Source organism: Roseibium sp. FZY0029 (genome assembly GCF_036350355.1).
Classification (GTDB): domain Bacteria; phylum Pseudomonadota; class Alphaproteobacteria; order Rhizobiales; family Stappiaceae; genus Roseibium.
Window position 1 is genome coordinate 229,305 of the sequence record NZ_JAZDVZ010000003.1, and the last position, 57,671, is coordinate 286,975.

Below are 57,671 nucleotides of genomic sequence, written 5' to 3' on the forward strand. Positions count from 1 at the left end.
TACCGGTCGATGTTTTCCGGTTTCACGACCTTGTCGTCCCACGACAGGTGCCCGCCACTTGGTTCATAAAGCCCGGTCAGGATCTTCGCGAGGGTCGACTTGCCACTGCCGTTGCCGCCGACTATGAAGACCATTTCTCCGGATGCGATGTCCAGATCGCAAGGCCCGACCGAAAAGGGACGGTCGCCGTTTTCACTGTGATAAGTGTAGGCGATCTTCTTCAATGAGATGCCTTTTGAGAGCTTCGCCTGACGGACTTCGGTGCGTTCCACGGCCGCCTCGCCGTGCTTTTCCAGAAGTTCTCGCAATTCCTCGATATTGGACACGGCCAGATTGGCTCGGGAGACCACCGGCAACATGCGGATGATCGACGTGATTGCGCCGCTGGCAAAGACAATCACGGTGACAATCTTGCCCGGGATCGACAGATCCGAGACATAGAACGGAATGGCAAAGACCAGCGTTCCCATGAGCGTATAGAAGAAGACATCGCTGACCGACTGGCCGTAATTGAAGGACCTGCCGGATTCCACCCGAAGATCCTCGACCTGCTCCGATCGCGGAATGATATAGTTGTGGAAGAGGTCGTCACTGCGCTGTGCGTTCAGCTTCACTTCCTTGAAGCCACTCAGAATGTTCTCGAAGCTGTTGTGAAAGGCCTGCTCGCTCAGGCTTGCCTGGCGCATCAGTTCTTCCGCATCGCGGTAGCTCTTGCGATAAAAGAAGACGGCGCCCGCCAGAAAGGCCAGTGTGACGGCAAAGGCAAGCGGCGACAGGTAGCAGATATAGAGTGCCGACATGACCAATTGCATGACAAAGTAGATCAGGCCCACAAGCGCCGGCGCTGTTTCCTCGATTGTCTGATGGTCACGACCCACTGCCGCCCGAATGCGGTTGAGACCGATTTCTTCTACGGTCGCAAGGTTGAGACTGCGGACCTGCGCGGTCACCCGGATCCGCAGGCGGCACAGATAATCGGCGATGATTGCGGTCGCCATGTTGAGCGCCCGGTTCATCGTGAACAGAACGGTCGCGCAGCCCAGCACGAAAAGGCCGAGATATTGCCACTGAAGACCGGTGTTCTGCTGGTAGTTTGTCACCGCGTTGATGACGGCGATGATGAGCCCCATGACCAGCCCGGGCACCAGGGACAACAGCAGGAAGGTGCGTTTGCTGTCGCCCGCTTCACGATACAAAAGACGAAAGAAATTCATCGAAAAACAGGCGCTCCGGGTGGGTCTTCACCGTTTGAGAAATATGTCAGCTTACGGCAGCGTCTCGAAGGCTTTTCGGGCGGATGTCCGTCCAGTTCTCGTTGACATAGTCCACGCAGTCCTGCCGCTTTCCGGGACCGAAAACCGACCGCCAGCCTTCGGGAATGGGCACGAAATCGGGCCAGAGGGAATGCTGTTCCTCATCATTCACCAACACATGGAAAATGCCGTCCGGATCGTCGAATGGATTTGTCATCGCCGTCTCTCCCAAACTCGCGCGTCAGTCTTTCCAAGCCGCGTTGAGCCAGCCAAATTCATCATAGTCGTCAAGGCACTGGTCAACAAGCGACAGCATCTGGTCCATTGATCCGTCCCGCTTGGCGATTGCCGGAAGCTGCAGCTTCACCTCTTCATGATTGCCTGCGTAGTTGCGCTCGTAAAGCTCGTGACGTCCTGCAAATTCAGACCCCGTTGCGTCCCAAAGCAGCTTCATCAGCTTGATGCGATCCTTGTAGCCGACGCCGTTGGACCCGCGCACATATCGCTCCAGATAGCCGTCGATTTCCGGGTTCTGGAAATCCTTTGCGGAAGACGGCAGATAGATCAGGGCAGATGCGACGATCTTCTGGACGATCTCCTTCACGCGGCCATAGGCATCGGGCGCAAGCGCGCGATAGGCCTGGGCAGCCGATAGCCCTGGAAGGAATGCGCCATCGGCAAAAGCCTCCGGGGTCCGCGCCATTGCATCCGACAACGACCAGAACAGGTGACGCAGCGCGATCACCTCCCCTTGCAGAACCTGATTGCCGCGAAACTCGTCACCGCTGGTGATGTGCAGCGCCCTCGTCAGAAGGCCAGCGAGAAAGTCCAGCTTGACCGCAAAGCGGGTGCAGCCGTGAAAACAGGTGCCTTGCAGGTAGCCGGTATCCATCAGGAAATCGATCGGCTTGTGCGCGGGCCCATAGACCAGCACGTTCTCCCAGGGCACAAAAACATTGTCGAGCACGAGAATGGCGTCGTTTTCATCGAAGCGCGAAGACAGCGGGCTGTCAAACGGTGTCGAGGACTGGCTTGCGGCATACTCATAGGAATTGCGGCAGATCAGCTTGATGCCCGGCGTCGACATGTCGAGAAAGAACATGAACGCCGTAGGCGGTTCGTTGGTCTCCGAAACCGCGTGGTGGCTGAGAAAATTATAGTGAGTCAGTGCCGCGGAGGTTGCAACGACCTTTGCACCGGACAGATATAGCCCCGCGTCGGTTTCCTTGACCACACGAACCAGGATGTCTCTTGCGTCGCTGATGGGTTTTGCCCGGTCAATCGGCGGATTGGCAACCGCATGGTTCATGAAATAGGTTCGCTGCTGTGCCAGATGATACCAGCGCCTGGCATTCTCCGCGAAGGGCCCGTAATAGGCCGCATTGGCGTCCAGGGTGTTGACGATGGCCGCCTTGTAGTCCGGCGAGCGCCCCATCCAGCCGTAGCTCAGCTTTGCCCATTCCGCGATTGCCTTCTGTTGACCGAGGAGTTCGTCTGCCGATCTGGCCACCTTGAAATAGCGGTGAGTGTAGCCCGATGGATCAGCATCAGCGGGTGCGGTCAGAATATTGGTGCCGCTGTCGTGATCCTGATGGAGGGCATCGTAGAGCCGGGCAAGGGAACGCACCGAGTTGCGAAAGGCAGGATGTCCTGTCAGGTCGGTTACCTGCTCACCATTGAAATAGACGCAACGCTCGTCCTGGAGGCTATCGATGAACTCCACTCCGGTCATGGGCGTTGCGCTTTGCACCGCGTGTTCCGGCTCCACCGGATTGAGCATATCAACCGACATTCTTCAGTCTCCCTTCCGAAACGGTCTGCCCGAAAGGCTGATCGCCAAGGTTCATCCATGCAGCAAGTCCCTTGCCGATTTCGCAAAGGGCCTGCTGCGATGTCATTTCGTGGTGTGTGCAGTCGAGCGCATGTGTCTCGAAGTGTCCGATCGTCCTGTTTTCCCAGGGATCGGCGTCAAGACCCAGCATACGCCTGGTATCCATCGAGGCATAATGCACCAGGGGGCAAGTCAACCTTTCGGGCCGGTAGCAATGCGCAAGCAATGCGTTGTTCCGCGCTATCCGCAGCATGTTGTCGAAATCCACACGGCTGAGGTCAGCCAGTGGATGGGCGTTGTCTTCCAGAAACCGCCGGACATCCTCGAAGGTGATGCTGTCAGGTGCTCGTCCCTGCGGATCGAAGCCGATCATTTCGAGGAAGGCACCGCGCGCACCGCGGTCCGAAAGATCGGGCAACGGATCACCCTCGTGCATCGGGTAGCTGTCCAGCAACATCAGGAACTCCACCTTCCTGCCGCTTTTTTCGAAGAGACGCGCCATCTCGAACGCGGCCAGCCCGCCAAAGGACCAGCCCAGCAAACGCACTGGACCGGTGCCGGTCAGCTTGTTGACGCTCTCCACATAGTCAGTGGCCATCTCGTTCAGCGACGAAGGAAGATCAGCCTCCCCGACGTACCCTCGCGCCTGGAGGGCGATGATCGGGACATCGGCTGGCAGAACGGAAGCAAGCCCAGCATAGGTCCAGCCCAGACCGAAGCCCGGATGAACACAGAACAGCGGAGCCTGTGATCCTGCCCTGCGGATCTGAAGCACCGGCTCCAGCAAACCGGTTTTCCGGCCTTGCCGGAGGGACAACAGACCGCGAACCGTCGGCGTCTCGAATATATCCCGAAGGCTGACGTCGAGCCCCAGTCTCTCTTTCATGAGCGCCTTCAGGCGCGCCGCAAGCAGCGAATGTCCCCCCATACCGAAGAAGCTGTCTTCCGGTCCCGGCACAGTGCCCGGCAAAAGCTCGGCAAAGAGATTGCACAGCAACGTTTCATGAAGTGTCGCCGGACTTGCCTCTCCGGGTCTCCAGACAGGATCCGGCAGTGCTAGGCGGTTGAGCTTGCCATTCGGGGTCAGTGGCAATTCGGGCAGGACGACGAAGGCGCCCGGCATCATGTAGTCTGGAAGGCTGTGAAGGAGCGCGGACCGAAGCGCATCGACCTTAAGTTCTGCGCCCTCTGCCGGCACGACATAGGCAACGAGCGAAGAGCCTCTCACTCCATCAGGCCTGTCAACCACGACAGCCTGCGCGATGTTTGTCATCGAGGTGATGGCTGCTTCAATCTCGCCAGGTTCGATGCGATGGCCTCGGATCTTGACCTGACTGTCCCCACGGCCAAGGAAAACAAGCTCGCCGGTGTTCTGGCGATAGACCATATCTCCGGTCCGGTACATCCGCGCTCCACCGCCGGCAAACGGATCGGCAACAAAGCGTTCGCTCGTCAGGTCCGAACGTCTGTGGTAGCCACGTGCGAGCCCCAGTCCGCCAATATAGAGTTCGCCGGAAACACCGTCGGCCACAGGCTGAAGGGCCTGATCGAGAACGTAGACGTGCGAATTCCAAAAAGGTTGGCCGATCGGTTGACTGCTTGAGCCTTCGTCGGAGACAGACGCGCTGAGTGACCAGATGGTTGTCTCGGTCGGACCGTAGACATTCGTCACCGGCCCAGCAGTTTGAAGCTGTGCGGCAAGTCCGCCATCCAGTGCCTCGCCACCAACAAGCACCTGCAAGCGCGGGAGCGGGCCAACCACCAGAAGCGACCGCCAGAGGGATGGCGTTGCCTGCATTACTGTTGGCCGCTCCTGGCCGATCCAGTCGTAAAGGCGATCCGCTTCGCGCTGACTGCCCTCAAACAGCAGTACACTTGCCCCAACCAGCAGCGGGCCATAGAACTCAAGCCCTGCAATGTCGAACCCGATCGTGGTCGCGCTAAGCACCCTGTCCTGCGGGCGCAAGCGAAGCTCAATGGTCAGGCAGCACACCAGATTCTTAAGAGCCTCGCGAGTAACGACGACGCCCTTCGGCTTTCCGGTGGAGCCGGACGTGTAGATGACATAGGCGGGATGAGCGGGATGGATTGCCTGCCGACGGTCGGTATCAGTCGGGGCCGAAACGGGCATCGCAGCCAGCTCCGTTCTGGTTGCCTCCGCATCCAGAAGCAGAAGCTCAGATGTCGGCTCTCCATCCGTCAAAGTGGCAGCCGTTGCCACCTCGGAGATCACAAGACGGGGCGAAGCATCGTCCAGCATCATCGCGATGCGGGCTGACGGGTAATCCGGATCAAGCGGCAGATAGGCAGCTCCCGACTTCAGCACAGCCAGAAGCGCCACGATCATGTCCGGGCTTCTGGGCAAGGCAATCGCGACCAGGTCCTCCGCGCCAATACCCCGGCGGATCAGGAGATGCGCCAGCCGGTTTGCCCGCGCCTCAAGCTCGACATAAGTCAGCCGCTCCGTACCGCCAACGACTGCCTCCCGGGTAGCAAACCGGAAAGCCGTTGCCGAGATCAGCTCCGTCAGATCGCCCTCCGGCAAGGCGTGCTGCGTTGTATTCCAGCGGTCCTGCACTGCCTCTCTGGCAGAGGGTGGCAGCATCTCGAGCGACCCGAGCGATGCTTCCGGGCAGGAGGCCATCTGCTCCAGCACATGACACAACTGCCCCAGAAGACTACGGCCGAGGTCTTCGCCGATCCGCTCGGCCCGGCAATCCAGCCGCAGCAGCAGCCGTTTGCCCGGAACAACCATCAGGCTTGCCGGATAGTGGGTCTGGTCATGCACCTCGACACCGCTGATCCTTAAGCCCTCCTGCGAAGCCTCATGGGTCTCGTCGCTGAAGGGATAGTTCTCGAACACCACCAGTGTGTCGAACAGGTCTCCCAGGCCCGCCTCTGCCTGGATCTCCGGCAGTCCCAGATGCTGGTGCGGCAGCAGCGCAGCCTGCCGGGACTGCAGCTCTTTCAGGAAGGCGCCGACCGGGGTTGCCGGAACGGGTCTGGCCCGCACAGGTACGGTGTTGATGAAGAGACCGGCCATGGTCTCGACGCCGGAGATCTCCGCTGGTCTGCCGGAGACCGTTGTTCCGAAGACCAGATCATCCCGTCCGCAGATGCGGCCGAGCACGATGGACCAGGCCCCCTGAAGGACCGTGTTCAAGGTGATGTCCAGCTTGCGGGCGAGCGCTTCCAAGGACCGCGTTGCTTCCTCGCTCAGAAGATCATCGAAGCGCAGCACCTCGCTGCCTTCACCCGATGACGAACCGGAGGATTGACCATAGACCGAGGCAGCCAGGCGGGTCGGTTCTTCCAGACCGGACAGCGCCTCCTGCCAGGCGGCTTTCGCAGCCGTCTTGTCCTGCTGCTGCAGCCAGCCGAGATAGCGGTCAAACGGCGTCACGGGAGGCAGATCCCCTGCCCCACCGGCCTCATAGATCTCCTTCAGCTCGCGCATCAGCACCGGCAGTGACCAGCCATCGAGCAGGATGTGATGATTGGTCAGCACCAGCCAGGCACCACCATCCGGACGTTTTACAAGGCGCGCACGCAGCAAAGGTCCCTTAGCAAGGTCGAAACGGATCTTCCTGTCTTCGCAAAGGAACCGTTCGAACTCTGCCTCCGGGTCCGAAGTCTTTGACAGGTCGACCTGCTCAAACGGCAGCTCGACCTTCGACAGGATCACCTGGACGGGATCGCTCAGGCCTTCGTGGCAGAAGACAGCCCGGAGCGGAGCGTGACGGGCCACGAGGGCCTGAAGGCTTGCCTCAAGACGGTCCGCATCCACCGGGCCGTCCAGGCTGACCACCGTCTGGACCTTGTAGGCATCCTCCCCCGTCTCAGCATCCATCAGCGCATGAAACAGCAAGCCGGACTGAAGACCCGTCAAAGGCCAGACCGTGGATACCAAACAGCCGTAGCGCGCAACAAGCAGGTCCACATTTGCCTGAGAAACAGAGGCCAATGGGAAATCCGAAGGCGATTGACCGCCTGCCTCGGACCAGTTTCCGTGTTTGGCTAGCCGGATCAGAGCCGCTTCCCAGTATTCCCTGAATTCGATGATGTCTTTTTCAGAGAGATGACGGCTGGCAAATCCGAATTCGGTCTGCAGGCAATAGCCTTTATCCCCTTCGACCGCCTGACAATCGACGGAGAGCACATGGGCGAGCGGTGTTGCCGGATCGAAGCCACCGCGCAAACCCCCGAAGGCCGGTGCCGCGCTCCAAGCGCTGCCTGCGCCCGCCTGAAACCGGCCAAGATAATTGAAGGCAATCTGCGCCTTGTTCGCGCTTGCCAGCACGTTGGAAGTCTTGTCGTTGAGGTAGCGCAGCATTCCATAGCCCAGCCCATGGTCAGGGCGCCTGGCAGTCTGCTCCTTGGTGGCCATGATGAGTTGTTTGAGGTCCTTTTCGCAAATCTTCTCAATTGCGCTGCCACCCCTTTCATCAACCAGCAGAACCGGAAAGACGCTTGTGAACCAGCCAATGGTGCGGCTGAGGTCCGCGTCTCCGATTGCTTCCCGGCCATGGCCTTCAACATCACACAGAACAGGCCCACAGGGGCGCCCGGTTTTGAAAGCGCCAAAGGCCCCGACTGCCAGGCTCAGCGCCGCCAGAAGCACATCCTGCGGTCCGCAGTTGTAAAGCGCTGGCAGACGAGTCAGAAGCTGCTCGGTTTCCTCTGAGCTCAGCGCGGAGTTGCAGGACTGCAAGGTGTGGACTGTGTCGTTCTCTGGGTCCAGATCACCAGCCGGAAAGCGCTCGGATGCCGCCATAAGCAGGTCTTTCCAGTAATCTGCTTCAGCCACGCGCGCTTGGGAATGTGCTTCGGCTTGAAGCACTCTGCTCCAGGCGGGAAAGGAGGTGATCACAGGTTCAGTTGACACAGGTCTGCCTGCAGACCAGTCCTCCCACGCCTTGCACAGATCGTCTGCCAGAATACGCCAAGACACACCGTCGATCACCAGATGATGCGCGACAAGCAGGAGCAGATCCGGTTCCACCTGCCCGCGGTCAAACCAGATGGCGCAGAACACCCTGCCACCCGCCAGGGTCAGAGCTTCGACCGCTGACTGGTGCTCTTCTTCCAGCAGCGCCTTCAGGTCTGCTTCTTTCCCTGTCCCTTCAAGAACGACACGCTTGATTGGGAAGTCATTGGCTTTCTTGGCAGCTGGAGCTATTTTCAGATCAAGGGTGCCATTGTCTGCCCGTGCCCGCAGCATTGCGTGCCGGTGAACAATCGCGCCGAGCGCTGCCTGCAGGAAATCGGCATTCGCAGCAGCCGGCAGCGTCAGACAGGTCGACTGGAAGAATCCGTCGACCGGTCCGCCCAACTGCGAAAACCAGCGCAGGATCGGCGTTGGCAGAATGGTGTCAGGTTCGATTTCGGAAAGGCTGGAGCTCTCTTGCGCTTCAAGCTTCTCTGCCACACTCGCGAGCTTTGCGACGGTCTTGAGATCGAAGACGTCTTTCGGCGAGGCCCTGAGCCCCTTCCGGCGCAGAATGCCAACAAACCGAATTGCCGAAATACTGTCGCCGCCGAGAGCGAAAAAACTGTCGTCGGGCGCCGGTAGTGAAATGCCGAGAGTCTCGGCGAAAGCAGCTGCGACGGCCTGTTCGGCCGGAGACTGTTGCCTTGCTTCTTCCACTCTTTTTGGGCGGCTGGGAGCCGGCAAGGCCTTTCTGTCGATCTTGCCGTTCGGTAGCCGCGGCAAATAAGGCAAGAGATCGATCTGTGTCGGAACCATATAGTCCGGCAACCGGTCCGCGCAGTAACGCAGGAGATCTTGCACATCAGGCTCAGAGCCTTCCTGGCCGATGACATAGGCAACCAGCCGCGACGTCGCCTTCCGGTCGCTGTAGACACTCACAAGGCACTGGGCGACGTCGCCGCGTTCCAGCAACACGCGCTCGATCTCGCCCGGCTCGATACGCCGCCCCCTGACCTTGACCTGTGCATCGCTGCGGCCCAGGAAAAAGAGGTTGCCGTCCTCTGTCCTGAAGACGAGATCTCCGGTTCGGTACATTCGCCGCCCGTCACCGGCGAACGGGTCGGCGACAAATCTGGAAGAGGTCAGATCGGCAAGGCTCTGATAGCCCCGCGCAAGGCCGATACCGCCGATGTAGAGTTCCCCCGCCACGCCATTCGGCACAGGCTGAAGTGCCTGATCAAGAACGTAAAGGCCGGAATTCCAGATCGGCAAACCGATGGGAGCGATATCGCCGTCCTGAGCGGGTGTCAGCGGCAAGCTCATGGAACCGCACACGGTCACTTCTGTCGGGCCATAGGCATTGATGAGGCAACAACGGTCAGACCATCTGCGAACTTCCGGCACGCTGATGGCTTCGCCGGCCGTCACGAGAACGCAGCCTTCAGGGAGGTCCGTCGTCGACATCACGCTCAAGAGGCTCGGCGACAAGGTGATATGCGTTATCCGCTCCGCGTTCATGAATGTCTTCAGGGCTGCAGGATCGGTGAAAGCCTGTCTCGGCCAGATCACCAGGGCCGCACCGGAAACCAGGGCCGTTGCAATTTCCGAAAAGGCCGCATCGAAACTGAAAGATGCGAACTGCACGACACGCGACTGTTCCGAAATCGCAAACCGGTCGATCTGGGCATAGGCAAGATTTGAAAGCCCTTCACGAGTAACGACGACGCCCTTCGGCTTTCCGGTGGAGCCGGACGTGTAGATGACATAGGCGGGATGAGCGGGATGGATTGCCTGCCGACGGTCGGTATCAGTCGGGGCCGAAACGGGCATCGCAGCCAGCTCCGTTCTGGTTGCCTCCGCATCCAGAAGCAGAAGCTCAGATGTCGGCTCTCCATCCGTCAAAGTGGCAGCCGTTGCCACCTCGGAGATCACAAGACGGGGCGAAGCATCGTCCAGCATCATCGCGATGCGGGCTGACGGGTAATCCGGATCAAGCGGCAGATAGGCAGCTCCCGACTTCAGCACAGCCAGAAGCGCCACGATCATGTCCGGGCTTCTGGGCAAGGCAATCGCGACCAGGTCCTCCGCGCCAATACCCCGGCGGATCAGGAGATGCGCCAGCCGGTTTGCCCGCGCCTCAAGCTCGACATAAGTCAGCCGCTCCGTACCGCCAACGACTGCCTCCCGGGTAGCAAACCGGAAAGCCGTTGCCGAGATCAGCTCCGTCAGATCGCCCTCCGGCAAGGCGTGCTGCGTTGTATTCCAGCGGTCCTGCACTGCCTCTCTGGCAGAGGGTGGCAGCATCTCGAGCGACCCGAGCGATGCTTCCGGGCAGGAGGCCATCTGCTCCAGCACATGACACAACTGCCCCAGAAGACTACGGCCGAGGTCTTCGCCGATCCGCTCGGCCCGGCAATCCAGCCGCAGCAGCAGCCGTTTGCCCGGAACAACCATCAGGCTTGCCGGATAGTGGGTCTGGTCATGCACCTCGACACCGCTGATCCTTAAGCCCTCCTGCGAAGCCTCATGGGTCTCGTCGCTGAAGGGATAGTTCTCGAACACCACCAGTGTGTCGAACAGGTCTCCCAGGCCCGCCTCTGCCTGGATCTCCGGCAGTCCCAGATGCTGGTGCGGCAGCAGCGCAGCCTGCCGGGACTGCAGCTCTTTCAGGAAGGCGCCGACCGGGGTTGCCGGAACGGGTCTGGCCCGCACAGGTACGGTGTTGATGAAGAGACCGGCCATGGTCTCGACGCCGGAGATCTCCGCTGGTCTGCCGGAGACCGTTGTTCCGAAGACCAGATCATCCCGTCCGCAGATGCGGCCGAGCACGATGGACCAGGCCCCCTGAAGGACCGTGTTCAAGGTGATGTCCAGCTTGCGGGCGAGCGCTTCCAAGGACCGCGTTGCTTCCTCGCTCAGAAGATCATCGAAGCGCAGCACCTCGCTGCCTTCACCCGATGACGAACCGGAGGATTGACCATAGACCGAGGCAGCCAGGCGGGTCGGTTCTTCCAGACCGGACAGCGCCTCCTGCCAGGCGGCTTTCGCAGCCGTCTTGTCCTGCTGCTGCAGCCAGCCGAGATAGCGGTCAAACGGCGTCACGGGAGGCAGATCCCCTGCCCCACCGGCCTCATAGATCTCCTTCAGCTCGCGCATCAGCACCGGCAGTGACCAGCCATCGAGCAGGATGTGATGATTGGTCAGCACCAGCCAGGCACCACCATCCGGACGTTTTACAAGGCGCGCACGCAGCAAAGGTCCCTTAGCAAGGTCGAAACGGATCTTCCTGTCTTCGCAAAGGAACCGTTCGAACTCTGCCTCCGGGTCCGAAGTCTTTGACAGGTCGACCTGCTCAAACGGCAGCTCGACCTTCGACAGGATCACCTGGACGGGATCGCTCAGGCCTTCGTGGCAGAAGACAGCCCGGAGCGGAGCGTGACGGGCCACGAGGGCCTGAAGGCTTGCCTCAAGACGGTCCGCATCCACCGGGCCGTCCAGGCTGACCACCGTCTGGACCTTGTAGGCATCCTCCCCCGTCTCAGCATCCATCAGCGCATGAAACAGCAAGCCGGACTGAAGACCCGTCAAAGGCCAGACCGTGGATACCAAACAGCCGTAGCGGCGTTTGACGATGCCCAGATCTTCGTTGCTGATCCACCCTTCCTTCAGGTCGGTGCCAGCTTCCGGCAACTGTTGTCTCCGGGCCACCGTTGCCAGCTGTGCAGGGGTCTTTTTGCTGAAGATATCCTTTGCCGAAAAGACCAGCCCCGCCCGCCGGGCGCGGCTGACCAACTGGATGGAGAGAATGCTGTCGCCGCCAAGCGAAAAGAAGTTGTCGGCAGGACCAACCGTTTCCAGTCCCAGGACATCAGCAAACAGAGCGCAGATATCTGATTGGGTTTGACCGACCGCCGCTATTGCTCGGTCGCTGTGGATCTCCGGAGCAGGCAGGCGCTTGACGTCCAGTTTGCAATTGGTCGTGAACGGAAGATGTTCCAGAAGAACAAAATGGGCTGGCACCATGAAGGCAGGCAGTGTCTCGGCAAGTCGCTCCCGCAGCCCTCCTATCTCCGGTTCACCAGTGCCCGTACCGACCAAATAGGCAACGAGTTTCTTTTCCCCTGGCCTGTCTTCGCGCACGATCACCGTGCATTGGCCGATGTCCTGTTGCCGTCCGATGGCGTTTTCGATTTCCTGCGGTTCGATGCGGAAGCCATTTATCTTGACCTGATGGTCGGCGCGCCCGACGAATGTCAGCAAGCCATCGCTGCGCCAGCGCACCAGATCTCCGGTGCGATACATCCTGCTGCCGGCAGGCCCTGCGGGATCGGCAACGAAGCGCTCGGCCGTCAGGCCGGTGCGGCCCAGATATCCGAGCGTCAAGCAGTCACCGGCCAAATAGAGCTCGCCCACCATGCCGATGCCGACGGGTTTCAGGCGATTATCCAGAATGCGGACGCTACAATTGTCACGCGGCAACCCGATGGGAACCTTGTGTGCGGTTTCTTCCAGTGTCCGCATGGCGTGCCAGGTTACGAACGTCGTTCCCTCCGCAGGGCCATAGCCATTGACGAACCGCGTGTCCGCCGAAGCCGCTGTCGCCCGGCGCAAGGCTTCGGCGGAAGCGGCCTCACCGCCGATCAGCACCGACTTCAAAGGTTTGAACGCTTCCGGTTTTTCACCGGCAATGATGTTGAAGAGACGTGTCGTTATGCAGGCCGCCGTCACCTGGCGCTCTTCGACCAATCGGGCAATCGTTTCAGCATCCAGGATACCCGGCGGCGCAACGAACAGTTCCTGCCCCCGCATGAGCGGTGTCCAGATTTCATAGGTCGACGCGTCGAATGCATAGGGTGAATGCAAGAGCACCCGCTCATGGGAACCTTCCGGCCAGCACCCGTCGAGCGCAAGAGCCTGGATATTGCGGTGGCTGATCGCAATCCCCTTCGGCTGGCCCGTGGAGCCGGAGGTGAAGAGAACACAGGCGATCTGACCGGCCGCGACATTCGGCAGGCTCTCGTTTGCAGACGCTGCTCGAAGTTCGCTGAACGGAACAGAAGGCACGTCGTCAAACCCGGCCGAAGCCGCGTCCTTGTCATCAATCAGCACAAGGTGCGCCTTGGTATCCGCCAAGAGTTGTCGCAGGCGGTACGGCGGATCGTTCCTGTTGAGAGGAACATAAGCCCCGCCTGCCTTCACGATCGCCAGCGTTGCAACGACCAGCTCGATAGATCTGTCCATAAAGACCGCAACCCGCGCCCCCGGCCGAACGCCGCGGCGGATCAGGTTTCGTGCAACACGGTCCGACAGTCCTTCGAGTTCCGCATAGGAAAGCGCGCGGGTCTGGCTCGCAAGCGCGACCTTGTCTGCATTTTGTTTGGCGAGCAGACGAAACCGGTCGGGCAAGGACATTTCGACCGCAGCTTTTTCGACCTGCTCTCCCTCGCAAAGACCTGCAAGGTGTGAGGCTTCGTCGGAACCGACAATCTTGAGGTCATCGATCCGTATGTCCGGGTTTTCCACGGCCGCGAGCAGAAGCCTGATGAAACGCCGCGAAATATTACCCGCAACCTGCCCATCGAGCAGATCCGTCCGGAATTCAATCCGCCCGCAGATGCCGCCTGGATCGCCTTCCGGGCCTCGATGAGCAGTCAGGTCAAGGGAGAGATCGAATTTTGAGGCGGTGACGGGCACGTCTTCAACTGCACACGTCAGACCCGGCAAGGACAAGACAGTCTCTCCGGCCATATCAAGCGCCAGAACGACCTGAAACAGGGGATGGAAGGACAGGTCTCTGCGCGGTGCGACTTCATCGACCACGAGCTCGAAGGGCAGGTTCCGGCGGGCATAGGCGGCAAGGTTCCGGCTGCGCGTTTCGGCCAGCAATGCGCGGAAGGTCGGTTTGCCGGAAAGGTCGCTCCGGAGCGCCAGCATGTTGACGAAAAGGCCAATGGTGTCTTCGAAAGTATTGTCCGGACGGCCGTCCACCGGTGTTCCGATAACGACATCATCTCCTGCCCCGAGCCGGGAAAGGGTTGTCGCCATCGCGGCCTGCAGCACCATGAAGAGGCTTGTTTGCGTCTCCGCCGCCAATTCCTCTAGTTTGCGATGAAGCTCCACAGGGATTTCGAGGGCTACGCCGTCACCTTGCCAATAGGCATTCCTGCGTTGCCCCTCGGCAAAAGGCAGATCGATACAGTCAGGCGCGCCTGCCAGTTCATCCCGAACCTCGGCAAGGTGCCTGGCAAGGTCCTGGTCAGCGGCCTCGGCAAGCCAGGTTTTCTGCCAACTTGCAAAGTCGGCATATTGGATAGCCGGCTCTTTCCAGACTGGTGATTTGCCTTGGTTCCTTTCGGAAAAGGCGGCCTCGAAGTCGGCAAGCAAGGGCCGCAGGGCGCCGCCGTCGATTGCGATGTGATGAACGACGATCTGCATGATGGCATGCAGTTCAGGCCTGCCATCTTCCTCTGTCGTTATGGCAACCCTCACGGGCAGATCGCTGGCGAGATCGAAAGGTCTGGCAGCTTGTGCGGAAAGCTCGGACTGGGCTTCGTCAGACGGCAGGGAAACAATCTGAACAAGTTCTTCCAAAACAAAATCCGGACGAATGTCCTGATAAGGGGCTCCGGTGCCGTCTTGCGGATAGACGGTCCGCAACACTTCGTGACGTTCAATGACGTCCAGCCAGGCCTGCCTGAGAACGGATGGGTTGATATCTCCCGAGAGGCGGAAACGATAGACAAGATTGTACGATGTGTCTTCCGGGTGAATCCTTTGAAGAAACCACAGACGCTTTTGCGCGGAAGACAGCGGTATTTTGCCGGGCCACGCTAGAGACACCAGCCTTCTGGGTCGGGGTTTCGCCTGCGCGATCAGACGGGCCAATTCCGCTGGCGTCGGTGCGTCAAATATCTGACTGGGTTCAACCTCAACGTCAAACCGGTCTCTCAGCCGATAGGCAAGGCGCGCAGCGGAGAGCGAGTGCCCACCCAGAAGAAAAAAATTATCCTGCGCCGAAACGGAACACGTGCCGAGCAGTTCGGAAAAGGCCTCGCAGATTGAGCTTTCAAGGTCGCTCTGTGGTTCGCTTGCGCCGCTGCCGACAGACCATTCGGGGTCCGGCAGTGCAGCCCTGTCCAGCTTGCCGTTGGGAGTAAGTGGAAGCGCATCGAGAGAAACAATTGCAGACGGCAGAAAAGCGGAAGGCAGCGCTTCAGCCAGGGCTTTCATCAGATTCGGTTCATCCCTATCAGCCCCAGCGCCCCAGACGACGTAAGCGGCAAGATAAACCTCGCCATTATCGCGGCGTTTCGAAACAACCGCCGAACGGGAAACATCCGGCAACCTGTCCAAAGCCGCCGCCACCTCTCCCGGTTCAACGCGAACACCACGGATTTTCACCTGATGATCGGAGCGGCCCAGATACTCGTAGCTCCCGTCAGGCATTCGCCGCGCAACATCGCCAGTTCTGTAGAGCAAAGTCCCTGAGGGGCCGCAGGGAGAGGCAATGAAGCGTTCCGCCGTCTTGTCCGCCTGGCGATGATAACCAAGCGCAAGACCAGCACCTGCAATATAGAGCTCCCCCTTTTCTCCATCGGCAACAGGCTGAAGCAGGTCATCGAGCAAATAGATGCGCGTTTGGCGAATGGGTTTGCCGATACCCGCATTCCGGGTGGTGTCGCAGCGTGCCCAAAGGCTGTCGCCCGCAGCTTCCGAAGCGCCGTAGAAGTTGAACAGTCGCGCGGCGGGAAGCTTGTCGCAGAACTTTTGCAGGAGACTTGAAGGAAGTGGTTCGCCGCTCGTCACCCAGGTCCGGCAGCCCTGCAGGCTCGGTAGGCAGTCGTCTTCAAGAAGGCTTGTGAGCAGGCTCGGAACGACCGTCAAGCGCGTGACGGCAAACGCCTCCACTGTCTTTGCCAGTCGTCTCGGGTCTGTGGACACGTTCCCTCCTGCAAGGACGACCGCGCAGCCATTGCACAAGGCACCCAAGAGTTCCGTCGAACCATCTATGAAGTTCAGGGAGGTCTTGAACAAAGTCCTCTCGCCCTCCGAGAAAGGCAAAGCCTCCGAAATCCAGAGCAGCCTGTTGGCAAGGGCGGCTTGCCGTCCGAGCACCCCCTTGGGCCGTCCGGTGGAGCCGGATGTATAGACGAGGTAGGCAGGGTCATTGCCGGATTGCCCGCGCAGGAGATCCTTCTCCAAAGGTGTAGTCTCAGGCTGAGCGGCAATCTCACGGCTCAGAGCACCGCCTCCGAGAAAGACGGCTTGATGCGTCTGATCAGCCGCTTCCACGATTTCGGCAATCGACTGCTCAGCAAGGATCAGATCCGGCTGCGCGTCTTGAAGCATGTCTATCAGGCGCTGCCTGGGGTATGCCGGATCCAGCGGCATGTAACATGCGCTTGTCTTGATCACGCCCAATAGACAGACAACAAGATCCGGCCCGGCAGCACAGCCGAGGGCTACAATGTCGCCGGGCCCGATGCCACGCCGGATGAGATACCACGCGACGCGATTGGACTTGCGATCGAGTTCTTCAAAAGTCAGCACCGAGCCGGGCATCATCAGCGCTGTCGCACCGGGCTTCGAATGCACTTGCCGGGCAAATAGCGCGCGAACAGAAACGATCTCCTTGTCCAGCGCTGCTTCCGACGGCAACCGGCAGACATCGGGACGCACAACAACGGTCGAGGCAGTCTTTGCTGTTGCAGTCTGGAAACCACTTTCGCGGGATGCCATTGAGATCAACTCCGTCGAAGACTTGCCGTTTCTGTTTTGCTCATCCGGCTTTCGCCAGACGTATTTTTCAGCCTTGCAGCCCCAGTCGTTGTCTGAGTGTCAAAGGGTCGTGCCCGGCTGGCCGCACGTGTCCACGCTGACGCAGGATCGGCACGACAGCCCGGGAAAACTCATCGAAACTTCCGGGAAAATGGGTCGGGGTAATCACGAAACCGTCGCACGCCCCCTTCAGGAAATACGACTCAAGCTGATCGGCGACCTGCTCCGGCGTGCCCACCAGGCGCGGCGTGGACGTGCTGCGTGCCATTCGGATTGCGATCTCGCGAAGTGTCCAGCACCGGGTCCGATCTTCTTCCCGGATCCGTTCCAGCCATGGAAAGGCCGCTCCACCATCCACGGCCGCCTTCCCGGCGCATTTTGCGGATGTTTCCAACACCTCATCGATGGGCGTGTCGGGATCATATCCGGTTGCGTCAACGCCGATCATGCCTGAGAGAAAAGCAATGGCGACATCCGGATGGATCAGCTCATCGAGATATTCCGCCCGCGCCTTCGCAATCGCTTCGGTTTCGCCGATCACCGGCTGAACCGCCGTTAGAAGGAATATCTTTTCCGGGTCACGCCCCTTTTCCGCGGCCCGTCGGCGCACATCGGCACGCAGTTCCGACATACCCTCGGCATCCGCCTGGATCGCGAAGATAACATCGACCCATTTGGCGGAAAAATCACGCCCACGCGGCGAAACGCCGACGCTCATCAGGATTGGCTCTCCGCCCGGTCCGGCCGGAAGCGACAAGGGGCCACGCAGTTTGAAACGCTCTCCCTCGTGGTCGATGGGCCGGATCTTGCCGGTGTCCGCATAAAGACCGGACGCCTTGTCGGCCACCAGTGCATCCGGCTCCCAGGACTGCCAGAGCTTGCGGCAGATCTCCAGACACTCCTCGGCCCGGTCATAGGCTTCCGGCGAAATGAGCTTCGGGAAATGACCGAAATTGTGTCCGTTGCTCGGACCGGCAGAGGTCACGACATTCCACGAAATCCGCCCCTTGCTGAAATGATCCAGCGTGCTGAGCGTTCGAGCCAGGTGATAAGGCTCCATGTAGGTGGTCGAGAGCGTGACCGTGAACCCCAAAGACTTGGTCACCGAAGCCATGAGCGAAACCAGCAAGTTGGGGTCATGGCGGACAGCGCCAACCGCGCCGTGTTTCAAAAAGGTTTCGTAGTCGTCGTTCAGTCCGGTGGTGACGCTGAGACTTTCCGGAATGAACGCGAGATCGAACCCGCCCCGCTCCAGGGTCACCGCCGTATCCTTGAACAAATCGGGATCGCAGAAATCCGTTTCGCTGTAGGGATGGCGCCACATGCCGGCAAAATGGCTTCCGGGCACGAGCATGTACCCGGCGAGAAACATATGACGATTTGCAACACCTAAATTCAAATCACCCCCCGGAGTGTTTTTTCACAAGTAATCTATCGGCTAAATTTGCAACCCCTCCCTTTCTCACACCACTTACCTAACGGCACTAAAAAATAATTCACGACTTTTTCTCAGATTATAAGTTAATTTTTCTCCACTAATTTCCGTTCAACATCCTTCAATTCGAAGTTTACTAAAGTCTTCGAAAAACCCGCAGCGTGTTTCCATAAAAAATTCGTGGAATTTCCAGGCTTTCAAAAAGTTCGAACCCTGCAGCCTTCACCTGTGCCTCAACCTTGGCGGTCTTGACCTGCCTTACCCACTCCCCGGAAAAAATCAGATCGTCGACATTGTGGGCTAACCGCCGCCAGAACGGCGCTTCAACCATATCCTTGAACAGGAATATCCCTCCTGCCGCGACACGTTTGATCGCCTCCTCAACAGCCTTCACCCTATCGCCTTCGGGGACATGATGCAGGACATCGACCATGGTCACGACGTCAAAGCTATCGGCGGGCAATTCCTCGAAACCTCTGATCTTCAAAAACGATACGTGCCCGGCATTGCCCGTTCGTTCTGCGGCCATTCGGGCCGAGGCAAGAGCGCCTTCATGGACATCGCACCCGACAGCTACCTTCACCCTTCCCGATGCCAGCAGAATGGCCAGCAACGCTCCGTTGCCACAGCCGACATCCAGAACCTTTGCGTCTTCGGGAATATGCCGCTCGATGTCCTCAAACGGGCAGACATAGGGTCGAGCGGAAATCAGTTTGCGCAGGAGCTTGGGTTCATAGTCGTAAAGGTCGAAGAGGAACCGGCTCAGGTCCTTCCGATCGAAACTGAATGACCCTGCTCTGGCTGACACTCACCGCTCCTTTAGGTGGTTGCGATCACGGTTTCACAACGTTCGAAATTAACCATAAGTTGCATTGACGTAAGGCAACACAACACGACTTAAGCAAATTCTTTCGCTCTTGCCTAGCTCAAGAAACACGCTTGCCACAACGTTGTTTTCTTGCAACTCTGCTGCGACTGGCGCAGACAGGATCACTCGGAAAGCATTGAGAGTTCTTGTTTTTATGCTTTTGCCGGCCGTAAGGTCACCCTAACGAGCTGCGGACCGTTTCAATTCCTGGGGGCGCTGAATGAGCGTTGCGGAAGACGACGTCGAGGTTGACAAGCCGAAAAAGAAGCCGCGCAAGATCCACAGGATGAGCCGGACCGACAAGGCCATCGCCTATCTGCTGCTGCTGGGCTTCGTCTCGATTGTTCTGTGGCCACTGACCTTCTTCGTCATCGGACCGGGTGAAGTCGGCGTTCTGTTCAGAACGCTTACCGTCGGTACCGAAACCAGATTCGTTTATCCCGAAGGCATCAACATCAAATGGCCCTGGAACCGGATCTATCCCTACGAGGTCCGCATTCAAAAGCAGGATGAAACGGTCCACGGGCTGGCGGCGGACGGCCTGCGTATCACTTCGGACATTTCGGTCCTGTATTATCCGAAGGCGGATAATGCCGGCAAGCTGCACCGGGCCATCGGACCGGAATATGCCGACCGTTTTGTCCGCCCCACCGCTGTGGAAGCGGTCCGTTCCGTCATCGGCAAATACGACCCTCACGAGCTTTACCAGGTCGACATGTCACGCCTTGAAAGGGAAGTCATGGAGACCATTCAATCGAACGAGCAGGACCTGATCATCTTCGATCAGGTCATAATCCGCCGGATCGAGCTGCCGAAGGAAATCAACCAGGCAATTTCGCGCAAGCTGACCGAGGAACAAAACGCCCTCGCCTATGAATACGTGCTGCAGCAGGCCCGCAAGGAGGCGGAGCGCAAACGTATCGACGCCATCGGCTACCAGACCTTCTATTCGATTGTCGCCGACGCCCTGACACCGCAGCTTCTGACGTGGCGCGGTATCGAAGCCACTGTCGAATTGTCGAAATCCAACAACAGCAAGATTGTGATCGTTGGCGGCGGCAAAGACCAGCTTCCACTTATCCTCGGCAGCGACATTGCCAATCAACCGAGTTTGCCGGCCCCTGCTCCAGTCAACCCGCAACGCTACCGATTGCCCGATTTCGATACTCTGCCGCAACTGTTCTCGAACGCACCAACGTCCGAGACGGATATGTCGCAGGATGAGGAGACGCAGCAGAGACCGAACGAAGATACATCGGGCGAGAATTCTTCCGAAGAAAGCTCGACTACCGCTGAAACAGCCCCCGCTTCGGGCAGCCAAAACACGGAAAAGACGCAAACTGGAAATTGATATCTCGCTGATTGCAAGATTGAAATCGGATCGCAGTCGAGCTACGCTCACGTAGAGTAAGCAGCCGGGTGCTGAGACGCTGAAGGAAGGAAACTGTGAAATGACAACGAAGTCCACACGCACAAGTTCCGCAAAATCACAGCCTGAAGACACCGTCGATGCGGCTGAAAAGCTGGCTGACGGTACGGCTGAGACCGAAAGCTCTCCGCTGACCCCTGAAGAACGCACACTGGCAGCCGAGAAAATCATACGTGACCATGTCATCGTGGGCACAGGCACCGGCCTCATTCCGATTCCAATCTTCGATCTCGTTGCCGCAATCGGCACGCAGCTCAATCTCATTCGCAAGCTGGCGGCAGTCTATGACGTGCCGTTTTCGGAAAATCGCGCGAGAACAGCCGTGACGACGCTTCTGGCAAGTCTCGGCGGTGTCGGTGCGGGTACCTTCATTGCCTCCAGCTTCATGAAGACTATTCCGGTGCTCGGCACCGCGTTGGGTATCGTGGGATCCGGTGCAACGCTCGGTGCCTTCACCTTTGCTGTCGGCAAGGTGTTCCAGCAGCATTTCGAAACAGGTGGTGACTTCCTGAATTTCGACGCCGCTGCCTACAAGGAACATTTCAAGAAGATGGTGAAGAGGGGCGAGGATATCGCGGAAGACAAGCCGGAAGCCGCCTGATGTTTGTCGCACCCCTGGTCATATATCTGCTTCTGTGCGTCCTGGTCGGTTACCGGGGGCGGGAAACCCGCCTCGGGTCCTTCGGATGTTTCCTGGCAAGCGTGGTACTGACCCCCGTTCTGGTGTTCGTGGTCCTGCTGCTGACGGAACCTTCCGGATATCAGGCGCAGAAGTAACAAGAGCAAAGCTCCGGACCGGGGACCAGGGTCCCCGGTTCCCTTTTTGGTGCCTGGTAATTGCTGCGGATGGATGATCATTCATCTGCGCGGCATATGCGCCTGTAATCGCTCAGAAATCGAAGTTGAACCTTGCTGGTTTCTCAAGGCTGCCACTGCTGTCGACCTGCATCAGGACGGCAGGCGGATGACGAACAGCTTGCGGGTGGTTTCCAGGACTTCCCAGGTTCCGGAAAAGCCAGGCTGGAGCACAAAGCTGTCACCTGCCCCAATCTCCCGGGTGGTACCGTCCTTGTCCGTCAGCACTGATCTGCCGGAAAGAATCGAGCAGAACTCCCATTCGTCGTAAGAGATCTTCCAGGCCCCCGGCGTTGCTTCCCAAACGCCCGAAAACAGGGTTTCGTTATCCGTCGTCTCGACCAGCCAGGTGGTAAACTTCGGATCTCCCGAAATGACCTTTTCCGGCGCGGGCGCATCATGTTCGGGAACGATCTCGTCGAGATTGAAGGGAAGGAAGGCGTGCATGCGCGTCTCGCTGTCGTTGGAAGATCGGATCAGATGACGGATGCTAGCTTCCGAAGGTCGTGCTGACCAGATGTCCTTGGGCTGAAGGCTCTCCCATTCAGGCCCGCAACAACCGAATGTTCCGCCGCATCTGCTCAACTTGCTCGAAGCTCAGCACAAAAGGCGTGGTCCGAGGCAGTGTCGCCAGAATGTTCTGTTTGTGCGCCACATGCTCGCTCACGCCTCGCGGGCTGTCGATGAGGTTATGGGCGACTTCATGAGCCAGCGTGCTTACATCGGCGTTTTTCTTGATCCGCGTGACGGCTCCCGTGTGATTGGCCTTGGAAAGGGCCAGGTCGGTGTCCGGATTGAAGCGGCGGATATAGAACACCATGATTTCATTCGGCAGCACCCTTACGGAAGTATGCGACTCCGCCAGTTGCTTCATCCTGGCAAAGGCGAGACCGTGCTGGGAAAACTCCGTTTCTTCGGCTGCCGTCAAGGCCAGTGACTGGATGGACGTGACCTCGAAGTTGATGCCGTAGTGGCTGTAGAGTTCCTTTGCGGTGCTTTCTGCGGTGGAGATCGGGGCGTCCGGCGTCACCACAACGAATATGTGCACACGAACCTTGTGCGTGAGGAACGGAAGCGCCCTGTCGAGCTTGGCCATGGTGTTTCGCCCGACGGCACCGTCATCGTTGATAGGGGGCCCGCCGTGTGAGGAACGCTGGAACTCCTTGACCTTTTGCACGGTTTCATTGCCGTAAATGCCATCCGGACTGAGCCCCGTTCCACCAACGGATTTTGGCATGGGAAACCCCAGTTCTATCAACCCGAACTGAACCAGATGCACACCGTGTCCACTCGACCCGCTGCCGAGCCAGGGGCTGTTGATTGCGGCGGCCTCGAGCTGCGGCACATTGCGGAAATAGGGAGACGTCAATGCCATGGGATGGGGCCTCCGGGGCGATGGAACGGATAAGCGGCGAGCAATCGAAAATTGTAATTTACCGCAAAACACCCTTACTCTAAAAACAAATTACGCAACGGCAATCATTATTCTCCACGGACGTGTCCTGCCGCATCCCGACAGGCCGGATTTCGGCAAATCTCGCCTTGTTGCCCTGTCCGGCGCGGTGTTTCACTGCACCCAGAAAAGGGAGGTAGTGGAATGGGAACGGCCATGGCCGAAAGCCGCAATCGGGTAACGGCAGGAATAGGAATGATGTGCGCGGGCGTTGTGTGCCTTTGCCTCAACGACGCCATTGCCAAGACACTTACGGCTGACTACAGCCCGCTCCAGATCCTGTTTCTGCGCAACGTCATCGCCCTGCCAATTGCAACTATGATTGCGTTGCAAATGGGCGGCAGATCCGCCCTCATTTCTCACCGTCCGGCGGCCCACCTTTTGCGCGGAGCGCTATGGATTTGCGCCGCCACGCTGTTTTTCACCGGCCTGAGCCTACTGGGTCTTGCGGAAGCTACGGCGCTTGTTTTCATCATGCCTGTATTCGTGACCGCGATTTCCGCGCTGTTTTTACGCGAACAGGTCGGGTGGCGCCGATGGACGGCAGTGCTTATCGGGTTTGTCGGGGTTCTGGTGGTCGTCCGTCCGGGCACAGGCGCCTTTCAGGCAGCTTCGCTTCTGCCCATCGCGACAGCCTTGTTCTACGCGGCGCTGATGCTCAGTGCACGTCTGGTGGACCCGCGCGAGAGCGTCTGGACCCTGATGCTTTATCTGTCCGGAGCCGGCGCTCTCATCACCGCGCTTGCAATGCCTTTCGTCTGGGTGCAACCAAGCGCCGAAGACATCTGGCTGTTCCTGGGCATCGCGCTGTTCGGTACGGTCGGCATCACGTTAATGACACAGGCCTTCCGTCTGGCACCGGCCGCCGTTGTCGCGCCGTTCGACTATACCGCGCTCTTGTGGGCAACCCTGCTCGGCTGGCTGTTGTGGGACGAAATACCCGACCTGGCGACCTACGTCGGCGCGGCGATCATCATTGCAAGCGGTATCGCCATCGTGCTGCGCGAACGGCAGCTGGAAACCTGAAACCCCGCCGGTCGCCTTTGCCGGCCGGCGGGGCAAGGCGTGCCTACATGCGCTGGGTGAAGGTGGTTGCCTTCACCAGCGCCGCGTAATCCTTGGCAAGCTCCAGGAACGCGTCGTAGCTTTTCTGCACTTCGGCAAACTTCGGATTGGCGGCAGCGTTTTCCGCCATCACTTCGGCGACTGCCGTCTTCAAGGCAGCCAGGACATCATCCGGGAAGTTCGCAAATGTGACGCCGTCTTCCTTCAGCTTCTTCATGGCCACCGCGTTGTAATAGTCAAACTGGGCAGTGGTTTCGACAGAAGCAGCTTCCGCCGCATAGGCAATGATGGCCTGAAGGTTTGCCGGCAGGCTGTCATAGGCTTCCTTGTTGACGACGATTTCCAGTGCCGCTGACGGCTCGTGGAAGGCCGGAACGTAGCAGTAGCTGGCAACTTTCTGCAGGCCGAACGCCTGATCCAGCATGGGACCGACCCACTCGGCCGCATCGATGGCGCCGGACTGGAAGGCCGGGAAGATTTCCGGAGGCGGCAGCAACACCGCGTTGACACCGAGCTTGCGCATGGCTTCGCCGCCAAGGCCGGCAATGCGCATGTTGAGACCGGCAAGATCATTCAGGCTTTCAACCGGGTTCTTGAACCAGCCGGCGGCCTGAACACCGGAACTGCCCGAATAGAAAGGCTTGAGGCCACGTTCTTCGTAAAGACTGTCCCACAGGTCCTGACCGCCACCGTACCGGAGCCAGGCGGTCGTTTCCACCGCGGTCATGCCGAAGGGAACGGCAGAAAAGAAGTGCAAGGCCGTGTTCTTCGAAGCGGCGTAGTAAGGCGTCGAATGACCGATCTCGGCCGTGCCCTGCTCCACGGCGTCTTCAACACCGAAGGGCGGCACAAGTTCGCCACTGGAGTAGACCTTGAAGGTCAACTGACCATCGGACATGGCAGCGACACGGTCGGCGAAGGCGGTCACATTGGTGCCGACGCCGGGGGCCTTGGCCGGGAACGACGTCGGCAGCTTCCACTCGATCTTGCCCTGCGCAATTGCAGGTGCCGCCAGCAGGCTGGCAGGAGCGGCAACGGCGCCGGCCTTCAGAAAATCACGTCTTTTCATACTTGTCTCTCCCATGGTGTTCAAAACAGGACGTCCGGCAACAGTGTTGCCAGTGCCGGAAAGGCGGCGACCAGACCGAGCGCCAGAAGCTGAATGGCGACAAACGGGATCACCGAAACATAAATGTCAGAGGTGCGGATATCCGCCGGTGCAACCGACCGGAAATAGAAAAGGGCAAACCCGAATGGTGGCGTCAAGAACGAAGTTTGCAGATTGAGCGCAATCAGAACCGCAAACCAGACCGGGCTGATGTCGGACTGCAGGATGATCGGCCCGACGATCGGAACGACGATGAAGATGATCTCCACGAATTCCAGAATGAATCCGAGCAGGAAGATCACCAGCATGGTCAGCAGCAACATGCCGTAGGCGCCGCCTGGCAAGGCGTGCAGCAATTCGGCGACATGCTCGTCACCATTGAAGCCGCGGAAGACCAGCGACAGAATGCTGGCGGCAATCACGATGCCGAAGATCATTCCTGTAATGGTCACGGTTTCCCGCAACGCAGGCACCAGCACGCCTCCCCGTATCAGAGACGCTGCTGCAATTGCCAGCATGACGAAAGCTGCTGCCGTCATCGCGACGGAGACAATCGTCAGTGCCGTCCAGCTTATCCGTCCGCCTTCGAACTCCAGACCAAAGAGGCCGAGCCGGCGCAGCACCAACAGCACAATGGCAAAGCCTGCGCAGGCCATTGCGATGCGGGCAGCCTTGCCGTCGCTTGCGGCGGCGGCAATCAGGATGGCACCGGCGACACCGACGCTGGCGGCTTCCGTTGGTGTTGCGATGCCGATCAGGATGCTGCCGAGCACGGCCACGATCAACCCGAGCGTCGGGGCGATATTCCGGAATAGTTCACGGCCTGACACACGCGGCTGCGGTGCCGGAGTTTGCCCCTCCGGCCCTTTTGGTACCGTCCGGCGCAGGCGCAGCAGCACGTAAGCTGCATAGAGAGCAACCAGAAGCAGACCCGGGATCAACGCACCGGCAAACAGGTCCCCCACGGTGACGGGGTCCGGCGCAAAATTGCCGGCTTCCTGCTGCGCTTCGAAGTAGGCATTGGACACCTGATCACCCAGAAGGATCAGAACGATGGACGGAGGAATGATCTGACCGAGCGTTCCGCTGGCGCAGATGAGCCCGCTGCTCATGTGCTTGTTGACGCCGGCCGCCAGCAGCGCAGGTAGCGTGATGGTGCCGAGCATGACGATGGTTGCCCCGATGATGCCGGTTGAGGCGGCGATGAGCGCGCTCACCAGAACAACGGAGAGCGCCAGGGCCGACTGCTGCCCGCCCATTGCGGCCGTCAGGCTCTGCAACATCCGCTCCGCCTGGCGTGACTTTTCAAGGAGCAGCCCCATGAGCACGAAGAGTGGCACCGCCAGCAGAAGCGGATTGGTCATCACACCGTAGACGCGCTGGGGAACGGCCTGAAAGAACACGAGGTCGAAATGCCCCGTCGCGGCTGCAACAAGCGCCACGAGCGTCGGCGCCCCGGCAATCGCCAGCAGCACAGGTACACCGGACAGAATGCAGGCAAATACGGACAGGGCCAGAATGGCGAGCCAGATAATATCGGCAGTCATGAATCGTTCCGCCGGATCGCGCCGAACAGCTTTTGAAGAGTGAAGATAACGACAAGCGCCGGAAGGATGACAAGACAGGTCTTGACCAGAAACAGACCGGGCAAGCCGCCGGTTTCGGGAGACCCTTCCAAAATCGCCCAGGAACTGCGGACCAGCGGAAATGCCGTCCAGAGCATGAGCGCAAAGACCGGCAGAGCCAGCAGGAGATATCCCAGCCAGTCGACGCGCCGGTTCGTACGAGCGCTCCAGTTCTGGCGGAAGACATCTACACGCACGTGCTTGTCCGCATCGAAAGAAACGGCCACTGAAAGGGCAACAAGAGTTGCGAAGGCATAATTGACCGCGTCCTGGATTTCCAGAAATCCGAAGCCAAGCAGATAGCGCATCAGCACCATGGCCAATTGGCCCAGAAAGACGATCGCGGCAAACCCCATGCAAAGCATGTGCACCGCCCGAAAGACCCTACGCATTCATCACTCGTGACGCTGGAAGTCAAATTTTGGCAGGGTCCCGGATGCAGGATCCGGCCCTGTGGAGCCCCCTGATGTGTCCCGCCTCAAGTCCAGAGAGAACCAACCGGGACGCCTCAACTTAAACATCGAAATTGAGCGTGTATACAATGATTTGAGTGCTTTTTCCGGAAAACTCCGCCTGCCCACAAAAGTCCCGAACGTGAGTTTGCTCGCATGTGCGAAGCGGCATATCGTCCTGACAGGCTGTATCGCACAGGCTTGTTGGCTTTCGCAGAGCAAAATGGATTGCGGCATCGCAGCAAATGCGCTAGGCCGAAACCTTCTCCGCTTTCAGGGCGTTCATGCCCTGCCCGGTTTTCCTCCCTCGGGCAAGGTCAGATTTTAGCGCTCTGGACAATTTGCAACCGTTCAATTTCTGGAGTTTGCGATGCTCGGCAAAAAAGTTCCGTTCGTTACCTTCCGTACCCGTGTCCGCGACGAATCCATCGAAGGTCCGAACCCGTTCCGTTGGGAAGACAAGACCAGCGACGACTACTTCAAAGGCAAGAAAGTCGTTCTGTTTTCGCTTCCCGGTGCGTTCACTCCGACCTGCTCCACCTATCAGCTGCCGGACTTCGAAAAGCTGTTCGAAGAGTTCAAGGCTGAAGGCGTCGACGACATCTACTGCATCTCCGTCAACGATGCTTTCGTGATGAATGCCTGGGCAAAGGCTCAGGGCGTCGAGAAGGTCAAGGTGATCCCGGACGGTTCCGGCGAGTTCACCCGCAAGATGGGCATGCTGGTTGCCAAGGACAATCTCGGCTTCGGCATGCGCTCCTGGCGTTACGGTGCTGTCGTCAACGATGGCGTCGTTGAGCAGTGGTTCGAAGAAGAAGGCTTCTCCGACAACTGCGAAAGCGATCCGTATGGCGTTTCTTCGCCGCAGAACATCCTGGAAAAGCTGCGCGCTGCAAAGGTGCAGGCCGCCTGATCCAACGGGCATAAGCTCAACAAAAAGCCCCGGAGCGATCCGGGGCTTTTTTCGTTCTGTGACAAGGCTTTTGGCAAAAGCTAGCCCTACTCGCGACCTTCAAGGCGGCGACGTTCGTCTTCCGACCTCAGCTCCAGCCACATCGCGTTCAGGATAGCCATAGCACAGGCCAGAGGCATTCCGAGGACCCAGGCAAAATACCACATGAAGCAGTCTCCTCAGTAAGCGGTGTGGTTGTCGCGTTCGATGGTTTCTTCATCCACCTTGCCCCACAGGACCTTGTAGACCCAGGCGGTGTAGACAAGGATGATCGGCAGGAAGATGAGTGTCGCCACCAGCATGTTGAACAGGGTTCGATGGCTGGATGAAGCATCCCAGACAGTCAGACTGGCGCCGGGCTGGAGCGAGGACGGCAGGATGAACGGGAACATCGAGACACCCACTGTCGAGATAATCCCGAAAACCGCCAGCTTCGAAAACAGGAAGATCAGCTTTTCCATACGGGTCTGCAGAAGCACCAGAGTGCCGAACAGGCCGAGGAAGCCGAGGCCCGGGGCAAGCCAGAGAACAGGATGGACAGTGTAATTGGACATCCATGCTCCACCTTCCATAATCGCCTGTTTCGCGAGCGGATTGGCTGCCATGTTCGGGTCGACTTCAGACGTGATGCGGAAGCCTTCCACATAGCCGCTGGCAATCAGATAACCACCAAGGGCGAACAGCACGATGCTGAGACCGGCCGCTACGGTTCCAAACCGACGTGCACGCATGGCGATATCACCGGAAGCGCGCATCACCAGCCAGACCGAGCCGTGGGCCACCAGCATGGTAACGGACAACAATCCGCACAGCAGCGAGAACGGCGAGAAGAGCCCGAAGAACGAGCCTTCGTAGGTCATGCGCAGGTCGGTATCGAGCGAAAACGGCACGCCAAGCAACACATTGCCGACGGCAACTCCGAAGACGAGCGCCGGCACGAAGGATCCCGTAAACAATGCCCAGTCCCAGGCATTGCGCCAGGACGGATCCGGCCGCTTGGACCGGTACTTGAAGGCCACCGGCCGCAGGATCATCGCCGCCAGCACCACAAACATCGCGAGATAGAAGCCCGAGAAGCTGATGGCATAGAGCGGCGGCCAGGCAGCGAAGATGGCCCCGCCCCCCAGGATGAACCAGACCTGGTTTCCTTCCCAGGTCGGGCCGATCGTGTTGATGACGACACGCCGTTCGATATCCGTTTCGGCAACGAAGGGCAGCATCGCGCCGACACCCATGTCAAATCCGTCCATGACCGCGAAGGCAATCAGCAGGACACCAAGCAGTACCCACCAGATCATTTTCAGGACGGAGTAGTCGATCATTTCATAGAGGATCATCTTCGATTACTCCGCTGGAACTGAGGCTGCGGTGGGAGCCGGCTGCCGGAATGCGGCTTGAACCGCATCCGGGTTTTCACCGTCTTCGGGCCCGATCTTGATGTATTTGATCATCAACGTGATCTCGATCACCAGAAGCGTGCTGTAGAGCGCTACGAAACCGGCGAGCGTCAGCAGAACCTCGGTCACGCTCAGGTTCGAAACACCCGCGGCCGTCGGCAGCATACTTTCAATGATCCAGGGCTGACGGCCGTATTCAGCCACGAACCAGCCCATTTCGCAGGCAATCCACGGCAACGGAATAGACCAGACTGCGACGTGCAACAGCCAACGGCGTTTGTCCCTCAGAGTGTCCAGTTTCCCGGACGAGGAATAGTAGAAGAAAATCGCCGTCATCAGGATGAAGAAGAAGCCGCAAGCCACCATGATCCGGAAGGCATAGAACATCGGCATGACTTCAGGCACGGTCGACCAGGCCGCAGCATCCACCTGAGCGGTGGTTGCTTCCATCGGATTGTCCGTGAACGGCAGCAGCAGATAGGCATACCCAAGCGAGTTCTCGTTCTGCAGGAACGTCTCGCGGACATCCGGGCTGACATTGACGGGATCCTGGCGGATCTTCTGCAAAGCATCCCAGGCAATAGCGCCTTGCCGAATGCGGTCCTTGGTCCGTGACACCAGGTCCTTGATGCCGGGAATGACCGTATCGAGAGAGCGCGTTGCGATCAGACCCATCACATAGGGCACTTCAATGGCAAAGACGTTTTCACGCTTTTCCATGTCAGCCCAGGCAACCACGTTGAACGAGGCCGGCGCGGGTTCGGTGTCCCACATGGCTTCGATCGTCGCCAGTTTCATCTTCTGGTTCAGGTTGGCCTCATAGCCGCTTTCATCGCCCAGAACCACAACCGACAGAGCCGATGCAAAGCCGAAGGCAGAGGCAATTGCCATGGACCGTTTGGCAATCGCGATATGGCGGCCCTTGAGCATGTACCAGGCGGAAATACCGAGCACGAACATGGACGCGGTGACATAGCCCGCGGACACGGTGTGCACGAATTTGGCCTGCGCCACCGGATTGAACAAAACGTTGTAGAAGCTGATGACTTCCATCCGCATGGTGTCGGGGTTGAACGCGGCCCCGATCGGGTGCTGCATCCAGCCGTTCGCGATCAGAATCCACAGCGCGGACAAGTTCGTTCCGATTGCGACGGCCCAGGTGGCCGCCAGATGCTGGCGCTTCGAAAGCCGGTCCCAACCGAAGAAGAACAACCCGACGAAGGTGGCTTCCAGAAAGAAGGCCATCAGGCCTTCGATCGCCAGCGGTGCGCCGAAGACGTCGCCGACATACTGGCTGAAATAGGCCCAGTTCATGCCGAACTGGAACTCCATGGTCAGTCCGGTGGCAACCCCCAGGACGAAGTTGATTCCAAACAGAGTGCCCCAGAACTTGACCATGCGTTTCCAGACCTCGCGGCCGGTCATCACATAGACTGTTTCCATGGTCGCCAACAGGATCGACAGGCCGATGGTCAAAGGCACAAACAGGAAGTGGTAGAGCGCTGTCATGGCAAATTGCAGCCGCGACAGGTCAACGACGTTCAGTTCCATCGTATTCCCCCTTTACGGACCGGACACGGCCCGAGCATTTTCGCAAAAGCATCCAACGTTCTGTCGAACGGAAAAAGACACTTCGGCACATCAGGACGATCGACGGGGTGATGCCCAGTCGGAGGGGACCGGGCCATGTCGATCTTGATCGAAAACCCGATTATCGTCCCGATCCAGCGGCGGCAATCAACTACGCAATGCATGCGGATTAAGGCCGCCAATCCCGTCAATGAACCGGCTTAGAAAACGAGTCTTCCTATGTCCTGATCGTGGCCTAGAGCCACCTGAAGGTCAATGCGACAGAAAGGACGTGGCAACCACAAGCTGCGGAAAACCCGGCGGGAACTCATTGAAATTCGGAAAGAATTGTTTCCGGCGACGGATTGCCGCCCCCATGTGGCGCTGTCAGATCCAGCAAGCGATCGGCCCGCTCCAGTTCCTGACGGCGATGCGCAATCATCAAGACGGCAGCCTCTCCGCGATAGGACAAAAACCTGTCGAGAACGTCGCCGGCGGTTGCAGCGTCCAGTCCCTCGGTCATCTCGTCCAGAACGAACAGAGCCGGCCGGGTCAGAAAGGCCCGTGCAAGGGCCAGACGCCTCTGCTCTCCACCGGACAGACCCAGCCCGCCTTCGCCCAGAATGGTTTGCAAACCTTGCGGATTCTCAGAAATGCGTTCGGCAAGCGCCGCTTGTTCAAGCGCACGCCAGAGGTCCGTATCGCTGGCATTCGGGTTCGCGATACGCAGGTTTTCCGCGACCGTATCGTTGAAGAGATAGGCCTTCTGACCGATGACGGTAATCTTGCGGCGAAGTTCTGCCTCCGGGATCCGGCCGGTATCAACGCCGTCCAGAACAACCCGTCCCTGCCCCGGGTTTCTCAACCGGGCGGCCACTGCCGCAACCGTTGACTTGCCGCACCCGCTGCGTCCGGCCAGAGCAAGTATTTCGCCGCGCGCGACGCTGAAACTGAGCCCCTCCAGCACGCGTCTCTGCGCACCTGGATAGCCAAAACTGACGTCTTCGAAGGCAAGCACAGCCTTAGCGGCAGTATCGTCTCTTGGTCCCGAGGCCCGGTCACCCGCAGGTCCAGCTTCAGCGCGATCCTTCATCAAACCCATGACCCGGCCTGCAGCAAGAGCGACACGCGGCAATTTGGCAAGGCCTGGCAAGCTCATCGAAAAAATTTCCGGTAGCCCCATGACCACAAGTATGAGCCCAACAGCCAAAGCTGCCGTCAGCGCGCCGCGACCGACTTCCAGAAGACAGACAAGAAGAATGGCTGCAAGGAACAACTGGCCAAGAAGTGTCGAGCCCGCTGTCAGTTTGCTGGTCCGGAGATCTTCGGCCTCCTGGGCTTCCGCGAGGCGTCTTTCTGCGGCAAGTACCGTCACGGCCGCAGCTTCCAGCCCGCCATAGATCGCCAAATCCCGACGCCCCGCAGCCAGATCAGCCGCCCGAAGCCGCATGGCATCAAGCGCCGCATCCGTGCGGCGGGCGTTTTTGGTATCTGACCGGACGAAAGTCCAGATAGCCAGGCAGCCCCAGGCAGATATGAAAACAGCGCCAGTGACCAGAAGAAGCGGAGAGATGCTGCTCCAGACCAGAAGCAGCGAGACTGCAACGACGAGCGCCATCACCAGGGGAACAACCAGCCGCAGATAAACGGTATCGAGGACGGCGATATCGAGCGTCAGGCGGTTGAGCAGCAATCCAGTTCTACGCCCCTCGCTCGTCCTCTGTGCCATGGACGCAAACAGCCTGTTCCTGAACCCGGTCAGAAAACGAAACGTCGCATCATGGGTCAAGACGCGCTCACCGTAACGGCCCGCCGTGCGGATAATCGCAAAGGCGCGAATGAGAGCGCTTGGTGCGAATATGTTGAGAAACGCACCACTAAGCCCGGCAATTGCGGCCGCCGTGATGAACCAGCCCGAGACCCCAAGCAGCAAAAGCCCGGCAGCCACAGGCAGCAGGGCGACGAAAATACCGAGCCAGAAATAAAAGCGGTCGTACCGGTGCTGGGTGCGGATGATGTGCCAGACAGACTTCACGCGAGGGCCCTCCCCCCGGCGACCGCGCCTTCCGATTTCAGATCGATCCGCCGTGTGGCGATTTGCCGAAGCCCCTTGTCATGTGTGGCGATGATTGAGGTGCGCCCGTTACAAAGTGTCTGCAGACCGCTTATGACATCAGCCGCCGTTTCCTCATCGAGTGAGGCAGTCGGCTCGTCCGCCAGCAAGAGGACGGCATCCTTTCGCATGGCCGCCCGCGCCAACGCAACCCGGCGGATCTCGCCAACCGAGAGGCCGAAGCCATCTTCCCCCAAAGGCGTTTCAAGGCCGCGCGGTAGTCGCTGAACAAGTGTTTCAGCACCCGCAAGTCGCAGTGCCTGCCACAGATCGTCTTCGGTGACCGCTGCAGGTGTATCAACGGCCTTCAAGAGGTTTGCCCGCAGACTGCCGTGAAACAGACGTGGAGACTGGCCGAGCCAGATGACTTTTCGGCGCAGCACTGCAGCCAGCGCATATGCGGGAGCATCATCCACCAGGATTTCACCGGAATCTGGCTCGTGAAATCCGAGTATTCCGTCAATCAAGGTGGTCTTGCCGCTGCCGCTCGGTCCCTCGAGCAGAAGCGTTTCAGCAGGTTTGATTGCCAGACTGAAATCCTTGAAGACGTCTCTTTGCTGGTGAGAAATGCAGACAGACCTGAACTCAATTGCCGGCGGGTCCGAAAGCTGACGAGCGTCGGCTTTTTCGTAGGTACCTGCACCAAGCGAAAGCGGCTTGGGATTGTCTTCTGCCGGGAAAAGCGTCGCCAGTCTCTCCCGGGCGGCAAGTCCACCTGCGCGGTCGTGATAGGCTGCTGCATAGGCGCGCAAGGGCGCGAAGAACTCCGGTGCGAGCAGGAGAATGAAAAGGCCTTGTGCAAAGGTGAGAGGCTCGCCCCAGGTGCCAGCCTGGATGTCCCCCAACAGCGAAAAGCCGACATAGACTGCGCAAAAGGCAATGCCGAGCGCAGAAAACAGCTCCAGCACGGTCGAGGACAGGAATGCGATCTTCAGAACGCGCATGGTTCCGGTCCTGAAGCGTTCGCCGGCGTCGCCGATTTGCCGCTGTGTTCGCTCGATTGCGCCGAACAGCATCAGTGTTTCAAGTCCCTTGATCCTGTCCAGAAGACTGCCGCTCAATCGCACCAGTTCCTCCTGCTGCCTCTCGCTCGCCGCCTTTGCGCGCAGACCGATCAGCGCCATGAAAACCGGAATGAGCGGCCCGCAGACAATCAGGATCAGCGCGCCCAACCAACTGAAAACAGCACTCGCTGCCACGATCCCAAGGGGCACAAGGCGCAAGCGCAGTTTCTGCGGTTCGAAGTTCCGATAATAAGGTCCAAGCAGATCGACCTGTTCGGTGACGTGTGCGGCAAAGGCTCCGGAAGATGGAAACGCTGCCGACGGTGACCGCGTGGCCGCAATGGAGAGAAGATCACCGCGTGCCCTGCTCTGGATCGCACGAGCAGTCTGCCGGGCTACCGTTTCGGCGCGGTTTTGCAGAAATACTCTCAATAGTGCGACAAGGGCTATGCCGGCGGCGGCCAGCAACGCCGGCAAAGTGAGATCGCTCTCGGCACTAAGGCTCGCGTCAGCAGCGGAAAAAATTGCTGGAAGCGGTCCAAGCGCCCAGGAAATCAATCCAGCCTGGGCGATCCACAGCAGATCGGATACGGCAAGAATCTTGCCGGCCCGCTTGAGGCGGCGGCTTTCTGCCTCGTTCGGCCAGCCGAAAGCAGCCGCGGTTCCGCGGCCCTGCCCCACATCCTCAGCCACTTTCCCGATCTTTTCCTTTTTCGTTTTCATCGGGCGTTTAGTGTCGCTCTCCCATTACAAATGCAAGGGACACATTGCCACGGCGCACCCCGGTTTGCCATGTCGGATCCACGCCTTTGCCTGCCAATTTACAGTGCCGCAGCAGAAGAACCGCGACGACCCACGCCTGTCTGGCGAATTCAGCCATCGAAACGGGCTGCAGTTGCCGCAAAACAGAAACGCTCCCGGCGGTGACCGGGAGCGTTTTACCGAACATGTGCTCGATTGATTTTATTTCATCGTCGGAATGACGAACTCAGCACCATCCTTCAGGCCTGACGGCCAGCGGGACGTCACGGTCTTGGTGCGGGTGTAGAACTTGAACCCGTCCGGACCATGCTGGTTGAGATCGCCAAAGCCGGATTTCTTCCAGCCGCCGAAGGTGTGGTAGGCGAGCGGCACCGGGATCGGCACGTTGATGCCGACCATGCCGATGTTGATGCGGGACGCGAAGTCACGAGCGGTATCGCCGTCACGGGTGAAGATTGCTGTGCCGTTGCCGTATTCGTGGCTGAGCGGCAGTTCGAGAGCTTCCTCGTAGTTTTCCGCACGAACCACGGACAGAACCGGACCGAAGATTTCGGTCTTGTAGATTTCCATGTCCTTGGTGACGTTGTCGAACAGGCAGCCGCCCATGAAAAAGCCGTTCTCATAGCCCTGCATGGAGAAGTCACGGCCATCGACAACCAGCTTTGCGCCTTCCTTGACGCCCTGATCGACAAGACCCTTCACGCGGGCCAGTGCTTCCTTGGTGACCAGCGGACCGAAGTCGACATCGTTGCCTGCCGTGTAAGGCCCGATCTTCAGTGCTTCCACTTTCGGCGCAAGCTTCTCGATCAAGGCGTTGGCAGTGCTCTCGCCAACCGGCACGGCAACGGAAACGGCCATGCAGCGCTCGCCAGCTGCGCCGTAACCGGCACCGATCAGCGCATCGGCAGCCTGGTCGAGGTCGGCATCCGGCATGATGATCATGTGGTTCTTGGCACCGCCGAAGCACTGGGCCCGTTTGCCGGACGCAGTTGCACGAGCATAAACATACTGGGCAATCGGTGTTGAGCCGACGAAGCCGACAGCCTGGATGGTTTCATCGTCCAGGATCGCATCCACCGCGCTCTTGTCGCCGTTGACGACGTTAAGAACACCTTCCGGCAGACCGGCCTCGATCATAAGTTCGGCCAGCATGATCGGCACGGACGGGTCACGCTCGGACGGCTTCAGGATGAAAGAGTTACCGCAAGCGATCGCCGGGCAGAATTTCCACATCGGAATCATGGCAGGGAAGTTGAACGGCGTGATACCGGCAACGACGCCGAGCGGCTGACGCATGGAGTACATGTCGATGCCCGGACCTGCGCCTTCGGAGAATTCACCTTTCAGAAGATGCGGCGCACCGATGCAGAACTCGGCAACTTCGAGACCGCGAATAACGTCGCCCTTGGCATCCGGCAGCGTTTTGCCGTGTTCGCGGGAAAGCGCTTCGGCCAGCTTGTCCATGTCGCGGTTCAGAAGATCGACGAACTTCATCATCACGCGGGCGCGGCGCTGCGGGTTGGTGGCTGCCCAGGCAGGCTGTGCGGCGGCGGCGTTGGCGATTGCCGCATCCATTTCTTCCTGGCTGGCCAGGGCGACCTGCGCTTCTACTTCACCGGTTGCCGGATTAAAGACGTCTGCATAGCGGCCGGAGGTTCCCTCCACGTGTTTGCCGCCGATAAAATGACCGATCTTCCGCATGTCGCGTTTCTCCCAATATGTTCTGACACCAGCCAGAAAGGTTTTCTGGCCAATGTCCGAGGTGATTTCTTTTTGACGTTTATTTTTGCCGCAAACAAGAACCAGAACTCCGGACCCGTTGTGCGTTTTTTAAAGTTATGTCAATTAAAGTCCAATCAGCGTTTGAAATGAACGATAGGTCCAATAGCCCTCAGTTGTCATCCCGGCATGAGCGCGGCAATGAGCCCGTGCAGAGCACCCCGTGAGGACATCTTCTGATTTTTTCGCTCACCCGGCTGGTAACAACCAGAGCAAGGCGATCAACGCGAGAAGCAATCTGCATGAACTGGGACGACATCCGCATCTTTCTCGCAATCGCGCGAACGGGACAGATACTGGCCGCAGCGCGCCGCCTCGGCCTCAACCACGCCACCGTCGCCCGCAGACTAACGAACCTTGAGGACAGCGTCGGCACACGTCTGTTCGACAGGTCGACGTCCGGCTGTCTTCTGACCGAAGCGGGCAACCGGTTTTTCGACAGGGCAGAACGGATCGAAGCCGAGGCGGTTGCGGCGGAAGCGGATCTCACAAACGACACGCCGGAAATTACGGGAACCGTGCGCATCGGCGCGCCCGACGGCTTCGGTGTTGCATATCTTGCCCCTCGCCTCGGAAAACTGACGGAGAAGCATCCGGGCCTGACGGTGCAGCTCGTGCCCGTGCCGCGATCCTTCTCCCTGTCCCGCCGCGAGGCCGATATCGCCGTGACGATAGACCGGCCGGAAACCGGCCGACTCTTTGCCGGCAAGCTTGTCGACTATTCCCTCGGCCTATACGCCTCGAAAGCCTATCTGGAACGCCGAGGCACGCCAGTTATCGCACACGACCTTACCGCCCACGATCTGATTGGATACGTGGAAGACCTGCTTTACTCGCCGTCGCTGAATTACGGCACCGAAATCCTGAAAGACTGGACTGCACGCTTTGAAATCGCCTCTGCGCTCGGCCAGACCGAAGCCGTGCGCTCCGGAGCAGGTATTGGAATCCTCCACGATTTTATCGCGCGCGATGACAGTGGTCTTGTCGCTGTTTTGCCGAACATAAAGCTTCACCGCGCCTACTGGATGGTCACGCATGAAAGCTCGCGCCCGCTCCGCCATGTTGCGGTGGCACAAGACTTTCTGCGCGATCAGGTCGCGCGCGATAGAGCTATCTTCAGCTAGGCAACCAAACCGAAAAGCGGGCCTGCTACCGCCAGCGCTGCGTCGCCTCAATCCATTCCCTCGTGCGCGCTTCCGGATCGGCATTGCGCGTGATGTCAGTGGCGACGGCCGCGATATCCGCGCCATTCTCAAACACACCAGGCAGACGCTCCGGGTTGAGGCCGCCAATGGCCACCAGGGGTAGACTGCCGATCTGCTGCCTCCAGCGGCCGATCTTCTCAACGCCTTGCGGGGCCCATTTGAGCTCTTTCAGGATTGTCGGATAGACGGGGCCGAGGGCGACATAATCGGGCTCGGTAGAAAGAGCTGTCTGCAGTTCTTCGCCGTCGTGGGTCGACACTCCAAGCTTCAAGCCTGCCTTGCGAATGGCTGCGACATCAGCCGCGGCAAGGTCTTCCTGACCAAGATGGACAAAATCACACCCCTCCTCGATTGCAAGCTGCCAATAGTCGTTGACGACAAGTTGGCAGCCATGTTTCACGCAAACGCTCCTGGAAGCCGCGATTTCCTTGCGCAGGATATCATCGCTCACGTCCTTGATGCGTAGCTGAACCAGTTTGATGCCAAGCGGCACCAGCCGTTCGATCCAGTCGGAACTGTCAACGATGGGATAAAAGGGATCGAGTTTCATTCAAAAACCGCCATTCCGAGTACCGGAGTAGAAGGAACCGCCATGTCACGAGGTTCCAGGGGTTGGGCTTCGTAGGCCAGTCGACCGGCCTCGATTGCCATCGCAAATGACCTTGCCATGGCGACAGGATCACCGGCCTTCGCTACGGCCGTGTTCAGCAGCACCGCATCAAAGCCGAGTTCAAGTACAGTGGCCGCGTGAGACGGCCGGCCAAGACCGGCATCCACGACAAGAGGAACGCCACTGAAATGACTGCGGTAAGAACGAAGGGCATCCGGATTGACCGGCCCTTTCGCTGAACCGATCGGCGCGCACCAGGGCATCAACACCTGGCAGCCTGCCTCAAGCAGCCGTTCACCGACCACAATATCGTCCGTCGTATAAGGAAACACCTCGAAGCCGTCATCGCTCAGGATGCGTGACGCCTCCACAAGGCCAAAGACATCCGGCTGCAGGCTGTCGTGATGGCCGATCACTTCCAGCTTGATCCAGTCGGTTCCAAAAAGGTCCCGCGCCATCCTTGCGGTGGTAACCGCTTCCTTCACCGAGTGACACCCGGCGGTGTTGGGCAGCACCTTGACGTTCAATTCCCGGATTCGGTCCCAGAACCGCCCACCTGTGCCATTTCCGGCCGTTTCTCGCCGGAGAGACACGGTCAGAATTTCTGCACCCGATGCCCTTACCGCATCCGCCAGGATTTGCGGTGAAGGATATTGCGCCGTTCCGAGCAGAAAACGCGATGCGAACGTTTCCCCATAAACTTCAAACATGATCGTCAGCCTCCCTGCATTGGTGACAGGATCTCGATCCGGTCGCCCGCCTCAAGGACACAAGCGCTCCGTTCTTCCGCACACACGAGTTCGCCGTTGCGCGCCGTGGCCAGGAACTCATGGTCATAGGCCAGTTCATGCAGAAGGGCAGCCAGCGTCGCGCTGGCAACTTCCTGAGGTTCGCCGTTAATGGTTAGCTTCAAGGGACTTCTCCTGAAGATGTTGCACGATCCTGTCTGCTGCCTCGATGGCAAAATGCGGGGCAAGCAGGAAGCCGTGCCGGTAAAATCCGTTCAGTGACAACGTGTTGCCGGAAAGCGTGACGCGAGGGAGATTGTCGGGATAGGCCGGGCGCAGGCCCGCCCCGGTTTCGATGATCTTTGCCTCCGCAAAGCCAGGATGCAGGCTGTAGGCGGCATTGAGGAGTTCCATGGTCGACCGAACACTGACCGCCTCCCGGTCGCCGGTTTCAATCATGGTCGCCCCGACCATGAAGACCCCGATGTCACGCGGCACGACATAGACCGGGATGCGCGGGTGCAGAAAACGCACAGGCCGCGAAAGTGAGACATCCGGCGCGTGGAGCAGCAGCATTTCACCGCGAACGGGCCGCAGGTGCGGATCGGGCGCAGCCATGCCGGTACAATCGGCGACAAGATCGGGCGCCGAAGCAAAGTGCTCGGTCTCGAAACTGGCCTCTGCACCGCTCTCAGACACTTTTGCCAGCAACGCCGTGAGAGCTTGCCGCGGATCGAGATGGGCTTCTCCGGCAAAATGAAGTCCCTTTGCAAATCGGCCCGCAAGGTCCGGCTCGAGTGCGCCCAGCGCTTCACTGTCGAGCCATGTAAAGCCGCTGGTCCGAGAGGCAAACCGGTTGAGTTCACCAGCATCGCGCGGCGCGGCAACAACCAGCGTGCCATTGTGCCGGACGTGCCCCGGCAGAACCTTGCTCCACCAGCCAATGGAGGCTTGCCCGAGCCGCAGAACATCCTCTTCGGCACTTTCCCGCTCGCACCAAGGCGCCAGCATACCGCCAGCAAGCCAGGAGGCACTGGCGGTAAGATCCTTGTGTTTTTCCAGCAACTCCACCCGCACACCACGCGAGACAAGCTCTTGTGCCAGAGCCAGACCGGCAACTCCGGCCCCTTTGATACCGACCTTCATCCCGCCTCTCCTGCCAGGGAGGACGTCAGTCGTTCGCCATCTCGGAATGTCTGGTAGACCGCCTGCATTCAACGAATCTCCGCAAGGACCGGAACAGGCCCCGCATTTCGGACAGTCAGCTTGGAAAGGTGGCCGGGGTGGTCGCATTGCCGTGGCAACCGCAGTTGGCCGAGAACACCTTCCCTTCGCCAGCATGACCTGGATCAGGTTCGTCGGGTCCCTGCACTGCGCAGTCGCGCCAGCAGTATCTCAGCCTCTTCTAGAGGCACCCCGGGTGAGCCCCTTTTGTGCCGCTCGTTAGGTGCAACTGTCAAGAGACCGGATAGATCTTCAGTCTCGCTCCCGACAGTCCGCCAGAAACTCATTGACCTCGGCAAGAGACCGGAGGCGATAGACTGTCAGATGCTTCGGAGGATCACTGTAGATGCGCTCCAACTTGGCTCTGGCCGAGTGTCTGGTTCGCCATATGAACTTCAGGAAATCAACCGTCTGCCAGTTGAACTGCTCCGGGCAGCCTTCCGCCAGATCAGGACGGCTTTGCCCATTGTATTTCACCGACCGTTTCAGCACTCGAAATATGCGGCGCATAACCGGGACATCGAGCCAGATGAAAGTGTCGGCACGTTCAACTCGCTCCGCATAGGTGCTTGAATGACCGCCCTCGAAGATCCACGCATCCTTCAAATGGACCTCATGCGTCAGACGGTCTTTCTCTTCTCGCGTCCGTTCGTTCCAACCGGAGCGGTAATGGATCTTGTCCATATGGTAGATGGGCAATCCGGTTTTCCGGCCAAGGGCAACGGCAAGCGTGCTTTTTCCCGAGCCCGGGCCGCCTACGATCATCACGCGTTTCATGTCGCACCAAACAAAAGCAAGTAAGGAAGGGCCGGTCGTTATACAGATTGTGCAGGGGATGAAAACCCGAAACAGACTGTTCAATGGACACTTCCGCTTCTCGGTGCCTATCTAACCTGCAAGACGAACTATTCTGTGATGGAGAGGCAGATGAGCTGGTTGAATTGCCCCGATCCCGTGGCGGGAAATGCTGCAAGCTGTGACCCGATAGAAACGATCATCGTTCCGCGAACGTCCGATCTCGGCGGATTTTCGGTGAGGCGCGCTCTGCCCTCCGCCAGGAGACGGATGGTTGGTCCGTTCATCTTCTTCGACCAGATGGGACCTGCAGAGTTGCTGGTTGGCGGCGGCATCGACGTGCGCCCTCATCCCCATATCGGTCTGGCGACAGTGACCTATCTCTTTGAAGGCGAGATGTACCATCGTGACAGCCTCGGAACGGAGATCGCGATTGCGCCCGGTGCCCTGAACTGGATGAGCGCGGGCAAGGGCATCGTGCATTCAGAACGTGAGCGTCCGGAACGATTGCAGGAAAAACGCCCCCTTTTCGGCCTGCAGAGCTGGGTTGCCCTGCCCAAACATCTGGAAGAGACTGACCCGACCTTCCAGCATCACGGCACTGAGGAACAGCCCGAGTTTTCCGACAAGGGCGCTTCGGTCAAGCTCATCGCTGGGGAGCTCTATGGCCACAAGGCACCGGTGAAGACAGCCTCCGACATGTTCTATGCAGATATCACGCTGGAACCGGGAGCCAGGATCCCGCTGGATGCCGGTTGGGAAGAACGTGGCCTTTACACTGTCTCTGGCCAGATCACCATCGCGGGCCAGAGTTTTGATCCGGCCCAGCTGTTGGTGTTCAAGCCGGGCGATCATCTGGTGATTGAAAACACCTCGCCCCTGCCCGCCCGTTTTGTGGTGCTTGGCGGGGAACCGATGGATGGCCGGCGTTATATCTGGTGGAACTTCGTGTCTTCATCAAAGGAACGCATTGAGCAGGCCAAGGAAGACTGGCGGCTGGGACGGTTCGATACGGTTCCCGGCGACGCGGAGGAATTCATTCCCCTGCCGGAGCGTTCGGGGCCTTGACGCTCCAGCCGCTCTCAAGAGGCGGCGCTTTTTCAAACCGGTCGGCGGGCCGGATCAGGTCCGGCTCGCCAAAGTCGAGAATGATATTGAGCCGCTGGCTTGCCAGCGGATCCCCTGTCAGCTTGGGATCTTCCGGCGCAACCGACATGCGAACACCCCTGTGGTTCGTTTCCAGTTGCCTGAAGCCGGAAACCGCCTCTCGAAAGACTTCCGGCACCGTCCAGCCGTAACGCAGGGCCAGGGCGTCGATCACCAGCCAGACCGCATCGAGCCCTATCTGCATCTGGCGCGGATCCTCCACCACCAGTTTAAGCCGCAGATAGTCGATGCGGTTGTCCGAGGGGCCGCGCAGCAGGAAGAAGAGAGTTGTCGAGCCATAGTCGACGCTCGGCGTGGTCAAGGGCACCAGGTCTGATGCGCATTGCCAGCGGTCCGCACTGAAGGGAGCCCGGCGCCAACCCGGATTTCCGAGGCCCAGCGAGCGCAACTCGTCACACAGTTGATCTGGCCGCCCCAGAAAGCTGCGCTTCAGTTCGGCTGCAAGTTCCGGCTCCGGGGCCAGCAGCACGTTCCTCGCCGGAGGCTGCAAGGACGATAGCGGGTCCGGCATCAGGGGTGATGTGACGACGCTGTCTTCCCCCTGCTGTTGAACAAGGTGCAGGAACAGACCTCCAACGGCAAAACCTGCTGCCAGAAGTGCCAGCGTTCCCCAGATGTAATAGGGCGTCACCTGAGCACGGCTCCTGGACCTGGCAACGCGTGGCGGCAGACCGGGCCTGTTGGGCTTGCCTCCGTCAGACAGCGTTTCTCCGTCCGGCTCAGCCCAGCGTGGTCCTTTGGAAAGCGGTCCGGGTCTTGGTCTGGATTGCTCGCCCCGACCCGTCCGGTCTGCCGACATTGCAGCCGATCCAAACAAATGCCTGAGCTTGTCTGCAAAACCCGCCATGCAGTCCCTTAACACCGCGATCCTTCACCGTCTGGTCGAAGGCTCGGGATATATCAAACCAATACCTTGAAAAGGCAACCGGATACCTGTCATCTAAGCGCCGCTTTCACGGCCGCGCTTTTAAACGATAGGCTTGCGGCCGAACCAGACCCAAAGAGGCCCCGAATGCCCACCTTTCCAGACGATACGTCCGAGCTGCGCCGCGCGATCATAGAGACTGCCCGCGCCTTGCCGCGTCTCGGACTGACGAAAGGCACTTCTGGAAATGTCAGTGCACGCACCGAATCCGGTTTTTTGGTGACGCCGTCGGGTACTCCTTATGAAAATCTGACCGAAGACATGATCGTTCCGCTGGACTGGGATGGCTGCTACCGCGGTGAAACGCTGCCGTCTTCCGAGTGGCGTATGCATCTCGACTTCTATCTGGCAAAACCTGACTGCGGCGCGGTGGTCCATTGTCACAGCCCGCGCGCAACCGCCCTCTCGTGCCACCGGCGTGGCATTCCCGCGTTCCATTACATGGTCGCGCTTGCCGGCGGTGACCGCATCGACTGTGCGCATTATGCAACCTTCGGCACGAAAGCCCTTTCCGAAGCGATGATCGCTGCTCTGGGAGACAGGAACGCCTGCCTGCTTGCGAACCATGGACAGATCGCCGGAGGCGCAACATTGCAAAAGGCTCTTTCGGTGGCGGAAGGTGTTGAAGATCTGGCGGATCAGTATCTGTCGGCTCTGACACTCGGCGACCCGGTGATCCTGAACGCCGAAGAAATGAGCGCAATCTTGAAAAAGTTCAAAACCTACGGGAAACAGACAAGCGAACTTGAAGACGGCCAGACGGCTGCCTTCGAACTGCCAAGACGGATGGAGTGAAAATGCGGCTGGGAATTGACTGGGGTGGCACCAAGATCGAAATCATCGCTCTTTCCAACGAGGGCGAGGAATTGTTTCGGCAACGGGTCGACACTCCCAGAGACGACTATGAAGGGTGTCTGGAGGCTGTCCGTTTTCTGGTCGAATGTGCCGAGCAGGCAACCGGCCAGACGGGAACGCTCGGTCTCGGTATTCCAGGGTCGCTGTCGCCCAAGACGGGCCTCGTCAAGAACGCAAATTCCACCTGGATGAACGGGAAGCCCCTGGACAAGGATCTGCAAAGGGTGCTCGGCCGTCCGGTCCGCATCCAGAACGACGCCAATTGCCTGGCGGTGTCGGAAGCGACCGACGGTGCTGGCGCCGGAGCTCACATCGTACACGCCATCATCATCGGCACGGGTAGCGGATCGGGCATCGCCATCGACGCTAAGGCTCACCTCGGCGCCAACGGCATTGGCGGTGAATGGGGTGCCATCACCGTTCCGTGGCTGAAGCCGGAAGAATACCCAGGTCCGGATAGCTGGATCGGTCACAAGGGCGCCATCGACCGCTGGTGCTCAGGAACCGGCTTTCAGCTTGATTACAAGGACAGGACCGGAACACTGCTGAAGGGCCACGAGATCATGGCGCTGAAACGCTCTGGTGATACGGTGGCAACCGCCGTCTATGAGGCCTACGTCAGCCGCCTTGCCCGTGCGCTTGCCATGTCTGCCAATCTTCTCGACCCGGATGTGTTCGTTCTGGGCGGCGGCATGTCGAATATCGATGAGCTTTATGCAGACCTTCCTGCGGCAATGGAGCCATACATCTTCTCGGACACTTACGAAACGCCGATCCGCAAGGCCATGCATGGCGACAGTTCCGGCGTGCGCGGAGCGGCCTGGCTCTGGGGGTAATGCCTTTCATGGGAGCTGGCTCGATCCATTGCGTTTCTCCTCTCCCCCGTGAACCGCGGCTCAGGCATGGGCCTCATTCCAGGGCCGTTTAAGCTTCCCGCAAACGTTTGAAACCGGTCCGGCTGTGCGCTGCCGGACCGGTCTTCAATCCGCGGCATGTTCAACTCGTCTTTTTGAGACCGCTGGCGCGCCCTTTGCTGACGAGCACAATCCCTGCCCCGACAGCAGCAACAGCCGCCAGTTTCGGAAGGTTAGGCACTTCACCAAAGGCCAGATATCCGAGACCAAGGCCGATTACCGCTGCAACAGAACCGATCTGGCTGAGATAAACGGGCCCAGCAGTGTGCTGCAGGCGAAAATAGAGCCCGTACTGGAATGCGAAGATGGCTATTTGCGCAGCCAGCAAACCGGTCGCTTCTGCGGTCCAGGCGACCGGTGCAACGGGAATACCGGCGATCGCGGTGAAAAGCCCCAGCGCCAGGAACCCGACCAGCATCATGCCAAGGGCGAGATCGACAGGTCGCGCGCCGGAAGGCCACTTCAGCGTGCGATAGATATTGCCGAAGGCCAGGAACACCGGGATAGACAAGGCAACCATCGCCCACCAGGAAGCCTCCACGGAAAGCTGTCGTCCCGAAGCAGCCAGCAGCACGCCACCGGCGAGACCGAACAGAACACCGGCCCCGCGCAGTACCTGAAACCGTTCGATGCGCAACAAGACGGCAAAGCCATAGGTCAGAACCAGCGGAAAGGCGTAGCTCAGGGAAACAAAACCTGCGCCGACCTTCGGCGCGGAAACGACTGCAATCATGTTCGGGGCAATGAACAGGAGGCCGCTGACCATCAGATACAAGGCAAATTTGCCCCTGCTGACGCTCGTGCTTCCAACTCCTGCCATGCTTCCCCTCGCCGAGATCCTGGTGATGGCGAACAACCCCACCGCACCTCCCAGGATGGACCATTGCAACAGCGCCAAGGGATGCCAGCCGGTCATCGGTGCAGCTTTTGCAATCACCGTGGAGACGGCGAGAAAGCCGCCGACAATCAATAACAGCACCAGTGGCTGATCCAGCGGACTTCCGCGCCGGACGACGGAGAGCTCTGCCTGTTGCTGAAGGGAAGCCGCACCTGCGTGGGCTCCCGGTCTGGTTGTGTCCGCCATCGGACTGTCCTTCCTCACTCATCTTCGGCCACACGATGCAGCCTCGCTTGGGAAAGAGATAACTCATTTTATCTTGATTACAAGATACTTGATGTAAAGATTCTTGATGCGGTTGACACTCCCACTCAAACCCGACACTATTCGGAACAAAAAATAGTCGATATGTCAGTTATTTATGCTGCCTCGCCAGTCTCACGAAGCAGCGTTTCGTCTGGCATAAAATCATCTGGAGTTCCCGGCGATGACCAACCGGTCGAGTGACCCTTTGAAGCCGTCCGATCACCTCTTTGGCGATCCGGAAGACTTGCTCATTGACCGCGCCGAGCGTGCGCGCAGGCAATGGCAAAGGGAAATACCCGAGATTGCGGAAAAACTGTCTCCGATGGTTCTGCTGGGGCGATTGAACGAAGCTGCGCAGGTGCTGGCACGCGACTATCTTGCGCCTGCCTATGCGGAGATCGGGCTGAAGACGGGTGAGTTCGATGTTCTGGCAACGCTCGTGCGATCAGGTCCACCCTACAAGCTCACGCCTACGGAGCTCTACCGGACAACGATGATGAGTTCTGGTGGCATGACGGCGCGCGTGGACAAGCTGGAAAAGGCCGGTCTTGTGGAACGCTGCCCGCACCCGGACGACAGGCGGGCGCTGACCGTGTGCCTGACTGAAAAGGGACTGAAGCTGATCAAGGATCAGATGCCCAATTACATCGAGACGCAGCAACGGGCCGTCAACGGACTGACTGAAGAAGAACAACTGCACTTGTCGGACCTTCTGGAAAAGCTCATTCGCTCCGTCAATGATCCCCTGGGAAAATTCTGACACGGTCGCGTGCCTTGATGGGACCGGCCTTGGGTCGGGCAGCCTCTGGAACGATGCGGGTGTTGTGACTTGGCGTCACTGTGAATACAAACCGGATTGTCTTTCGGCTCCAGATGAAGAATTCTTCGACCGAACAAACACCGGGACGACACATCATGCTCAAATGGGTTACGCGTTTTTTCGCCATCCTGCTCTTCATTCTGCCGGCAAAAGCCCAGGAAGAGCTGCAGATCCGCGATATTGAAAAAGGGACTGGCGAAGAAGCGAATGTCGGCGAAACGGTGGTGGTGCACTACACAGGCTGGCTGATGGATGGAACGAAGTTCGATTCCAGTGTCGACCGCGGCACCCCCTTTTCGTTCACGCTTGGGGAACGGCGGGTAATTCCCGGTTGGGAAAAAGGCGTCGAGGGAATGCAGGTCGGTGGCAAGCGCGAGCTGATCATTCCGCCGGACATGGCTTACGGCTCACAAGGCGCGGGTGGGGTCATTCCGCCTGATGCCACCTTGAAATTCGAAATCGAACTGCTTGAGGTCAAGGCGAAGAAATTCTCGAATATCGACAATAGCACTCTGAAGGCGAAGCTCGCCTCTGGTGTCACGGTCATCGATATCCGTCGCCCTGATGAATGGAAGCAGACCGGCGTCATTCCTGGCAGTCACCTGGTCACGTTCTTCAACGACAGCGGTCAGGTGAACCCTGCCTTCGGCAGCGAATTGCAGAAACTGATTAACGGCCCGTCGGATGAAGTCGTGTTTCTGTGCCAGACCGGCCGGCGCAGCCAGGCCCTGTCGGAATATCTGGCTGGTCAGGCTGGCTTTACCAATGTGGTCAACGTCGAAAAGGGAATAGCCCACTGGATCGAGGACGGCGGCGAAGTCACCCAGGCAAGCGTGCCGGAGAATTGCTGGCTCTGCTGAGCGCTGTCGGCCCTCATATTCCAGCCCATCCGGCAAGCAGCTTCAAGCCGAAAAGTCTCCTGAGCTAGCCACGTAGCGCTGCAAGCCGCTGGTTCAATGCTCCAGCGGCGGCATGCGGTTCCAGGCGTCGAGCGCGGCGATCTTGTAAGCTTCAGCCAGCGTCGGATAATTGAAGGTATTTTCCACGAAATACTCCAGTGTGCCGCGCAGATTGAGCACCGCCTGCCCGATATGGACGAGTTCCGTCGCGCCTTCCCCGACAATGTGACATCCGAGAAGCCGTCTCGTCTTGAGCGAGAAGATCATCTTCAGCATGCCGCTATCGAGACCCATGATGTGGCCGCGCGATGTTTCCCGGAAACGGGCGACACCGCATTCGTATGGAATGCCGCGGTTCTTTATCTCTTCCTCTGTCATACCGACCGTTGAGATTTCAGGCACCGCATAGATGCCATAGGGAAAATACTCGGGCGGATCGTAGGCTTTCTCGCCCAACGCATGGCAGGCTGCTATGCGCCCCTGCTCCATCGATGTCGAGGCAAGGCTTGGAAAGCCGATGACATCGCCGGCCGCGAAGATATGCGGCACGTCGGTCTGGAACGTCATCGGATCGACCTTCAGACGGCCTCGGTGATCTACTTCCAGTCCGCAACTTTGCAGGTTCAGGTTCGGCGTTGCTCCCATCCGGCCGGCTGCGAACAGAATGACGTTCGACCGGATGCAACGCCCCCCCTCCAGCGTGATTTCACAATCCGCGGGACCGTGTTTTTCGATCTTCTCGACCTTCGCTCCGAACCGCAGCGCAATGCCACGGTCCCGCAGTTGGTGCGTGAAGTCCGCAACGAGTTCCTTGTCCAGAAAGTCGAGCATGGTGTCGCGCGGTTCGACTAGCGTGACATGCACATCAAGTGCAGAGAAGATCGAAGCGTATTCGACCCCGATGACACCTGCCCCGATGACAGCGATCGACCGAGGCAGCTCGGTCAGCTCCAGGATCTCGTCACTGTCGAGGACGAATTCTCCGTCGAAAGGCACATAGCCGGGACGGAAGGGTTTGGTGCCAACGGCAATGATGAACTTGTCCGAGGTAATGTGATGAAGGTCTCCGGCATCCCCCTCCACCTCGATCTTGTGCGGTTCGATGAACTTCGCCTCGCCCCGGATCGTATCGACCTTGTTGCGGGCAAACTGATGCTCAAGAACCTCGACTTCATGGTTGAGGGTGATGTGCAGGCGCGCACGCAGGTCTGCTGCCGTGAGGTCTTCCTTCACCCGGTACGAACGGCCATAAAAGCCGCGCTCGCGCCAGCCCGTCAGGTTCAGCACGGTTTCACGCAGCGTCTTTGAAGGAATGGTGCCTGTGTGCACGGAAACGCCGCCAACCCGCCGTCCGCGTTCCACCACCAGCACATTATAGCCGAACTTTGCTGCCTGAATTGCCGCCCTGCGTCCGGCCGGCCCGCTGCCGATCACAACCAGATGGTAGTGTTCCATATGCCCCTCACTGCCAGTTTTCCGTCAGCCTGTTGGCCTCCGTCCGCCCGGAGGCACCTTTCAAAATCGCTGCACCGCAAAAACAGCATCTTGGCGCGAGGGTCAAGAAGGCAAGCGGAAAATGCAGGCATACCGGAAGCTTTGGTGGATACGCGCTGGTGATTGCAACTTGTAACAATGGTGCAAGACAAACGCTGCAACTCATCTGTATACTGATCGTCTATGAGATTCTCAGTCGTTGCAACTCCATGCATCGTCTTATGGCACGGTCTTTTACAAAGCCAATGTTTGAGATCGCTAGGTTAAACTGAGACACCCGCCCGACAGCCAGGAGCGAACTGGTATCCAAACACAGAAAGGATCGGCCACCGAAATGGGTTCTTCGCCTTCACGGACAGCCTGCCAGGCAAAGGCATTGCTTGCGAAGCTTTCCTTGAGTCTGTCCCTTGCGCTGGTGACTTGCAGCTCGACCCTGTTATTGGCGACCGGGCCCGCAAATGCAGACCAATCCGCGAAATGCGCGTTGAGCCAGGAGATCGTCATTGCGGCGGAAGATTCCTTTTTTCCTTACGCCGGCTTCTACCAAGGAGAGCTTCGTGGATTTGCCGTGGATCTCGTTAACGCGGCCTTCAGCGCGGAACATTGCTCCGTCACTCTCAATGTCATGCCTTATAACAGGTGCGTTCGGGAAGTGACCCAGGGCCGGCAGCTCGGATGCTTCAACACTACGGGGTCGGATGAAAACCGGCGGAACTACATTTTCCATCAGACACCGCTTTTTTACGGGAAGATTCTGATCTACAGCCACCCGGAAAACACGGCGGAATTTCATCCCGACTTCTTCAAGAACAAGACCTTTTCTGTGGTCAGGGGGTACACCTATACCGACGCCTTCGACGCAGATGAGACGATTGCGAAGGTGGAAGTGGACTCGGATCTTCAAACACTTGCGCTGACGGCAAAGGGGCGCACGGACTACGCCGTGGTTTACGAGAAGGTCGCCGCGTTTCACATCAGCAACAGCCAGAACTTCATCTCCCCGGCGCCGATAGCCATACATGAGCTCGCCATGCTCGGTCTCTTCGTGTCTTTTTCAAAGAATACACCCGAGCGGTCAAAATCGGTGGCCGCACTCCTCGACCGCGGGTTGAGCGCCATACGCGAAGATGGAACCTATAACAGGATAGAAGCAAGCTGGGACGAGTGGCTGAAGCACGGATTGAAAAACGGACAACCTGCCCCGCACTGGAAAAGCGAGTAGAACCTTCGGTAAGCTTTTTTCGTTGCCATGCAGACCCGTATAATCTATCCCTCATGCCATGAACATGAACCTGAAAGCAGCTTGGTGGTGGCGCAGCGCGATATAGGCGGCCAGCGATCAGTCATGCTCTGAAGGGATCGAGTATCCAACCAAAGGCCGCCGCGGGACACCGCTGGCGGCCTTGGTTCTTTATAAGGCCGTCGCAAAGGCAGCCACCAGAACGGGACCAGAAACATGCCAGTGCTGGCAGACCAGACCTATGAAACCGACTGCGGGATAACCATCCTGCGCACATCGCGCCCTTCCGACTATGAAACCGGAACGTCAGAGTGGATCGACCGGCTGGATGCCGAACTGGGTGCGGTGCTTTCCTCTTCCTATGAATATCCCGGCCGTTATACGCGCTGGGACATGGCTCTGGTGAACCCGCCTCTGGTGCTGGAAGCCAAGGACAGACATGTCGAGATCCGTGCGTTGAACGATCGCGGCGGTTTGCTGCTGCCGGCAATTGCTGACGTTTTGAAAAAATGCGTCGATGTGGAAACCTTCGAATCCGACGCCACCAGGATCGACCTGACGGTCAAGCGGCCCGACCGTTTGTTCAACGAGGAAGAACGTTCACGCCAGCCGTCGACCTTCTCGATCATTCGCGCCCTGAAGGACATGTTTGCCTGCGGCGACGACCAGCTCGGCCTCTATGGTGCTTTCGGCTATGACGTTGCCTTTCAGTTCGAGCCTATTGAACAGAAGCTCGACCGGCCGGACGACCAGCGCGACGTCGTACTGTTTCTTCCCGACGAAATTCTAATCGTCGATCACCACGGCAAGCGTGCCTACGTTCTGGAATATGATTTTGTTGTTGGCGGCCGAACCACGAAAGGCATGGTGCGGACAGGGTCCAGTCAACAATATACGCCAGCGAACCGCGATCCGGGCCGCGGCGATCATGAGCCCGGCGAATACGCAAAGCTCGTCGAAAAAGCCAAGGACTATTTCCGCAGGGGCGACCTGTTCGAGACCGTGCCCGGCCAGACCTTTTACGAGCCCTGCGCCAATCCACCGTCTGCCGTCTCGCGGCGCCTTGCCCAGATCAACCCCTCCCCCTATTCTTTCTTCTTCAATCTCGGCAATCAGGAATATCTCGTCGGCGCTTCTCCGGAAATGTACGTACGGGTAACCGGCGGCCGCCGGGTGGAAACCTGCCCGATTTCCGGCACGATCCGGCGCGGCAAGAACGCGATCGAAGATGAAGCACAGATCCGCAAGCTTTTGAATTCGGCCAAGGACGAAGCGGAACTGACGATGTGTTCCGATGTCGATCGGAACGACAAGAGCCGCGTGTGCGTGCCCGGCTCGGTCCGCGTCATCGGGCGCCGGCAGATCGAGATGTATTCCCGCTTGATCCATACGGTGGACCACATCGAGGGTATCCTGCGTGAGGATATGGACGCATTGGACGCATTCCTGTCGCACACCTGGGCGGTGACTGTGACCGGAGCGCCCAAACGCTGGGCGATGCAGTTCATCGAGGACCATGAAAAGTCCCCTCGCGCCTGGTACGGCGGGGCCATTGGCGCGGTGCTTTTCAATGGCGACATGAACACCGGGCTGACGTTGCGCACCGTCCGCATCAAGGACGGCATGGCCCAGATCCGTGCCGGCGCAACCTTGCTGTACGACAGTGTTCCGGAAGACGAGGAAGCCGAAACCGAACTGAAGGCGGAAGCCATGCGGGCTGCCGTTCGCGAGGCTGGTCTTGCGGTAAACGCGCAGGAAAAGCGCGACGACCACAAACCCGGGCGAGGCCTCAAGATCCTTCTGGTCGACCACGAAGACAGTTTCGTGCATACGCTCGCCAACTATTTCCGCCAGACCGGCGCGGAGGTTGTCACCTACCGGACGCCGGTGGCGGACCATGTGTTCCACGACGTCAATCCGGATCTGGTGGTGCTGTCACCTGGCCCGGGCAATCCCAAGGACTTCGATTGCGCAGCCACCATCGGACGGGCTCGGGCCCGGGCTCTACCGATCTTCGGTGTCTGCCTCGGCCTTCAGGCGCTATCGGAATACTTTGGCGCAGAACTGGGCCAGCTCGAGATACCGATGCACGGGAAACCCTCGCCCATTTCCGTTTCAGGAAATTCCATCCTGTTTGAAGGCCTCAACGCGCCTGTGATCGTGGGCCGGTACCATTCGCTTCATGCCAAGCGGGACACCGTACCGGCTGATATTCTTGTTACGGCGGAAACCGAAGACGGTATCGTGATGGCGATCGAGCACAAAAAAGAAGCGATCGCCGCGGTGCAATTCCATCCGGAGTCGATCATGTCGCTGGATCAGGACGCGGGCCACAAAATTATCGAGAACGTGGTCAGCCGTCTCGTCTCGGCAAAAGTACAGCAGGCCACAGCAGCCTCCTGAGCGGCGCTTGGCGGGTAAATTCTGCTATTCCCGGATGTTGATTTTCAGAACGGCGCCATTGATGGCGCCGTTTTATTTTTTCCCAATCAATGTCTTGTTTTTCAACGGGCTTTACCTACGCGTGCACGATGGCGAAAGCTCTGTTTTGTTCCTTAATTATTGCGATTTTGCGCTGAAAATTTCGTGACCAAAAAATCAGGAACCAACCCGAGTGTCATCGCATTTTCTCCCCGACTGCCACGACGGCACGGACCGAACAACAGGGTCTCGCCGGTGTCATTGTCAGATAACGCAAAGGAGAAAACCAATGCTTACCCTTAAGAAGACGATTGTTCCCCTCATGAGTGCATTCATCGCCTCCACGGCAATGGTTGGTTTCGCCCAGGCGAACGATCCGTGCGGTAGCGACGGCAGCGGCGACAAGCCGATCACCGAATGTCCGGGTGCAAATGTCGAAGCTGCAGTAGAAGCGCCGGTCGATGGCACCAAGGACATGGTTGGCGACCTTGACGGCGACAAGCCGCTGACGGCTGAACAGCAGGTCACTGGCAAGGCTGAAAACCATGCCTCGACCAAGAAGGACCTCGACGGTAACCAGGCGACAAATCAGCCGCTGATGGATACCACCGACGGTAACGACTCCTAAGAGTGTCGTAGAAAACAGTCGCGCCTTTCAGGCGCGGCTTTTTTTGCCTAGCACGACCCGGACACCCGCTCTTTTCCGCGATCCAAGAGCGCATTTCTCATATAACTTGAGGCAAATCCACAAGTGATATATCAAAAATATTTCTTTTGAATATTCTGACTGCAATTCTCGGCATCTGCGTCGCTGGAACCGTCTGCATTTATCGAGTTCGCTGGTTTTCCGACACCACTCGGTTGGTGCTCGACAGCGTGCAAAACAAACAAGCCGCTGCACGCCGCCTCGGTTCCACATCCCGCACAAATCAGCACCCTACTGAGGGGATCGCTCCTGGTTTCCGCTGCACTTTGCCCCGTTGTCGCAGCCCACTTGAACGGGGGAAATTCCAGAGCAGAACAGGACACCCTTTTCCAGCAGCTTGATTCGGTATTCTCAATGCCGGATCGTGCGGCCGAGGAATTTTTCCAGCTCGCAAAGAGGCTCTAAAACCAGAGCAGCAATTCGGATGGCATGATCCGCAAGGTGAACGCCGTCTGAAAAGCCGACGCCGGACCTTGACCGCCGACCCACATGAAGTGGTCGCGCGACTCAAACAAATCAGCAGCTGAAACCAAATATTACGTCACGTCAATTTTGGTTCGGATATTGTTTGTCAGCACCTGTCATTCGTAAGCTTAGGCTTGCATTGAAGACTGTGTGACGAGAAGAAAGTTGATTAACGGATTACAACAGAGTTCTATGGATATACGCAGGCAAATTTATTCGCCTTTCATTGTTGGAAAGTAAAAACATATTTCCTGGCAAACAGGTTTTTGGGAGACATAATGGCCGGAACTTCACCAGAGGCCACGCAAAAGCGCCCCCGGTCTTGGGGTATCGCACGCCGCCTATTGGTGGTGGCTGGATTTCTGACGGTGCCATTATGCGGGCTTTCGGCCGCCGACGACGGCGTATCTCTGAAAAACCATCTCCTCGCACTTGGAACCTGCCCGCCCTGGAACCCGCAATCGGTGGAGATTTGCCGTTACAGCGTCGACAAGGTGATGACGGCGCTGGCGCCAAGACTGGACGTGGGACCTGAGCGGCAACATATGCTTGTCAACGAAGGGGCAAGCGCGACTTCGCTCAAACTCAAGGCAACCGAACTGGCAAACAAACTTGGCAGTGCCGACCGGCTGATCATTTATGCCAATCTGCCCCTGGGCGTTGTTGACCCAACCGACAGCGACGGTGCAACGACCTACGCCCTGGAGCTGTGGGCAAATGCCAAACCCGAAACGACGCTTCAGGCAATCGGAGACGGCATCTGGATGTCCGCGTCCGCCTTTGCGGCCCTTCTCCATGCCATTCCTGCCGGGGAGGTCATCCTTATTCTGGATACCAACAACCCTCAGGCACTCGACCTTGGCCTTCTGGAACATCATTCGGTCGATGACAAGAACAGACCGGAAGCCCTGGTTATTTCTTCCGGCCCTGGTCAGACGGCGAATTATTCCGCAGATCGGACGATTTCTCTGTTCGCGAAGCATTTGGCAGTGGCGCTGCAGTCCGACGAAGGAACCTTGCAGGACGTCATGACCACGGCCGTAAACGGAACCCGTCAGGCGGCCATCCCCATCTGTGCGGAATTGAACGAAAAGCGCGGCGAGACAACCGATCCGCGTCCGGATTGTACGCAGGTTCCGGAGATCTATGATCCTGCCGCGTTGCTGAGCCGCACCATGCTGCTGCCACTGACAGAGTCCGGCGTGAACTGAATTCTCCGGTCAACTCGCTAAAGTCGCCTGATGGGCAACATCCAAGGCCTGCTGCTCACCGAAGTTCAGCCGGTCGAGCGCCTCACTCACATCCGTTGATATCGTTTGCACACGTTTGGCCGCCGGTGCCGGCATGCCGATCAAATATCCCTGAGCCTCGTGACATCCGCGCTGCGCCACCAGACAGAGCTTCTCCGTGTCTTCCACCCCTTCCGCCACGACGCGCATCTTGAGGGCCTTGCCGAGCCTGACCACCGTTTCGATGATTGCGAGTGAGCCGTAGTTGTGCTGCGCCTCTGAAACGAAGGACCGGTCGATCTTGATGCAATCGAAGGGAAAGCGGCTCAGATAACTCAGCGACGAATAGCCGACGCCGAAGTCGTCCAGGGCAATCTTCACCCCGATTTCCTTAAGACGTTTCAACACGGCCAATGCGCGGGCATCATCCTCGATAAGCGTGTTTTCCGTGATCTCCAGTTCAATCCGCTCTGCCGGAACGCCGGAGGTCTCAATCGCTCTGCGCACATCGTCGACAAAGTCACGGTCGCGGAACTGGACGGGACTGACATTGATGCTGATGCTGGCGCTGGTAATCGTCTTCGCGGCAATCCGCAGGGCTTCGGCAAGGACATACTTTCCGATCGGCACGATCTGGCCGGAGGTTTCCGCAACCGAAATAAACTCGCCCGGACTGACGAGGCCACGGTCCGGATGGTTCCAACGGATCAGAGCCTCGTAGCTGACGATGCGCGCGGTGGCCAGACACATGCGCGGCTGGAAAAACAGTTCGAACTCGCCCTCGGAAAGCGCCGTATTCAAGTCCTTTTCCAGCGCCCTGCGCTGGCGGACTTCATCGCCCATACCGGGCAGGAAGACACAATAGGTGTGCCGTCCTCCGTTCTTTGCGTTGTAGAGCGCGATATCGGCATTGGAAATGACCTGGTCCTCGGCGTCGTAACCGGTCATCAGCGCAACGCCGATACTGGCGCCCGGCTTGAGAATGAGCCCGTGACCGCAATCTATCGGTTCAGACAGAGACTTGACCAGACGCATGGCCATGTCCTCTGCCTGGTTGGCGAATTGAATGCCGTTCTGGATGATCGCGAATTCGTCGCCGCCCAGGCGCGACACGGTATCACCATGCCGACATGACTGGCGCAAGCGATCAGCTGTGACCCTGATGACGACATCGCCAACCGGATGGCCGTGGAGATCGTTGATATCCTTGAAGCGGTCCAGATCAATGATTAGCAATGCAGCGGAGAGCCCATGCTGTTCGCACTTGCCTATGGCTTTTTTCAGTTCGGCGTTGAAGACAGCGCGATTGGGAAGATCCGTCAAGGGGTCGTGTTGCGCCAGATGCAGGATCTGGGCTTCGGCTTTTTTCCGCTCCCGAAGATCGACCAGAGCGGACACGCGGGTCGGAACGCCGCGATAGGAAATCACCCGGGTGCGGATTTCGACCGGCACCCGCTCACCGGAACGGTTGATCAGAGTGACCTCACGCGGCTCCTTCTCGGCCTTGACCAGATGGTCTTCGAGCGTGCCTGCCAGTTCGTTGTCGACAAACTCGTAAAGGCCGCGCATCTCCAGCTCATCGATCTCATAGCCGATGAGATCTTCGAAGGTCTTGTTGCCATCCAGAATGCGGCCGTCGACCGAGATTACGATGGCATCGAAGGTGGCATTGGCCAGGGCTGAAAGACGCTCGGCCTCTTCGCGCGTGCGTTTGGCGTCGGCCGCGCGGATGTGAGCCTGCTCCTCGTTCTGAACAGTGTCCATGAGCGCGTTGAAGAGACGCGTCAAACGTTCTGAATCATCGCCCTTGGCAACTTCCAGTCTCATGGAAAGGTCGGCCTTGCCGGCAATCAGGCGGTCAAGAGCGTCTTCCACATGGCCGATACCGAGCCTGGTGCCATGTTCGGCTTCGTTCAAACCCAGATCTTCACTGGCAGCATCAAGCCGGATCGGCTGCAGTCTGTTCAGCACGGACAGCACGACCCAACCGGTCCCGAAACTCCAGACAAAGCAAGCGAGTGCGCCCGTGAGCTGGACCAGAAATTGCGGCAGATGAGCCCCCAGAGGCAACTCTTCGGCCGGCGCAAGCAATGCAAGGCCCAGTGTGCCGGCAACGCCTGCAAATCCGTGAACGCTTATCGCCCCGACAGGATCGTCTATCTTCAGCGTGCG

41 protein-coding genes and 1 riboswitch (2 of these 42 cut by a window edge) are annotated in these 57,671 nt (G+C 58.7%); of the genes, 15 read left to right on the plus strand and 26 right to left on the minus strand.

The genetic code is table 11. The features are described from left to right. The 6 genes from V1T76_RS09505 to V1T76_RS09530 all read right to left on the minus strand — a co-directional run. Positions 1-1,214 carry the 5' portion of a cyclic peptide export ABC transporter gene (locus V1T76_RS09505; RefSeq protein ID WP_330560429.1) on the minus strand. It extends 427 nt beyond the left edge of the window, so only the first 1,214 of its 1,641 coding nucleotides appear in the window; it begins with the start codon at positions 1,212-1,214; the stop codon falls past the left edge of the window. Between the two features lie 46 nt (positions 1,215-1,260). Continuing rightward, positions 1,261-1,470, minus strand: a complete 210-nt coding sequence (locus V1T76_RS09510; protein ID WP_330560430.1) for an MbtH family protein — start codon at positions 1,468-1,470, stop codon at positions 1,261-1,263. Positions 1,471-1,494: 24 nt separating this feature from the next. Beyond that, a complete protein-coding gene (locus V1T76_RS09515; RefSeq protein ID WP_330560431.1) occupies positions 1,495-3,045 on the minus strand; it encodes a 4-hydroxyphenylacetate 3-hydroxylase N-terminal domain-containing protein in 1,551 nt (516 codons plus the stop codon). Then, positions 3,035-16,753: a non-ribosomal peptide synthetase gene (locus V1T76_RS09520; RefSeq protein WP_330560432.1), complete on the minus strand. Its 13,719-nt coding sequence runs from the start codon at positions 16,751-16,753 to the stop codon at positions 3,035-3,037. The genes V1T76_RS09515 and V1T76_RS09520 overlap by 11 nt, the downstream gene beginning before the upstream one ends. A gap of 67 nt (positions 16,754-16,820) precedes the next feature. Beyond that, positions 16,821-18,164: an NtaA/DmoA family FMN-dependent monooxygenase gene (locus tag V1T76_RS09525; RefSeq protein WP_330560433.1), complete on the minus strand. Its 1,344-nt coding sequence runs from the start codon at positions 18,162-18,164 to the stop codon at positions 16,821-16,823. A gap of 199 nt (positions 18,165-18,363) precedes the next feature. Beyond that, entirely contained in the window at positions 18,364-19,035 is a 672-nt protein-coding gene (locus tag V1T76_RS09530; RefSeq protein ID WP_330560434.1) for a class I SAM-dependent methyltransferase, read from the minus strand. A gap of 280 nt (positions 19,036-19,315) precedes the next feature. On the opposite strand from V1T76_RS09530, the gene V1T76_RS09535 reads away from it, so the two are divergent. From V1T76_RS09535 to V1T76_RS09545, 3 genes are all read left to right on the plus strand, one after another. Further along, positions 19,316-20,446 (plus strand): prohibitin family protein, encoded by a 1,131-nt coding sequence (locus V1T76_RS09535; RefSeq protein ID WP_330560435.1) that lies wholly within the window; start codon positions 19,316-19,318, stop codon positions 20,444-20,446. A gap of 100 nt (positions 20,447-20,546) precedes the next feature. Beyond that, the gene (locus tag V1T76_RS09540) at positions 20,547-21,125 is read left to right on the plus strand and encodes a YcjF family protein (protein ID WP_330560436.1); all 579 of its coding nucleotides are present in this window, start codon (positions 20,547-20,549) and stop codon (positions 21,123-21,125) included. After that, positions 21,125-21,301, plus strand: a complete 177-nt coding sequence (locus V1T76_RS09545; protein ID WP_330560437.1) for a hypothetical protein — start codon at positions 21,125-21,127, stop codon at positions 21,299-21,301. Before V1T76_RS09540 ends, V1T76_RS09545 begins: the two co-directional genes overlap by 1 nt. Positions 21,302-21,472: 171 nt before the next feature. On the opposite strand, the gene V1T76_RS09550 is transcribed toward V1T76_RS09545, so the two are convergent. After that, a complete protein-coding gene (locus V1T76_RS09550; protein WP_330560438.1) occupies positions 21,473-21,826 on the minus strand; it encodes a cupin domain-containing protein in 354 nt (117 codons plus the stop codon). 97 nt (positions 21,827-21,923) lie between these two features. Further along, a complete protein-coding gene (locus tag V1T76_RS09555) occupies positions 21,924-22,754 on the minus strand; it encodes a peptidoglycan-binding domain-containing protein (RefSeq protein ID WP_330560439.1) in 831 nt (276 codons plus the stop codon). Between the two features lie 222 nt (positions 22,755-22,976). Between V1T76_RS09555 and V1T76_RS09560 the strand changes: the two genes are divergently transcribed. Next, positions 22,977-23,858, plus strand: a complete 882-nt coding sequence (locus V1T76_RS09560) for a DMT family transporter (protein ID WP_330560440.1) — start codon at positions 22,977-22,979, stop codon at positions 23,856-23,858. Between the two features lie 43 nt (positions 23,859-23,901). Here V1T76_RS09560 and V1T76_RS09565 read toward each other — a convergent pair whose 3' ends face one another. From V1T76_RS09565 to V1T76_RS09575, 3 genes are read right to left on the minus strand one after another with little or no spacing between them, the layout of a single operon-like run. Then, a complete protein-coding gene (locus V1T76_RS09565) occupies positions 23,902-24,966 on the minus strand; it encodes a TRAP transporter substrate-binding protein (RefSeq protein ID WP_330560441.1) in 1,065 nt (354 codons plus the stop codon). A gap of 20 nt (positions 24,967-24,986) precedes the next feature. Further along, positions 24,987-26,552: a TRAP transporter large permease gene (locus tag V1T76_RS09570; protein WP_330560442.1), complete on the minus strand. Its 1,566-nt coding sequence runs from the start codon at positions 26,550-26,552 to the stop codon at positions 24,987-24,989. After that, on the minus strand, positions 26,549-27,022 hold the full coding sequence (locus tag V1T76_RS09575) for a TRAP transporter small permease subunit (protein WP_330560443.1): 474 nt from the start codon (positions 27,020-27,022) through the stop codon (positions 26,549-26,551). Before V1T76_RS09575 ends, V1T76_RS09570 begins: the two co-directional genes overlap by 4 nt. Before the next feature lie 430 nt (positions 27,023-27,452). Between V1T76_RS09575 and V1T76_RS09580 the strand changes: the two genes are divergently transcribed. Next, on the plus strand, positions 27,453-27,995 hold the full coding sequence (locus V1T76_RS09580) for a peroxiredoxin (RefSeq protein WP_330560444.1): 543 nt from the start codon (positions 27,453-27,455) through the stop codon (positions 27,993-27,995). Between the two features lie 86 nt (positions 27,996-28,081). On the opposite strand, the gene cydX is transcribed toward V1T76_RS09580, so the two are convergent. The 6 genes from cydX to V1T76_RS09610 form a co-directional block, all read right to left on the minus strand. Then, positions 28,082-28,201, minus strand: a complete 120-nt coding sequence (cydX, locus tag V1T76_RS09585) for a cytochrome bd-I oxidase subunit CydX (RefSeq protein ID WP_040440058.1) — start codon at positions 28,199-28,201, stop codon at positions 28,082-28,084. 12 nt (positions 28,202-28,213) lie between these two features. Continuing rightward, on the minus strand, positions 28,214-29,371 hold the full coding sequence (gene cydB / locus V1T76_RS09590) for a cytochrome d ubiquinol oxidase subunit II (RefSeq protein WP_330560445.1): 1,158 nt from the start codon (positions 29,369-29,371) through the stop codon (positions 28,214-28,216). A 6-nt stretch (positions 29,372-29,377) separates the two neighbouring features. Next, positions 29,378-30,982 (minus strand): cytochrome ubiquinol oxidase subunit I, encoded by a 1,605-nt coding sequence (locus tag V1T76_RS09595; protein WP_330560446.1) that lies wholly within the window; start codon positions 30,980-30,982, stop codon positions 29,378-29,380. Between the two features lie 346 nt (positions 30,983-31,328). Then, positions 31,329-33,035, minus strand: coding sequence for a thiol reductant ABC exporter subunit CydC (gene cydC, locus V1T76_RS09600; protein ID WP_330560447.1), 1,707 nt, complete (start codon positions 33,033-33,035; stop codon positions 31,329-31,331). Then, positions 33,032-34,840: a thiol reductant ABC exporter subunit CydD gene (gene cydD / locus V1T76_RS09605; protein WP_330560448.1), complete on the minus strand. Its 1,809-nt coding sequence runs from the start codon at positions 34,838-34,840 to the stop codon at positions 33,032-33,034. The genes cydC and cydD overlap by 4 nt, the downstream gene beginning before the upstream one ends. Before the next feature lie 240 nt (positions 34,841-35,080). After that, positions 35,081-36,580 (minus strand): CoA-acylating methylmalonate-semialdehyde dehydrogenase, encoded by a 1,500-nt coding sequence (locus tag V1T76_RS09610; protein ID WP_330560449.1) that lies wholly within the window; start codon positions 36,578-36,580, stop codon positions 35,081-35,083. A gap of 320 nt (positions 36,581-36,900) precedes the next feature. Between V1T76_RS09610 and V1T76_RS09615 the strand changes: the two genes are divergently transcribed. After that, positions 36,901-37,782: a LysR family transcriptional regulator gene (locus V1T76_RS09615; RefSeq protein ID WP_330560450.1), complete on the plus strand. Its 882-nt coding sequence runs from the start codon at positions 36,901-36,903 to the stop codon at positions 37,780-37,782. Positions 37,783-37,807: 25 nt separating this feature from the next. On the opposite strand, the gene V1T76_RS09620 is transcribed toward V1T76_RS09615, so the two are convergent. The 5 genes from V1T76_RS09620 to V1T76_RS09640 all read right to left on the minus strand — a co-directional run bounded on the left by V1T76_RS09620 (position 37,808) and on the right by V1T76_RS09640 (position 41,202). Further along, positions 37,808-38,413 carry a thiamine phosphate synthase gene (locus V1T76_RS09620; protein ID WP_330560451.1) on the minus strand — a complete coding sequence of 202 codons (606 nt, stop codon included), beginning with the start codon at positions 38,411-38,413 and terminating at the stop codon, positions 37,808-37,810. Continuing rightward, positions 38,410-39,183: a thiazole synthase gene (locus V1T76_RS09625; protein ID WP_330560452.1), complete on the minus strand. Its 774-nt coding sequence runs from the start codon at positions 39,181-39,183 to the stop codon at positions 38,410-38,412. Before V1T76_RS09625 ends, V1T76_RS09620 begins: the two co-directional genes overlap by 4 nt. Before the next feature lie 5 nt (positions 39,184-39,188). Then, on the minus strand, positions 39,189-39,386 hold the full coding sequence (thiS, locus tag V1T76_RS09630) for a sulfur carrier protein ThiS (RefSeq protein WP_330560453.1): 198 nt from the start codon (positions 39,384-39,386) through the stop codon (positions 39,189-39,191). After that, complete coding sequence (gene thiO / locus V1T76_RS09635; RefSeq protein ID WP_330560454.1) at positions 39,370-40,347, minus strand: glycine oxidase ThiO; 978 nt, start codon at positions 40,345-40,347, stop codon at positions 39,370-39,372. The genes thiS and thiO overlap by 17 nt, the downstream gene beginning before the upstream one ends. A 162-nt stretch (positions 40,348-40,509) precedes the next feature. Continuing rightward, a riboswitch (TPP riboswitch) is annotated at positions 40,510-40,630 on the minus strand. A 47-nt stretch (positions 40,631-40,677) separates the two neighbouring features. Beyond that, entirely contained in the window at positions 40,678-41,202 is a 525-nt protein-coding gene (locus tag V1T76_RS09640; RefSeq protein WP_330560455.1) for a DNA topology modulation protein FlaR, read from the minus strand. Positions 41,203-41,352: 150 nt separating this feature from the next. Between V1T76_RS09640 and V1T76_RS09645 the strand changes: the two genes are divergently transcribed. Then, entirely contained in the window at positions 41,353-42,288 is a 936-nt protein-coding gene (locus V1T76_RS09645; protein ID WP_330560456.1) for a pirin family protein, read from the plus strand. Here the strand turns inward: V1T76_RS09645 and V1T76_RS09650 are convergent. Next, positions 42,257-43,018: a DUF6030 family protein gene (locus V1T76_RS09650; protein ID WP_330560457.1), complete on the minus strand. Its 762-nt coding sequence runs from the start codon at positions 43,016-43,018 to the stop codon at positions 42,257-42,259. The genes V1T76_RS09645 and V1T76_RS09650 overlap by 32 nt on opposite strands. 381 nt (positions 43,019-43,399) lie before the next feature. Here V1T76_RS09650 and V1T76_RS09655 point away from each other — a divergent pair, with 381 nt between their 5' ends. Continuing rightward, the gene (locus V1T76_RS09655; RefSeq protein WP_330560458.1) at positions 43,400-44,107 is read left to right on the plus strand and encodes a class II aldolase/adducin family protein; all 708 of its coding nucleotides are present in this window, start codon (positions 43,400-43,402) and stop codon (positions 44,105-44,107) included. Positions 44,108-44,109: 2 nt separating this feature from the next. Continuing rightward, positions 44,110-45,003 (plus strand): ROK family protein, encoded by an 894-nt coding sequence (locus V1T76_RS09660; RefSeq protein WP_330560459.1) that lies wholly within the window; start codon positions 44,110-44,112, stop codon positions 45,001-45,003. 160 nt (positions 45,004-45,163) lie between these two features. On the opposite strand, the gene V1T76_RS09665 is transcribed toward V1T76_RS09660, so the two are convergent. Beyond that, complete coding sequence (locus tag V1T76_RS09665; protein ID WP_330560460.1) at positions 45,164-46,165, minus strand: DMT family transporter; 1,002 nt, start codon at positions 46,163-46,165, stop codon at positions 45,164-45,166. A gap of 241 nt (positions 46,166-46,406) precedes the next feature. Here V1T76_RS09665 and V1T76_RS09670 point away from each other — a divergent pair, with 241 nt between their 5' ends. Beyond that, complete coding sequence (locus tag V1T76_RS09670; RefSeq protein ID WP_330560461.1) at positions 46,407-46,985, plus strand: MarR family winged helix-turn-helix transcriptional regulator; 579 nt, start codon at positions 46,407-46,409, stop codon at positions 46,983-46,985. 155 nt (positions 46,986-47,140) lie between these two features. Continuing rightward, a complete protein-coding gene (locus V1T76_RS09675) occupies positions 47,141-47,905 on the plus strand; it encodes an FKBP-type peptidyl-prolyl cis-trans isomerase (protein ID WP_330560462.1) in 765 nt (254 codons plus the stop codon). A 93-nt stretch (positions 47,906-47,998) separates the two neighbouring features. Here the strand turns inward: V1T76_RS09675 and sthA are convergent, their stop codons facing one another. Next, positions 47,999-49,399, minus strand: coding sequence for a Si-specific NAD(P)(+) transhydrogenase (gene sthA, locus V1T76_RS09680; RefSeq protein WP_330560463.1), 1,401 nt, complete (start codon positions 49,397-49,399; stop codon positions 47,999-48,001). A 415-nt stretch (positions 49,400-49,814) separates the two neighbouring features. On the opposite strand from sthA, the gene V1T76_RS09685 reads away from it, so the two are divergent. The 4 genes from V1T76_RS09685 (at position 49,815) to V1T76_RS09700 (ending at position 55,481) form a co-directional block, all read left to right on the plus strand. After that, positions 49,815-50,660 (plus strand): substrate-binding periplasmic protein, encoded by an 846-nt coding sequence (locus tag V1T76_RS09685; protein ID WP_330560464.1) that lies wholly within the window; start codon positions 49,815-49,817, stop codon positions 50,658-50,660. Between the two features lie 234 nt (positions 50,661-50,894). After that, entirely contained in the window at positions 50,895-53,081 is a 2,187-nt protein-coding gene (locus V1T76_RS09690) for an anthranilate synthase component I (RefSeq protein WP_330560465.1), read from the plus strand. Between the two features lie 307 nt (positions 53,082-53,388). Then, positions 53,389-53,727 carry a hypothetical protein gene (locus V1T76_RS09695; RefSeq protein ID WP_330560466.1) on the plus strand — a complete coding sequence of 113 codons (339 nt, stop codon included), beginning with the start codon at positions 53,389-53,391 and terminating at the stop codon, positions 53,725-53,727. A gap of 821 nt (positions 53,728-54,548) precedes the next feature. Beyond that, positions 54,549-55,481, plus strand: a complete 933-nt coding sequence (locus V1T76_RS09700) for a hypothetical protein (protein ID WP_330560467.1) — start codon at positions 54,549-54,551, stop codon at positions 55,479-55,481. A gap of 9 nt (positions 55,482-55,490) precedes the next feature. Here the strand turns inward: V1T76_RS09700 and amt are convergent, their stop codons facing one another. Then, on the minus strand, positions 55,491-57,671 hold the 3' portion of the coding sequence (gene amt / locus V1T76_RS09705; RefSeq protein ID WP_330560468.1) for an ammonium transporter. Its footprint extends 1,014 nt past the window's final position; the window shows 2,181 of its 3,195 coding nt (coding positions 1,015-3,195); its start codon lies beyond the right edge, outside the window; the stop codon is at positions 55,491-55,493.

Bases quoted from the DNA above. Each gene is read 5' to 3' on its own strand.
- V1T76_RS09510 (WP_330560430.1), bottom strand. From the start codon at position 1,470: ATGACAAATCCATTCGACGATCCGGACGGCATTTTCCATGTGTTGGTG.
- V1T76_RS09515 (WP_330560431.1), bottom strand. From the start codon at position 3,045: ATGTCGGTTGATATGCTCAATCCGGTGGAGCCGGAACACGCGGTGCAA.
- V1T76_RS09520 (WP_330560432.1), bottom strand. From the start codon at position 16,753: ATGGCATCCCGCGAAAGTGGTTTCCAGACTGCAACAGCAAAGACTGCC.
- V1T76_RS09525 (WP_330560433.1), bottom strand. From the start codon at position 18,164: ATGTTTCTCGCCGGGTACATGCTCGTGCCCGGAAGCCATTTTGCCGGC.
- V1T76_RS09535 (WP_330560435.1), top strand. From the start codon at position 19,316: ATGAGCGTTGCGGAAGACGACGTCGAGGTTGACAAGCCGAAAAAGAAG.
- V1T76_RS09540 (WP_330560436.1), top strand. From the start codon at position 20,547: ATGACAACGAAGTCCACACGCACAAGTTCCGCAAAATCACAGCCTGAA.
- V1T76_RS09545 (WP_330560437.1), top strand. From the start codon at position 21,125: ATGTTTGTCGCACCCCTGGTCATATATCTGCTTCTGTGCGTCCTGGTC.
- V1T76_RS09550 (WP_330560438.1), bottom strand. From the start codon at position 21,826: ATGCACGCCTTCCTTCCCTTCAATCTCGACGAGATCGTTCCCGAACAT.
- V1T76_RS09555 (WP_330560439.1), bottom strand. From the start codon at position 22,754: ATGGCATTGACGTCTCCCTATTTCCGCAATGTGCCGCAGCTCGAGGCC.
- V1T76_RS09560 (WP_330560440.1), top strand. From the start codon at position 22,977: ATGGGAACGGCCATGGCCGAAAGCCGCAATCGGGTAACGGCAGGAATA.
- V1T76_RS09565 (WP_330560441.1), bottom strand. From the start codon at position 24,966: ATGAAAAGACGTGATTTTCTGAAGGCCGGCGCCGTTGCCGCTCCTGCC.
- V1T76_RS09570 (WP_330560442.1), bottom strand. From the start codon at position 26,552: ATGACTGCCGATATTATCTGGCTCGCCATTCTGGCCCTGTCCGTATTT.
- V1T76_RS09575 (WP_330560443.1), bottom strand. From the start codon at position 27,022: ATGCGTAGGGTCTTTCGGGCGGTGCACATGCTTTGCATGGGGTTTGCC.
- V1T76_RS09580 (WP_330560444.1), top strand. From the start codon at position 27,453: ATGCTCGGCAAAAAAGTTCCGTTCGTTACCTTCCGTACCCGTGTCCGC.
- cydX (WP_040440058.1), bottom strand. From the start codon at position 28,201: ATGTGGTATTTTGCCTGGGTCCTCGGAATGCCTCTGGCCTGTGCTATG.
- cydB (WP_330560445.1), bottom strand. From the start codon at position 29,371: ATGATCCTCTATGAAATGATCGACTACTCCGTCCTGAAAATGATCTGG.
- V1T76_RS09595 (WP_330560446.1), bottom strand. From the start codon at position 30,982: ATGGAACTGAACGTCGTTGACCTGTCGCGGCTGCAATTTGCCATGACA.
- cydD (WP_330560448.1), bottom strand. From the start codon at position 34,840: ATGAAAACGAAAAAGGAAAAGATCGGGAAAGTGGCTGAGGATGTGGGG.
- V1T76_RS09610 (WP_330560449.1), bottom strand. From the start codon at position 36,580: ATGCGGAAGATCGGTCATTTTATCGGCGGCAAACACGTGGAGGGAACC.
- V1T76_RS09615 (WP_330560450.1), top strand. From the start codon at position 36,901: ATGAACTGGGACGACATCCGCATCTTTCTCGCAATCGCGCGAACGGGA.
- V1T76_RS09620 (WP_330560451.1), bottom strand. From the start codon at position 38,413: ATGAAACTCGATCCCTTTTATCCCATCGTTGACAGTTCCGACTGGATC.
- V1T76_RS09625 (WP_330560452.1), bottom strand. From the start codon at position 39,183: ATGTTTGAAGTTTATGGGGAAACGTTCGCATCGCGTTTTCTGCTCGGA.
- thiO (WP_330560454.1), bottom strand. From the start codon at position 40,347: ATGAAGGTCGGTATCAAAGGGGCCGGAGTTGCCGGTCTGGCTCTGGCA.
- V1T76_RS09640 (WP_330560455.1), bottom strand. From the start codon at position 41,202: ATGAAACGCGTGATGATCGTAGGCGGCCCGGGCTCGGGAAAAAGCACG.
- V1T76_RS09645 (WP_330560456.1), top strand. From the start codon at position 41,353: ATGAGCTGGTTGAATTGCCCCGATCCCGTGGCGGGAAATGCTGCAAGC.
- V1T76_RS09655 (WP_330560458.1), top strand. From the start codon at position 43,400: ATGCCCACCTTTCCAGACGATACGTCCGAGCTGCGCCGCGCGATCATA.
- V1T76_RS09660 (WP_330560459.1), top strand. From the start codon at position 44,110: ATGCGGCTGGGAATTGACTGGGGTGGCACCAAGATCGAAATCATCGCT.
- V1T76_RS09665 (WP_330560460.1), bottom strand. From the start codon at position 46,165: ATGGCGGACACAACCAGACCGGGAGCCCACGCAGGTGCGGCTTCCCTT.
- V1T76_RS09670 (WP_330560461.1), top strand. From the start codon at position 46,407: ATGACCAACCGGTCGAGTGACCCTTTGAAGCCGTCCGATCACCTCTTT.
- V1T76_RS09675 (WP_330560462.1), top strand. From the start codon at position 47,141: ATGCTCAAATGGGTTACGCGTTTTTTCGCCATCCTGCTCTTCATTCTG.
- sthA (WP_330560463.1), bottom strand. From the start codon at position 49,399: ATGGAACACTACCATCTGGTTGTGATCGGCAGCGGGCCGGCCGGACGC.
- V1T76_RS09690 (WP_330560465.1), top strand. From the start codon at position 50,895: ATGCCAGTGCTGGCAGACCAGACCTATGAAACCGACTGCGGGATAACC.
- V1T76_RS09695 (WP_330560466.1), top strand. From the start codon at position 53,389: ATGCTTACCCTTAAGAAGACGATTGTTCCCCTCATGAGTGCATTCATC.
- V1T76_RS09700 (WP_330560467.1), top strand. From the start codon at position 54,549: ATGGCCGGAACTTCACCAGAGGCCACGCAAAAGCGCCCCCGGTCTTGG.